This window comes from Pseudomonas shirazensis, from assembly GCF_050496565.1.
Lineage (GTDB): Bacteria > Pseudomonadota > Gammaproteobacteria > Pseudomonadales > Pseudomonadaceae > Aquipseudomonas > Aquipseudomonas shirazensis_A.
This window is the reverse complement of record NZ_JBNWAE010000008.1, coordinates 171,182-225,664: the sequence shown is the minus strand read 5'-3', so window position 1 is coordinate 225,664 and position 54,483 is coordinate 171,182. Positions and strand designations below refer to the sequence as shown.

Below are 54,483 nucleotides of genomic sequence, written 5' to 3'. Positions count from 1 at the left end.
GCTCGGCGGTGCCCATCAGGCTCCACAGCTCCTGCAGGGCTACGCCTGGGAGAATCGCCAGCAACGGCTCGTTGCTGTACTGGTTGATCTCGCGCTGCACGCTGAAGGTGGCGATCTTGTTGTTCAGGCCAAGCATGAAGGCCGTGATCGCAGTCGGTTGCAGGTCCATGCCACGTGCTTGCTCAGCACTGATGCGCCCTGCGCCGCGGGCCGGCACGCCGTTGTGCCAGTCGACATGAATGGCCTCCATACCGGCCAGGCTGATGTGCAGGGTGCGGTCGACCGGGGTGCCGCTGCGCTTGAGCACGCCGACCACAGTGAACGGCTTGTCATCGTGCTTGACCAGGCTGATCGCCGCCACGCCATGTGCCAGCACCAGCTTGTCGCCGAGCTTGTAGTGCAGTGCCTCGGCGACTTCGGCGCCGAGCACCACGTCGAACGGGTTATCGGCAAACGGTCGGCCCTGGCTGAGTTCCAGGTGCTGACGACGACCATATTGGTAATGGCTGAAGTAATCGGTACTGGTGCCCATCACCCGATAGCCACGGTGCGAGTCGCCCAGCGAAATCGGGATCGCCCACTTCACCCGCGGGTCGCTGGCGTAGTGCTGGTAGCTGTCCCAGCGGATGTTGTTGGTGGCATTGCCGATACGAAACACCGAGTACAGCAGCAGGTTGACCGAGCCCGAGCGGGCGCCGACGATCAGGTCGGTGCCGCTGATGGTGCTGGCAAAGCTGGCGCGGGCTTCGGTGCGGACCCGTTCCACGGCCAGCAGCAGGCAGACCGACAGGGCAATCGCGAAGGCGGTAAGAAAGGCGGTGAAGCGCCGGTTGGCGAGGCTGGCCAGAGCAAGGCGGAGCAGGTACATCAGGCCTCCCGGGGCGCGGCGGCGCGATTGAGTTCGGCCAGTGACAGGTGTCGATCGAACAGCGGCGCCAGGCTCTGGTCGTGGCTGACGAACAGCAGGCTGGAACCGGCGGCGCGGCATTCGTCGAACAGCAGCCGGATAAACGCTTCGCGGGTGTCGGCGTCGAGTGCCGAGGTTGGCTCATCGGCGATCACCAGCTCCGGTTGGCCGATCAGCGCCCGGGCCGCGGCTACGCGTTGCTGCTGGCCGATCGACAGGCTGTCGGCGCGCCGCGCGAGCATTGCCGGGTCAGTCAGACCCAGGTGCGCGAGCAGTTGTGTGGCCGCCTGATCAACGCTGCCATGGCGCTGGCGCGCACGCTCGGCGCGGCTGGCAGAGAAACGACATGGCAGTTCGACGTTTTCCCGCACCGACAGAAACGGCAGCAGATTGAATTGCTGAAAGATGTAGCCGGTGTGATCGACACGGAAGCGATCGCGCGCGCCCTGGCCCAGCTCGGCCAAGGCACGGCCGAGCAGGTGCACGCTGCCCTGCGCTGGCAGGTTTACGCCGCCGAGCAGGCCGAGCAGGGTGGTCTTGCCGCTGCCGCTGGGGCCCTTGAGAAACAGCGCTTCGCCCGCTTCCAGGCGAAACTGCGGGATATCCAGCAGTGGCGCCTGGCCGGGCCAGGCGAACAGCAGATCACGCAGCTCGATCAACGCCTGGCTCATTCAGAACGCGACCGTCGCAGCGGCAGGCGTTGCTTCAAGGCCTTTCTGGCCATTAGGGCCGATCAACTGCACGTTGATCTTCTGCATCGCCGGGTAAGCCTTGAACAGCGGCGCGAGGTCGATGCTGGCGAGTTTGCCCGGGTTGCTGCAAGTGAACTGGTAGTGCGCTTCGATATCGCTGTGGGCGTGTTTCTCGGTTTTGCCGGCAGCGGCTGCTGGCGCCTCGAACAGCGGGCTTTGCAGCTCCTGCGCGTCGATGCTGCAGCCGGCGTCCTTGGCCAGACCCAACAGCTGCAGCGGCTGCTCCAGTTGCTGGCGTACGCTGGCTACCTTGGCCTTGTCGGCGTCGCTGCTGGCGGCGTGTTCAAAGCCCACCAGGTTCATCGCCGGGCTGTCCAGACCAAGCTCGAGGGTCTTGCCATCCAGCACGACGTCGAGTTTGGCCACGCCGTGTTCATGGGCGCCCAGGGCGGTGTGGTCGTGATCGTGGTCATGCTCATCGTGGGCATGCGCCACGGCCAGGGGCAGCAGGGCGAAGGGCAGTGCAAGCAACAGACGGCGCATGGACAACTCCAGGGAGCATGGTGAATGATTTGGTAATGTTATAACAATTTTTCTGGCGAGTGCCAGCCGCTTGGCGAAGGTTTCATGTCGTGGGAGCATGGGTGCCATGCAATCGTGATCGAGGAAGTCAGCGTGAGAATACGAGGAATGATCGGCGACTGGCCGGTGGACCTGACCATCGAGCTGGAGCCGGCGGAATGGGCGCAGCTTGGGCATCAGGTGGAGTTGGCTGCGCCGGCGGAAAAGACGACGCCGGCACCGGTGGTGCGGCAGGGCGATGACCAGTGGCAAGCTGCGCGCGAAGCCTTGCGCGTGGCCGGGCAGATGACTGGGCCAGAATTACTTGAGCGGCTGGAGCAGTTGACCGGCAGCACGGCGGCGGGCAAGCGGTTATTAGTGCGCTTGCGTCATAGTGCAGAAGTGAAGGTGGAAAGTGCGGGGGATGCACCGGTGTATCACTGGCTGGGTTGAATGGAGCCAGGCCGCAAGTTTGGCGGCAACACATGCATCGCTGGGCCAGCTGCGCTGGCCTTTCGCGACACAAGGCCGCTCCTACAGGGGACAGAGTCGCCCAAAGCACGCCGCTGACCTGTAGGAGCGGCCTTGCCGGGACGCCGGACCGGTCGGAAAGGGTCGCAAAGCGACCCCAGGATTTATGCAACGCCGCAGACCGCAGCTCAATACATCAAGGCAAACAGCTTGCGCCGGTACGCGGTAACCAGCGGATGCTCATTGCCGAGCAGCTCGAACACCTGCAGCAGCGCCTTGTGCGGCAAGCCGTTTTCATAGCCGCGATTACGCTGGAACAGCTTCAACAACCCATCCAGAGCCGCCTCATACTGCTGGCGCGCCAACTGCTGAATGCACAGCTGATAAGCCGCTTCGTCGTCCTCAGGGTTCTGCGCCAGGCGGCTCTTCAGCTCGGCGGCTTCCGGCAGGCTGGCGGCCTGGCGCAGGAAGGTCAGCTGCGCCTTGGCGCCGGCCAGGGCAGCCTTGTGCTCGTCGCTCTTGACCGCACCCAGCACGGCTTCAGCCTCACTCAGCTCGCCACGCTCGGCCAGGCAACGGCCATACAGGATCAGCGCCTCGGCATTGCTGTTGTCTTCGCCCAGCAACAGCTTGAGGGTCGCTTCGGCATCGGCAAAGCGGCTTTCGGCAAACAGCGCCTTGGCTTCTTCCAGTGGCGAGGCAGTCGGCGCGGCAGGCATCTGCACGTGCGGCTCGAGCAGGGCACGAATCGCCGATTCGGGCTGCGCACCGGCAAAGCCGTCAACCGGCTGACCGTCCTTGAACAGCACCACGGTCGGCAGGCTGCGGATACCGAATTGGGCAACTACTTGCTGCTCGACGTCGCAGTTGATCTTGGCCAGCAACAGCTCGCCCTGATAACCCTCGGCGATCTTCGCCAGCAATGGCATCAGCGCCTTGCACGGCGCACACCACTCGGCCCAGAAGTCCACCAGTACCGGCTTGTGGAAGGAGTTCTCGATGACCAACTGCTGGAAGTTGGCGTCGGTGGCATCGAAAATGTACGGCAGGGCGTTGGTATCGGGGGCTAGGCTCATCGCAACTCTCGCAAATCTTTGAATGACACCACTATAAAGGCTCGCGGCTGGCGTGGTACAGGCTGACCCGGCGGAATTCGTGTGGCTCGGCCAGGTCGGGCAGGGTCAGGGCTTCGAGCACGCCCAACTGACGGTACAGCGGGTGACTGAAGTCGCGCACCCGCGAGTCGGCCACCAGCACCTGGCGGCCGCGGCTGAGAAAGCCATCGAGCAGCGGCAGGTTGGCCGGGTCGTAGAGCACGTCAGCTACCAGAATCAGGTCGAAGCGGTCCGCCTCGGCGAAAAAATCACTGCTGTAGCCGAGCTCGACCTGGTTCAGCGCAGCATTGGCCCGGCAGGCCGCCAAGGCCAGCGGATCAAGGTCACAGGCAACCACTTCGACAGCACCCGCCTGCGCTGCGGCGATTCCGGCAATGCCGGAGCCTGCGCCAAAGTCGAGCACGCGCTTGCCCTCGACCCACTGTGGATTGGCCGCCAGGTAGCGGGCCATGGCCAGGCCGCTGGCCCAGCAGAAGCTCCAGTACGGCGGCTCATCGAGGATGCGCTGGGTCTCTTCGCGGGTGAATGCGCGGTGCATGTTGTCGGCATCGAGCAGCCACAGTTTCAGCGCGCACGCCGGCAGCGCAGTGGCAACCAGCTGCGCTTCGCCGATCAGGCCGCTGAGCGCCTGCTGCAACTGCACTGGCGCCATTTACGGGGCTTTCTCGAAGCGCAGCGGGCCAGTCGCCTGGCTGGTGGCCTGGGCAATGCGCTGTGGCGGCAGGTGCATGATCAACTGGCCTGAGCGGCTGGCGCGACCGCGCAACTCGACGCGGGCACCGGCCGGGAATGCTTCCGGGTTGAAGCGCAGTTGGTAGGGCAGGTCCTGACCGGTACCGGTCAGGGTGCTGCTGGCCAGCAGCCGCTGCGGGCGATCACGTTCGTCGATCACCAGCAATGCCAGCTCGACCTCGGCACCCGCCGGTATGTCCTGCAGGCTGCCGCTGATCTCCCGTTGATAAGCCGGCAGTGGGCCCAGCGCCGGGGCCTTTTTCACCGCTTTCGGCGCCGGCGTTGCGGGCACCGGTTGGTTTTTAGGTTTATCGCTGCTGCAGGCCGTCATCAGGCCAGCGAGGCAGAGCACGACGAGCGCTCGAAAGTGCATGGAGAAGTCCTTCAGGGGCAGATTTGAGTGGATGGTAACCCCTTTGGCTTGTCTTGCCAGTCGGATGCGCTACCATGGCCCTCCCTTTTTTTTGTTGCCTGCCACCATGCACTGTCCCTTTTGCGGTGCCAACGACACCAAGGTCATCGATTCGCGCCTGGTCGCCGAGGGCGAACAAGTGCGTCGCCGGCGCGAATGCGTCGCCTGCGGCGAGCGCTTCACCACCTTCGAAACCGCCGAACTGGTACTGCCGCGGCTGATCAAGCAAGACGGCACCCGCCAGCCATTCGACGAAGACAAGCTGCGCGCCGGCATGCAGCGCGCGCTGGAAAAACGCCCGGTCAGTGTCGAGCGCCTGGAAGCTGCGCTGGCGCAGATCAAGCACAAGCTGCGCGCCACCGGCGAGCGCGAGGTCAAGTCGCTGGTGGTCGGTGAGCTGGTCATGGAGGCGCTGCGTCAACTCGACGAAGTCGCCTATATTCGGTTTGCCTCGGTCTACCGACGTTTCCAGGACCTTGACGAATTCCGCGAAGAAATTGACCGCCTGGCGCGCCAGCCAGGCAAAGAGTAAGCATGCCCAGCCTGACCGCAATTCTCGACGCCCATTACATGGCCCTGGCCGTGCAACTGGCCCGCAAAGGCCAGTACAGCACCCATCCCAACCCGCGCGTTGGCTGCGTCATCGTGCGTGATGGCGAGGTGGTCGGCGAGGGCTGGCATGTGCGCGCCGGCGAGCCGCACGCCGAAGTGCATGCCCTGCGCCAGGCCGGCGAGCGCGCCCAGGGTGCCTGCGCCTATGTCACGCTTGAGCCGTGCAGCCACCATGGGCGCACCCCGCCGTGTGCCGAAGCGTTGGTCAAAGCCGGTGTGGCCCGGGTGGTCGCAGCGATGCAGGACCCTAACCCGCAAGTCGCCGGGCAGGGCCTACGGCGCCTGGCCGAAGCCGGTATCGAGGTTGCCAGTGGCGTGCTCGAGCAAGAAGCGCGCGCGCTCAACCCCGGTTTCTTGAAACGCATGGAGCACGGCCTGCCGTTCGTCCGCGCCAAACTGGCGATGAGCCTGGACGGACGCACCGCCATGGCCAGTGGTGAAAGCCAGTGGATTACCGGCCCGGCCGCTCGTGCAGCGGTGCAACGCCTGCGCGCGCGCTCCAGCGTGGTGCTGACCAGCGCCAGCAGTGTGCTGGCCGACAATGCACGGATGACCGTGCGCGGCGCCGAGCTGGGCCTGGACCCTGATACCACCGCCCTGGCCTTGTCACGGCCACCGCTGCGGGTGCTGATCGACAGCCGCCTGCGCCTGCCGCTGACTGCGCCTTTGTTCCAGGCTGGGCCGGTACTGGTAGTCACCGGCGCCGCCGCTGACCCACGCTACGCCGAGGCTGGCCATGAACTGCTGCAGCTGCCCGGCGCCGATGGGCGGGTGGATCTGCCCGGCCTGCTCAGCGCCCTGGCGGCGCGCGGGGTCAACGAGATTCTGCTCGAGGCGGGCGCCGGCCTGGTCGGCGCCTTTGCTCAGCTTGGTCTGATCGACGAATACCAATTGTTTGTCGCCGGCACCATCCTCGGCTCCCAGGCACGGCCACTGCTGGACTGGCCGCTGACGAAGATGAGCGAAGCGCCGCGACTGAAAATCACCGAAATGCGCGCGGTGGGCGATGACTGGCGAATCACGGCCATCCCCCAACCGGCCGCCGGCGTATAATGCGCGGCTGGCCCAACGCCGCCCAGTTTCCGAGGAGAACCCAATGTTCACCGGCATCATCGAATCGATCGGCACCATCCGCAGCCTGACTCCCAAGGGCGGCGACGTGCGCGTCTACGTCCAGACCGGCAAGCTCGACCTGGGTGACGTCAAACTGGGCGACAGCATTGCCGTCAATGGCGTCTGCCTGACTGCGGTGGAACTGCCTGGCGACGGCTTCTGGGCCGACGTCAGCCGCGAAACCCTCGACTGCACCGCATTCAATGATTTGAAAAGCGGCAGCCCGGTCAACCTGGAAAAAGCTCTGACCCCGACCACCCGCCTGGGCGGCCACCTGGTCAGCGGCCACGTCGACGGCGTCGGCGAAATCATCTCCCGCAGCGATAACGCGCGTGCGATCCAGTTCCGCGTGCGCGCCCCCAAGGAGCTGGCCAAGTACATTGCCCACAAGGGCTCGATCACCGTCGACGGCACCAGCCTGACGGTCAATGAGGTCGATGGCGCCGAATTCGAGCTGACCATCGTGCCGCATACCCTGTCCGAAACCATCATGGCCGACTACCGCAGCGGGCGTCGGGTGAACCTTGAGGTCGACCTGCTGGCCCGTTACCTGGAGCGTCTGCTGCTGGGTGACAAGGCTGCCGAACCGAGCAAGGGCAGTAGCATCACCGAAAGCTTCCTGGCCGCCAACGGCTACCTGAAATCCTGATCGAGAAGGGGGTGCCGCGTGGCGCTCAACAGTATTGAAGAGCTGGTCGAAGACATCCGCCAAGGCAAGATGGTCATCCTCATGGATGACGAAGACCGCGAAAACGAAGGCGACATCATCATGGCCGCCGAGTGCTGCCAGCCCGAGCACATCAACTTCATGGCCAAGCACGCCCGTGGCCTGATCTGCATGCCGATGAGCCGCGAGCGCTGCGAAACCCTCAAGCTGCCGTTGATGGCGCCACGCAATGGTTCGGGCTTCGGCACCAAGTTCACCGTCTCGATCGAAGCCGCCGAAGGCGTCACCACCGGGATTTCCGCAGCTGACCGTGCGCGCACCGTGCAGGCCGCTGCGGCCAAGGATGCCAAGGCCGACGATATCGTCAGCCCTGGCCACATCTTCCCGCTGATGGCCCAGCCTGGCGGCACCCTGGCCCGCGCTGGCCACACCGAAGCTGCCTGTGACCTGGCGCGCATGGCCGGGTTCGAGCCGAGCGGGGTGATCTGCGAAGTGATGAACGACGACGGCACCATGTCGCGTCGCGCTGAGCTTGAAGTGTTCGCCGCCGAGCACGGCCTGAAGATCGGCACCATCGCCGACCTGATCCACTACCGCATGATCCACGAGCGTACCGTTCAGCGGGTCACCGAGCAGCCGCTGGACAGCGAACTGGGCCAGTTCAACCTCGTCACCTACCGTGATTCGGTCGAAGGCGATGTGCACATGGCACTGACCCTGGGCAAGATCTGCGCCGAAGAACCGACCCTGGTGCGGGTACACAACATGGACCCGCTGCGCGACCTGTTGATGGTCAAACAGCCCGGTCGCTGGAGCCTGCGCGCCGCCATGAGCGCCGTGGCAGAGGCCGGCAGCGGTGTGGTGCTGCTGCTCGGTCACCCGCTCGATGGCGACGTGGTGCTGGCGCATATCCGCGAAAGCGCCGGCGAAACCCAGGTCAAGACGCCGAGCACCTACAGCACGGTTGGCGCCGGTTCGCAGATCCTGCGCGACCTCGGTGTGCGCAAGATGCGCCTGATGAGCTCGCCGATGAAGTTCAATGCGATATCCGGATTCGATCTGGAAGTTGTAGAATACGTGCCCTCTGAGTGACACAGGCGCGCCAATCGCCCTGGCGCTCGTGTCCAAACCCTCCTGCAGGCCGCCTAGGGCGGCCTCGCTCTTTAAAATGAGAACACCGCAATGACCCTGAAGACCATCGAAGGTACCTTCATCGCCCCCAAAGGTCGCTATGCTTTGGTGGTTGGCCGCTTCAACAGCTTCGTCGTCGAAAGCCTGGTGAGCGGTGCCGTTGATGCGCTGGTACGCCATGGCGTCAGCGAAAGCGACATCACCATCATCCGTGCTCCTGGCGCCTTCGAAATCCCGCTGGTTGCACAGAAAGTCGCCCAGCAGGGCGCTTACGACGCGATCATCGCCTTGGGCGCCGTGATCCGTGGTGGTACTCCGCACTTCGAATACGTTGCCGGCGAATGCACCAAGGGCCTGGCCCAGGTGTCGATGGAGTTCGGTGTTCCAGTCGCATTCGGCGTACTGACCGTCGACTCGATCGAGCAGGCCATCGAACGTTCCGGCACCAAAGCCGGCAACAAAGGCGCTGAAGCTGCCCTGTCCGCTCTGGAAATGGTCAGCCTGCTGGCGCAGTTGGAGGCCAAGTGATTAGCGACGAAAGCGATCGTTTCAACCCGCGCGATCCAAAACCTGCGGATGCTGGCAAACCATCGAAAAGCGCCAAGCGTCGCGAAGCACGCAAGCTCGCGACCCAGGCGCTGTATCAGTGGCACATGGCCAAGCAATCGCTGAACGAAATCGAGGCGCAGTTCCGCGTCGACAACGATTTCTCCGACATCGACGGCGCTTATTTCCGCGAGATCCTGCACGGGGTCCCGGCGAAGAAAGACGACATCGATGCCGCGCTCAAGCCTTGCCTGGACACCCCGCTGGAAGAGCTCGACCCGGTTGAACTGGCGGTTCTGCGCCTGTCCACCTGGGAGTTCCTGATGCGCGTTGACGTGCCTTACCGGGTCGTGATCAACGAAGGCGTCGAGCTGGCCAAGATCTTCGGCGCCACCGACGGCCACAAGTTCGTCAACGGTGTACTCGACAAGCTGGCCCCGCTGGTCCGTGAAGCGGAAGTCAAGGCGTTCAAGCGCTGATCGCGGCGCTGACCAGCCATGGGTGAGTTTGAGCTGATCCGTCATTACTTCGCCGCCGCGCCCTGTGCGCAGGGCGGCGCAGGTGTTGCGTTGGGGATTGGCGACGACTGTGCCCTGCTTGACCTGCCGGCTGCCGCGCAACTGGCGGTGTCTACCGATACCTTGGTCGCCGGCGTGCATTTTCCGCACGCCTGCGACCCCTCGCTATTGGGCCAGCGCTCGCTGGCCGTAGCGGCCAGTGACCTGGCAGCCATGGGCGCCACGCCCGTCGGCTTTACCCTGGCGCTGACCTTGCCCGAGGTCAGCGAGCAGTGGCTCAAGGCGTATGCCGAAGGCCTCGATCGCATGGCCCGGCATTGCCGCCTGAGCCTGATCGGCGGCGACACCACCCGTGGCCCATTGAGTATCACCATGACTGTGTTTGGCCAGGTTGCGGCCGGGCAGGCCCTGCTGCGCTCGGGCGCACAGGTCGGTGACGTGCTCTGTGTGGGCGGCGAACTGGGCAATGCCGCCGGCGCCTTGCCGCTGGTGCTGGGCGAGCGTGAAGCGGCAGCCGAGATCAGTGCGCCGCTGCTGGCGCAGTACTGGTCACCTTCGCCGCAGTTTGCCTTGGGCCAGGCCCTGCGCGGCAAGGCCACGGCGGCGCTGGATATCTCCGATGGCTTGTTGGCCGACTGCGGCCATATCGCCAAAGCGTCCCGGCTGGCGCTCGAGGTGAACCTGGCCCAGGTGCCAGTGTCACCTGCTCTAGTGGCTTTTTCAGGGCCAGCGGCAGCGCGCCAGGCGGCGCTGACCGGTGGCGACGATTATGTCCTGGTGTTCACCTTGCCCGCGCAGCAGCTGCCCGCGCTGCGCGACGCTGGCCTGGCGGTGCATGTCATCGGCCGGGCAGTTGCCGGCGAGGGCGTGATTCTGCGCGACGAATACGGCCAGGACATCACCCCGCGACAACGCGGCTATCAACATTTTAGGGAGACACCGTGACCGACCACCCCAATCAGGTGCCTGCGGAGTTCGTTCCGCCTTCGGTCTGGCGCAACCCGTGGCACTTCATCGCCTTTGGTTTCGGGTCAGGCACCTTGCCCAAGGCCCCCGGCACCTGGGGCTCGCTGGTAGCGCTGCCGTTCATTCCGCTGTGGCAGATGTTGCCCGACTGGGGCTATTGGCTGCTGCTGGGTGTGACCATGCTGTTCGGCTTCTGGCTGTGCGGCAAGGTCGCGACCGACTTGCGCGTTCACGACCATGAAGGCATTGTCTGGGACGAAATGGTCGGCATGTGGATCACCCTCTGGCTGGTGCCTGAGGGCTGGCAGTGGTTGCTGGCCGGGTTCCTCATGTTCCGCTTCTTCGACATCCTCAAGCCGTGGCCGATTCGCTGGATCGACAAACACGTGCATGGCGGGTTCGGGATCATGCTCGACGATATCCTCGCTGGTGTATTCGCCTGGCTGAGCATGCAGGTTCTGGTCTGGGCAGTTGCCTGATACGGGAGTGGCAGATGGGTTTACGGACGACGGTGCTGATGTTGCTGATGCTGCTTGGCGGCGCTGTCGCCAACGCCAGCGACAAGCCTCAGCCTGGGCAGATCCATCTGGTCAGTGAAGACTGGCTCGACTATACCAACGCCGATGGCACAGGCCTGGCCTGGGATGTGTTGCGCAAGGTGTTCGAGCCCGCCGGGGTCAAGGTGTCCATCCAGAGCGCGCCATACAGCCGTGCCATTGGCCTGGTCAAACGTGGCGAGGCGGATGCCTGGGTTGGCTCCTACAAGCAGGAGAGCGACGACAACCTCTACCCGCGCTGGCATTTCGATGTCGATCATATCTACGCGCTGGGTCTGACCAGCAAGCCAGTGCCGACCCCCGCCAATATCGGCGACTATCGCCTGGCCTGGGTGCGCGGTTATGACTACGGCAGCTACCTACCGAACGTTCACCAGTTCAGGGAAATCCAGCGCCGCGAAGGGATTCTGCCGATGCTCGAGCATAACCGGGTCGACTTCTATGTCGATTCACTTACGGAAGTCGAATACGTCCAGGCTCAGGCGCCCAAACCGGACAACTTTCGCCGCACTCATGTAGCCGAACTGCCGCTCTATCTCGCCTTTACTCACAATGAGCAAGGCAAGGCGCTGAGTGAGCTGTTTGACCAACGCATGCAGCAACTGGTGCGCAGCGGCGAGTTGGAACCCATCTTCAAGAAATGGCAGCAGCCGTATCCGTTCAATGCCGACAGCCAGCCTCGCTGAGCATATCCTCGCTAAGCATCGAACCTTTCGATCTTAACCGACGGTATTCACCGTGCGCACGCTCGTCAGCCTGCTGATACAATCGGCCCACGTGAAATTCCAAGTTACTAATCAGGAGCACAACGTGCCCGTCGTCTTTGTTGCCGCCTCGAAACTTCCGACTCCTTTTGCGACCTTCACCATGCATGGCTTTCTTGACGAAGCCACGGGCCGCGAGCACGTCGTGCTCAGCCTGGGTGATATCGCTGATGGCGAGCCGGTGCTGGGGCGTCTGCACTCCGAGTGCCTGACTGGTGATGCGCTGTTCAGCCAGCGCTGCGACTGTGGTTCGCAGCTTGAAGCTGCGCTGCAGGCGATTGCCCGCGAAGGCCGCGGCGTGCTGTTGTACCTGCGTCAGGAAGGCCGCGGTATCGGCCTGTTGAACAAGATTCGCGCCTACGAACTGCAGGATGGCGGCGCCGACACGGTCGAGGCCAACGAGCGCCTGGGCTTTGCCGCCGACCAGCGCGACTACGCCATGTGCCTGCCGATGCTCGAGCACCTGGGCGTCAAGTCGCTGCGCCTGATGACCAACAACCCGCGCAAGGTCAAAGCGCTGACTGCTATGGCCATCAACGTTGCCGAGCGCGTGCCGCTGCACACCGGCCACAACCCGCACAACAGCCATTACCTGGCGACCAAGGCCGGCAAGCTTGGCCACATGATGGGCACCGAGCACCAGGGTGAGGTGCCGCAGGCGTGACCCGCAGCGAGGTCAAGCGACGGTTGGCCCTGGCCTGGTGGCAGTATCTGGCCCTGGGCTTGCTGCCGCTGCCGATCATGGCCTGGGCATTTGGCGGCGGCGACGGCCTGATCCCGGTACTGGCGATGCCGCTGTTCATTGCCGGCGCTGCGACCATGTTTCTCAGCCTTGCTCGCTTTGCCGCGTACAAGCGCGCGTTGATCCACACCAGCAAGGTGCTCGGCAGCGTCGAAGAGCCCGCGGCCTGGATCGAGCTGGCGCGGGTCCGCCGCCTGGCCATGCTGTACGCCTGCATTCCTGCCTGGGTCGCCGCACTGTCGGTGCTGGTCGGGCTTGAGGCAGTCCCTCAGGTGCTGCTGGCCTTGTCCACCGTGGTTATCCTGTACCTCTATCGCATCCCGCGTCAGCTCGGCTGATGCGGCTGCTCTGCTGCCTGCTGCTGATGCTCGGCAGCGCCGTTGCCGCCGAGCCACTGCGGGTGGTCAGCCTGGCGCCGTCGATGAGCGAAATCATGCTCGAACTGCAGGCCGATGACCTGCTGGTGGGCGTGCTCGACGGCGGCGAGCGGCCAGCGGCGCTGCGTCAGCTGCCCTCGGTGGGTCGCCAGGGCCAACTGGATATGGAGCGCCTGCTCAGCCTGCGGCCGGATTTGCTGCTGTTGTGGCCCGGCGCCGTTGCCCCCGCCCAGCGCGAGCAACTACGCCGGCTGGGCATCGCCACCTACGATGGTGAAGTGGCCACGCTCGAGCAGTTGCTCAGCCACATCGAAGCGATCGCCAGCCGTATCGGCCGGGCCGAACACGGCCAGCGTTACGCAGCGGGCTTGCGCCAGCGCCTGCAAGACCTGCGGCAACGCTACCATCGCGAGCAGCCGCTGACGGTGTTCTACCAAGTCTGGGACAAGCCGCTGTATACCTTGGGCGGCAAACAGATCGTCAGCGATGCGCTGAGTGTATGTGGCGCGCGCAACGTGTTCGCCGACCTGCCGCAGCCGGCGCCGTTGGTGAGTGTGGAGTCGGTGCTGGCGCGAAACCCGGATGTGATTGTCGCCGGCGACCAGGCCCAGCTGGCGACCTGGCGGGCCTGGCCGCAGCTCAAGGCCACGGCTGGCGGTCACCTGCTGGTGTTGCCGGATAACGGTTTGGAGCGCCCAAGCGGGCAGATGATCGAAGCGACCGCCAAGCTGTGCGCCTTGCTCGACGCTACAACGCCGGCGTCCAGGTCACGCTGAACAGCCAGCGGCGGCCTTCTTCGCGGTAGGCGTAGGCACTGTTGTCGTAGCTGTAGAGCGCGCGGCTGTAGCCTTTGTCGAGCAGGTTATCCAGCTTCAGCTCCAGCTTCAGTTCATCATTCGCGGCCCAGCTACTGCGCAGGCCGAGCAAGCCGTAACCGGCCAATCTGTTGCGGTTGGCTTCGTCATCAAAGCTGCTGCTGACAGCTTGCCAGCTGGCGCCCACGCCGAAACGCTCGAACTGGCGGTCCAGATCCAGGCTCAGCGTGCGGCGCGCGCGGCGGGCGAGGGTGTGGCCGCTGTCGCGGTCTCGCGGATCGATCATGGCCAGGCCAAGTTGGCTGTGCCAGGCACCCCACGTCTGGCTGAGGGCGAGCTCGCCACCGTTGATCCGCGCGCTGGCGACGTTGCGCGGGATCGAGCCTTCACCAAAGATGATCGCATCGCTCAATTCGGTGCGGTACAGCGAAGCCTCCAACTGGCTGTCGCTGCCGAGCTGGCTGCGCCACTGCAGCTCGACTGTCCTGGAGTGTTCAGGCTTGAGGTCGGGATTGCTGTACGACGGGTAATACAGGTCATTGAAGGTCGGCGCACGGAAACCTTCGCTGTATGACAGCAGCACATCGTTGGCGTGATTGACCGGTAACGTCAGGCTGGCGCTCCAGGTGGTCTGGCCGCCGAACTGCTGGTTCTGATCACGGCGCACGCCAAGCTCGCTGGAGAAGTGCTCGCCCTGGTAGCGATGCTGCACAAACGCCGCGCGATTCCAGCGGCTGTCCTGATCCAGCTCGGTGTCGGCGTGCACGCGGTCCTGATACCAGTCACCCCCCAACAGCAACGCGTGCTGCTCGTTAAGGGTCAGGTCGTTCTGCCAGGTCACTTGGTCGCGGTAGGTGTTGAACACAAAGCGCTCGTCGCTGAACTTGTCGCGTTTGTCATCGCGGTTCTCGCTGTGTGCCAGCTCCAGGCGCGAATGCCAGGCATCGCTCAGCTGTGCAGCGAAATAGCTGCCCATGCTGCTGACGTTGAAGTCGGTGTAGGGCTGCTGGCCGAAGGTCTGGCCGCTGGCGAAGTCATAGCGGCCGAACGGGTTGTCGTATTCACTGCGGCCTTGGCTGTCGAGCAAGTTCAGGCCCGCCTCGAAGCGCTCGTTGAAGGTGTGGCTGAGGCTCAGGTTGAGCGAGCGGTTGCGATAGGCATCATGGTCGCCATCGCTGGCAAGCGAAGGCCCGGTCGAGTCGATGCCGGCGGTTTCGTCGAGGCTGGCACCGAGGTTGAAACGGGTCGCGTCGCTGCCGCCAGACACGCCCAGGCTGCGCTGCCAGGTCTGGTTGCTGCCGGCGGCAACGCGCAGGCGTGGCTGCAGGCCGGGGCCGCTGCTGCGGCGGGTGAAGATCTGAATCACCCCGCCGATGGCATCGCTGCCGTACACCGCCGAACGCGAGCCCCGCAGTACTTCGATGCGCTCGATCTGATCGATGTCGAGAAACTGCAGGCCGCTGTCGCCGGAGGTGGCATTGGCAATGCGCACGCCATCGACCAGGACCAGGCTCTGGGCGGCCTTGGTGCCACGGATGAATATTCCCGGCAGGCTGCCGCGTCCGCCGGTAGGGGCAACCTGCACGCCGGGCACGCGGGTCAGCAGGTCAGTGACGCTGGAGGGTTGCAGGCGGTCGATGTCGCTGCGAGTGAACACGGTATTGGCGGCGGCGGTGCTGGTGCGCGATTCGACCTGGCGGCTGGCGCTGATCAGGACGTCGGGGAGCTTCAGGGCGTCATCGCGGCTGGGTTCGGCGGCGAGCAGGGTGCTGGGGAGGCAGAGTAGGGTGGCCAAGGGGGCGAGTTTCATGACGGTTCCGTACGGCATTTTGGGGCCGCTCCGCGGCCTTCGCGGGCAAGCCCGCTCCCACAAGATTTAGCAGCGCCGCCGAACCCTGTGGGAGCGGGCTTGCCCGCGAAGGGCCGCAGAGCGGCCCCCAGCAATCACAAGCCGAGCTTGGCCATCCGTGCCCGCACCGAGGCTTCGATGCCAGCCGCGTCGAGGCCGCACTCAGCCAGCATCTGCGCAGGCTTGGCGTGCTCGACATAGGTATCTGGCAGCCCCAAGTGCAGCAACTGCTTGAGCACCGCCTCGCGGCTGAGGAATTCGCCAACCGCAGCGCCAGCGCCGCCCATGATGGCGTTTTCTTCGATGGTCACTAGCAACTCGTGGTTGGCCGCCAGCTCCAGCACCAGAGCCTCGTCCAGTGGTTTGACGAAACGCATGTCGACTACGGTCGCATCGAGCTTTTCAGCCACTTGCAGGGCTTCGCTCAGTTGCACGCCGAACACCAGCAGGGCGACGGTCTTGCCCTGGCGGCGAACCACGCCTTTACCGATCTCGATCGGGTCGAGGTCGGCACTGATCGGCGTATTCGGGCCGGTCCCGCGTGGATAACGCACGGCGGCCGGGCCGTTGTAACGGTGGCCGGTGCTGAGCATCTTGCGCAGCTCGTTCTCGTCGCTCGGGGTCATCACCAGCATGCCGGGAATGCAGCGCAGGTACGACAGATCGTAAGCGCCAGCATGGGTCGGGCCGTCTTCGCCAACCAGGCCGGCGCGGTCGATGGCGAACAGCACATCGAGGTTTTGCACGGCCACGTCGTGGATCAGCTGATCGTAGCCACGCTGGAGGAACGTCGAGTAGATCGCCACCACCGGCTTAGCGCCTTCACAGGCCATACCGGCAGCCAGCGTCACCGCGTGCTGTTCGGCGATAGCGACGTCGAAATAGCGCTCGGGGTAACGCTCGCTGAAAGCGACCAGGTCGGAGCCTTCTTTCATCGCCGGGGTGATACCCACCAGGCGCGGGTCGGCAGCCGCCATGTCGCACAGCCACTGGCCGAACACTGCCGAGTACTTCGGCCCGCTGGCTTGCTGCGGCACCACTGGCTTGTCGGCGGGTTCGAGCTTGGTGATGGCGTGATAGACGATCGGGTCGACTTCGGCCGGGGCGAAACCCTTGCCCTTCTTGGTCACCACGTGCAGGAACTGTGGGCCCTTGAGGTCACGCATGTTGCGCAAAGTGGCGATCAGGGTCGGCAGGTCGTGGCCATCGATCGGGCCGATGTAGTTCCAACCGAGCTCTTCGAACAGGGTGCCGGGGACCAGCATGCCCTTGGCGTACTCTTCGGTACGGCGGGCGATTTCCCAGGCGCCAGGCAGGCGCGAGAGGACCTTCTTGCTGCCTTCGCGCATGCTCGCATAGGTGCGGCTGGAGAGGATCTTGGCCAGGTAGTTGGACAAGCCACCAACGTTGCGCGAGATCGACATGTCGTTGTCGTTGAGGATCACCAGCATGTCGGCGTTGACTTCCTGGGCGTGGTTCAACGCCTCGAAGGCCATGCCGGCGGTCAGCGCGCCGTCACCGATCACCGCAATCGACTTGCGCGCGCTGTTTTGCAGGCGGGCAGCGATGGCCATGCCCAGCGCAGCGCTGATCGAGGTGCTGGAATGGCCGACGCCAAAGGTGTCGTACTCGCTCTCGGAGCGACGCGGGAAGGCGGCGATGCCGTCCTTCTGGCGCAGGCTGAGCATGCGCTGGCGACGGCCAGTGAGGATCTTGTGCGGGTAGGCCTGGTGGCCGACGTCCCAGACCAGACGATCATCGGGGGTATCGAACACATAGTGCAGGGCTACGGTCAGTTCGATCACACCGAGGCCGGCACCAAAGTGCCCGCCGGTCTGGCCTACGGTATAGAGCAACTCCTGGCGCAACTCGTCGGCCAGGTTCTCCAGGTCGGCTTCGGCCAGCCGGCGCAGGCCGGCGGGCGTGTCGGCGCGGTCCAGCAGCGGAGTGGCCGGGCGTTCGCGGGGGATCTCTTGAAACGTCGTGGGCATCAGGCGAGTCGTTATAGGTTTGAAGACCCGGCAGTTTACCCCATTGTTCGGCAAACTGCCCATTCACTCAGGTTCACCGCCGCGCTGCCAATGCAACGCGAGCGGGTACCGGCAGTACCGTCAGTGGCGGCGCTCGACGATATAGCGGGCCAGCGCACGCAGGGGTTCGGCGTGCTCGCCAAAGCCGCTCAGCGCCGCCAGGGCCTGGTCACGCAGTTCGCCGGCATAGGCCTTGGCCGCGTCCAGTCCCAGCAGGGCCGGGTACGTTGGTTTGTCACGGGCTATGTCAGCACCCTGGCGTTTGCCCAGGGTCGCGGTATCGCTCTCGACATCGAGAATGTCGTCCTGTACCTGGAAGGCCAGGCCGACCGCGCGGGCATACACCTGCAGCGCATCCAGCTGCGCTTGATCGGCGCGGGCGCTGGCCAGGGCGCCAAGGCGTACGCTGGCTTCGATCAAAGCACCGGTTTTGTGCCGGTGCATGTATTCCAGCGCCTGCTGATCCAGTTTGACCCCAACCGAGCCGAGGTCGATGGCCTGGCCGCCGACCATGCCGGCAGGGCCGGCAGCGTTGGCCAGGGTTTGCACCATGGCCAGGCGGATCGAGTCGGCTTGCGGGCTCAGGCCTGGGTCGAGCAGGGCGGTGAAGGCCAGGCTCTGCAGACCATCACCGGCGAGAATCGCACAGGCTTCGTCAAACGCCTTGTGGGTGGTCGGCTGACCGCGGCGCAGGTCGTCATCGTCCATCGCCGGCAGGTCATCATGAACCAGCGAGTAAGCGTGGATCAGCTCGACCGCACAGGCTGCGCCGTTGGCTTGCTCGGCCGGCGTGCCGAAGGCTTCGCAGGCGGCATAGGCAAGCAGTGGGCGCACGCGCTTGCCGCCGTTCATCACGCTGTAGCGCATGGCGGCATACAGGCGTTGCAGTTGTTCGGCAGGTGCTTGCAGCAGCGGCTCTAGGGCCGCGTCGACGCGGGCCTGGCAGCTGGCCTGATAGGCTTTGATCATGCTTCGGGCTCGGCGTCGAACGGTTGCGCGGCGAGTTCGCCGTCGCGCTCGAGCAGAATCTGCACCTTTTGCTCGGCCTGGGCGAGCGCGCCCTGGCAGTCACGGGTCAGGGCGATGCCTTGCTCGAAGGCGGCCAGCGACTCTTCCAGCGACAGTTCACCGTTCTCCAGTCGCTCGACCAGGGTTTGCAGGTCGGCGAGGGATTGCTCGAAATCGATGGAGGTTTTTTTGCGGGCCATGGCGACGGTCTCGGTGGCGATCTTAACGGCGCGACACTAGCAGAGGCGGGCATGCGGAGCAAATTGGACGGGGTTGAGCAGGTAGTGGTTTTCGAGGTCTTTGGACTGTTCCAGATTGCCGGGGGCGCGATGCGCCCCTTTCGCGACACGAGGCCGCTCCTACAGTGACCGCGTACCAGCGGCTTGCATGGTCCCCGTAGGAGCGGCCTTGTGTCGCGAAAGGGCTGCAAAGCAGCCCCGGCATACTCGAACCGAAACAAATCCTGTCGCATTTTGTAGCATTTACCGCGGCAAACCCATCTTGCGTTTTACAGACTCGTCCGATTGTCCCCCCCAGCCCCCTCTGACATAATCCCGCGCGCTCTATTCCGGTGCTTTACCGCCCCTCTCTCCACATCACGTAACGGACTACGTTGTGAGCTTCCTTTCGATCGAATTCGGCCTCTGCTTCACGCTGTTCTTCCTGCTCTACTGGAGCCTGTGCTGGAGCCTGCGTCTGCAGAACGCACTGCTGTTGGCGGCGAGCTATGGCCTGGTGGCCAGCTTCAGCCTGCAGTCGCTGTATATCCTGCTCGGTTACAGCGTGCTGGTGTACGCGCTGGGGCTGCTTGCGGCGCGCTATCCCGGGCGCTGGTTCATCAGCGGCTTGCTGCTGACGTTGGTGCTGGGCTGCTTCTATCTGTTCAAGTATCAGGAGTTCTTCGTCAGCGGCGCACAAAACGCCCTGGCTGCGCTGGGCCTTGATCTGTCGTTGCCCATCGTCGAACTGCTGGTGCCGATCGGGCTGTCGTTCTATGCCTTTCACTCGGTCAGTTACCTGGTCTCGATCAACCGCCGCGAGCTGAGCCCGGCGGCGCCGTTGGACCTTGCCCTGTATCTGGCGTTTTTCCCAAGCCTGGTGGCCGGCCCGGTCAATCGGGCCCTGCACATGCTGCCGCAGATTCGCCCCGAGGCGATGCGCCAGGTGCTGGAGCCGCAACGGGCGCTGGGGCTGATCGCCATGGCGGTGGTCAAGCTGTTCTTCTTCAGCGCCTGGCTAGGCAGCGAGTGGGTCGATCCGGTGTTCGACACCCCGGGCAGTGCCAGCCCCGAGCAGGTGCTGCTGAGCGTGTATGGCTACAGCCTGCTGATCTACTTCAACTTCAGCGGCTACACCAATCTGGTCACTGGCATTGCCCTGCTGCTGGGCTTTCGCCTGCCGGACAACTTCGCGGCACCCTACGCCGCGCATAACCTCAAGGAGTTCTGGGGGCGCTGGCACATCAGCCTGTCGCGGTTCATTCGTGACTATGTGTATATCCCGTTGGGCGGCAACCGCCACGGCGCCTGGCGCGGCAACCTGAACATGTTGCTGGCCATGCTGGTGTCCGGCTTGTGGCACGGCGCCAGCGCCAACTTCCTGATCTGGGGCGCGCTGCACGGCATCGGCCTGGCCATCTACAAGCTGTTCGCACAATCGGCACCGGGCTTCGCCAAGGTACCGGGGGCAGGGCTGCTGGCGCGCCTGCTGACCTTCCACTACGTCGCCTTTGCCTGGATCTTCTTCCGCAGCCCGACCCTCGACGGCGCCCTGGAGATGCTGGCGGATATCGCCCAGGTCAGCCTGGCCGGGCTGAACTCGTCCGCTGGGCTGCTGATCCTCACCTGCGTGCTGTATGTGGCCGTTTATCCACAGGTGCTGAAGCTGCTCGAGCGCAGCCTGGCGGCCAGCCAACGCCTGCCATGGCAGTTGTACCCGGTGCCGTTGGCGCTGTTCGTGTCGTTGATCATCTTCGCCTCGCAGTCGGGCGTGCCGGGGTTCATCTATGCCAGCTTCTAATCCAGGGCAATTGCTGCGGGTGCAGCTGGACGCGGCCAAGGCGCTTTACGCGATCGTGGTGGTGATGGGCATCCTGTTCTGGCTCAACCAGGACTCGATCAAGCTCTACTGCCAACAAAAATATCACCAGAGCTGCGAGCTGCCGCTGGTTGGGCAAGCGCCGGCCTGGCGCTTCGGGGCCAGCCTGACCGCAGCGTTGGGCGAGGCGCGCGACAGTTTCATCGCCAGCCTAGAGGGCGACAAGCAGGTGGTCGCGGCGCCAGCCACAACCGTGCTGGCGCCGAGCATGCCGGTGGTGACAGTCGATCTCGAACAACCGCTGCCTGCGGCCAGGTCCGATGCCGTGCACAGGGTGGCCGAGCCTGGCGCAAGTGCGCCGCTGCCGGTTACCCAGCAGACGCCAGTGCCATTGACGCAAACCGGTAGCAGCGTGGTCCTGGCCGCCGGTGACCAGGTGTTTCTGGTCGGCGACTCGTTGATGCAAGGGGTCGCCCCTCATCTGGCCAACAGCCTGCGCAAGCGTTACCAGATCAACACCGTCAACCTCAGCCGGCAGAGCACTGGCCTGGCTTATCCGGGCTTTTTCAACTGGCCGCAAACCGTCGCCGACACCCTGGCGCGGGAGCCGAACATCCGCCTGATGGTAGTCTTCCTCGGCCCCAACGATCCCTGGGACATGCCGCAAGGCAAGGGCAAGCCGTTCCTGCGCTTCAAGTCAGCGGACTGGGAGCTGGCCTACCGTGCCCGGATCGACGCTATCCTCGAACAGGCCCGCGCGCGGAATGTGCAGGTAATCTGGGTCGGGCCACCGAACATGAACCAGCCGCGGTTATCTGCTGCAATGGCTTACCTGAGTGGCTTGTACCAACAACAGGCGGCGCTGTTCGGCCAGCACTTCGTGTCCGCCAACCCGTTTCTGGGTTACCCCGACGAGCAGTTCTCCTTCACCGTGCAAACGCCGGAAGGCAAGCGGGTCAAGGTGCGCTACGACGACGGTGTGCACTTCACCATTACCGGCCAGAAAATGATCGCTGCACAGGTACTGTCGCTGATCAGTTTTGCTGGCCTGACCGTTACAGGACACTAATATGCGCCCATGGCGTCACTTGCTGGGCCTGGCCCTGTTGATCGGCAGCATGCAAGGCTGCAGCGCGGGCGTAACCGCGCCGCCCCAGCCGCAGCCGGTCAAGCAGGCTAAAACGCCCAGCCCGACTCGGGACGGCAACGTCAGCCTGCTCGCGGGCAAGCTGCGCAACGCCGGCCGAGCGCCGGTGGCGATTGTCCAGCTGGGCGACTCCCATACCGCCGCCGACCTGTTCAGCGGCGAGCTGCGGCGGTTGCTGCAGGCGCGTTACGGTGACGGTGGCATTGGCCTGGTGCCGGCCACCGCCGTGCCCGGCATCCGCCATGACCGGGTGATCATCAACAGCGAGCCGCGGCAGTGGACGCTGGTGTCGGCGCGCAACCAGCAGAGCAGTCAGTTCCCGTTGGGTGGCTATCTGTCCATCCCGCAAGCGGCGCAGCCGGTGGTCACCCTCAAGGCGCGTGATGATGACCACCAGCGCTATCGCATCTCTGCGTTGTACCAGGCTGCCAGCAACAGTACGCTGGTGGCCAATGGCACGCAGCGGCGCATGCTCCCGGCCACCGCCGGCAAGTGGCAGTTGAGCCCGGCCTTCCCCAACCTCGGCTTGCCCGTGCAGATGAGCCTGCAGGCCAGCCAGGGCGTACTGCTCGGCGGCTGGTACATCCAGGGGCAGAAGAACAGCGGGGTGACCTTGTCGACGCTGGGCATAAACGGCGCCCGCCTGGAGGTGGTCGACAAGTGGCAGCCAGGCTGGCAAGACAGCCTCAAGGCGCTGCGGCCCGACCTGGTGATTCTCGCCTACGGCACCAATGAGGCGTTTGACGACACCCTCGATCTGGCGCTGTACCAGACGCAGCTGGACACCACCCTGACCCGCTTGCGCCAGGGTATGCCGCGCAGCGCGATCCTGCTGGTCGGCCCACCCGACTCGATCAAGCAGCGCAAGGCGCGCAGCTGTGCAGCACGCCAGCCGCAGCCATTGGCCGCAGTGGTGCGGATCCAGCGCCGGCTGGCGCAGAAGCACAAGGCGTTGTTCTGGGATTGGCAGGGTTACATGGGTGGGCCGTGCTCGATTGCAACGTGGCAGGCACAGGGGCTGGCGCGGGGTGATCTGGTGCACCTGACCGCAGATGGCTATCGCAAGAGTGCGGCGGGCTTGTATCAGTTTTTGAAAGGGCCGCTAGGCTTGCGCTAGCGCCATCAAGGCTAGCGCACGGCAAACCGGATATCCGGCTCGCCTAGCGCCAGTTGCGATCAGACGGCGACGGCTTCCAGCTGGGTCAGCGCCACGCGGTACTGGGCCAGCTCCTCGATGGTCAGCATCGGCATGCTGTTTTCACGCGCATACAGGGCCACCTGCTCGCCGCGGGCCATGCTGCCATCCGGGTTCATCAGTTCGCAGAGCACGCCGGCCGGCCGCAGACCGGCCAGGCGCGCCAAGTCGACCGTGCCTTCGGTGTGACCACGGCGGGTCAGCACGCCGCCGTTGCGCGCACGCAGCGGGAACACATGGCCCGGGCTGACGATATGACGCTGCTCGGCGCTCGAGCTCAGCGCCGCCTGAATGGTGGTGATCCGATCATGCGCAGAGACACCCGTGGTGATGCCCTCGGCCGCTTCGATGGTGACGGTGAAGCCGGTGCCATGGCGGGCCTGGTTGTTCTTCACCATCGGCGCCAGCTCGAGCGCGTCGACCGTGGCTTCGTCCAGGCACAGGCAGACGATACCGCTGCAATCGCGGATCATCATGGCCATGGTTTGCAGCGAGATGTTTTCGGCGGCGGCAATGATGTCCGCTTCGTCCTCGCGGTCATTGTCGTCGAGCAACAGGACCGGTCGGCCAGCCTGGAATGCAGCCAGTGCGGCGGCAACATTGGGGAATTGCTGTTGGTGCTTGGGTAACATGAAACGCTCCTCGTGAAAAATCGATGAACGTCTCGGGGCGAACAAAACGCGCGCGCAGGGGGACCTGATGGCCCCTGCCAAACGCCTTCTTTCATCCGGACTATGACCGTCGGCCCTGGAATCTCACCAGATCTGCTGTCCCCCGACCGGGTCGGGGCGCTCGCGGGCTCATCTTTCGATTTACCGCCGGTGGGGACTTGCACCCCGCCCTGAAGACCGGCTCAGCATACAGCACCGAGGCACCGGGCTGGCAAGCGCTGGTCTGCGACTTTCGGCGCAGACGGCAACTGCACCCGGGCGCAGGCGTTAGTTCGACTGGGTTTCCAGCAGGTGGGTGAGCGATGCCGGCAACATGGCGCCGTGGCCAAGGCCATCGAAGCGTTGGTAGGTCACCTGCAGGCCGTTGAGCTGACCGAGTTCGGCCGCCAGCTCGCGCATTGGCCGCTCGGCGTCCACCTGCTGCGGCGCCCGTGGGCTAGCGGGTTCGGCGCTGCCGCGCATCAGCAACAGAGTCGGTCGGGCCTGACCCAGGCGCTGCTGTAAGCCTTGTGCCTCGCGCACAATCGCGCCGTCGTGCCACCACAGCGAAGGGCTCGCGGCTGCATAGTGGCTGAACTCGCCTGGGCGGGTGAACAGTGCATGCAGGACTGCCAGGCCGCCATAGGAGTGGCCCCACAGCGTCTGCCGGTTGGCATCGATCGGCGCTACGCTGGCGACCAGCGGACGCATGCGCTGGCTGAGCAGGTCCAGAAACGCGTCAACGCCCCCGCTGGGCAGACCTGTCAGCGGGTCTAGCTGTTCGGCCTGACTTGCAACGGTAGGCGTGTAATCGAAGCTGCGCGCGTTTCGGTCAATGCGTTGCTCTCCCTGATAACCCACGGCGACCAGCAGTGGGGCTTGCCCATTGGCGAGCTTCTCCAACAGCCCCGGTTGCAGCACAGCCATCGCTGCATTGCCGTCGAGCATCCACAGCGCCGGGTAGCCGGCAGCCGGGGCCGGGCTGTTGGGTTGGCCGACCCACAATTGGTAATGGCGCTTGCCATCGTCGGAGTCCAGCTTGAAGGTGCTGAAGCGATAGGCCTGACTGTCGTTTTGCAGCCGGCTCGAATCGACCGCCTGCTCGCGCGCAGGTGGCGCTGCAAGCGTATGGCCAACGACGACGGGGCCGAACAGAAGGGTAATCAGCAGCGGGACGATTTTCATCATGGGCTACCTGCAAGGGATCGGCGGAATCGCGGGCATTAAAAAGCCGGCTTGTGGCCGGCTTCTCGGGGACGATCTTGGCTCATTTTTGGTAAGCCGCAACCGCCTTAAACGGTATGACCTCAAGGGCCATGAAAAAGAAGGCAGACGGCTGTGTCAGGCGTCGCCGAGCCCTCTGCAACGCGGCCTGGGCCGGTGTGGGGCGTAATGTGGGCCGAAGCATACTAGGGCTGGCAGCCGATGCCCAGCAAAAAATGGCACGAGGTATTTCAGGCGCTGGCCCGTTGGTTGAAATATGACCAGTGGAATACCCAGCCGATGATTTCCAGCCCTTGCTCCTGGCGTTGCTCGGCGGTGTAGCGCTCGACCGCGTAGTTACGCTGGTCATGGCTGTGCAGGCATAGGGTGTCGTCGTGCTCGAGGCTGAGACTGTGCACCTTGAGCTGGCCGTTGTGCAGCAGGGCGTAGGTCTGGCCGTCGACTACATGCGTGCTGCCGCGGTCGATGGCAATGATCGCGTCCCGCGGGATCATCGGCGCCATGTTGCCGGCGGGCATGAGCATGCAGATCGCTCGCTGAGGAAACACGCCGAGGGTTTCCAGGGATTGTGCCGGCAGGGTCAGGTGGCCCTGCATGTCAGGTGACAGCTGGTTGCCGTGCAGCCGGTAGAGGGAGATCCGCAGCAGCCGGCCGTCGAGGTCGAGCAGCGAGGTGGGTTGGTTCAATGCCTGCGTGCAGGCACCACTCTGGCGCAGGATGGCGCTGTGGTATTTGGGCCCTACGCCGTTCATCAGCCAGCGCCGGTGCACGCAGAACAGATCGGCCATTTCGTCCATGCGTGCCAGAGGCACACCGCGTTTGAACCAATTGTTGACGTGCTGGGGGGTAACGCAACGCTGGGCGGCGAAATCGGAAGGGGTCAGGTCGCATTCTTGCAGGAGTGCCTTGAGGCGGTCGCCGGATGTTGTCATGGGCGAAGTTTAGCGGGGGCAGAGCGGCAGGAAAATGAACTGAGGGTTTGATTTTGTTGTAGGAAAATTGGGGGTTTGTAGGACGTTTCCTAGGACTTGGGTGGTGCAGGTGGGCAGTGAGTTTGTTGTGGGATAGGCGATTCAGGTTATTTATGCGTCGCCTGGATTGGGGCTGCTCTGCGGCCCTTTCGCGACACAAGGCCGCTCCTACAGAGATCGTGGATATACGCGGTCCCGTAGGAGCGGCCTTGTGTCGCGAAAGGGCCGCAAAGCGGCCCCAATACACGGTCTGAACGGCAGCGCGCTCAGACTTGTTCGGCTCAGCCCTTGTAGGCAGCAACCGATTTGGTGATCGCTTCACGGGCGGCATCGGCGCCGGCCCAGCCTTCGATCTTGACCCATTTGCCCTTCTCGAGATCTTTGTAGTTCGCGAAGAAGTGCTCGATCTGCTGGATCAGCAGCGCTGGCAGGTCGGTGTACTCTTTGACGTCGACGTACAGCTGCGACAGCTTGTCGTGCGGGACAGCGATGACCTTGGCGTCGCCGCCGCCATCGTCGGTCATGTTCAGCACGCCGACCGGACGGGCGCGGATGACCGAGCCAGGCGCTACCGGGTACGGCGTCACGACCAGCACGTCAAGCGGATCACCGTCGTCGGCCAGGGTGTTGGGGATGAAGCCGTAGTTGGCCGGGTAGAACATCGGGGTGGCCATGAAACGGTCAACGAACAGGGTGTCGCTGTCCTTGTCGATCTCGTATTTGATCGGGGCGTGGTTAGCCGGGATTTCGATGGCGACGTAGATGTCGTTCGGCAGGTCTTTGCCAGCCGGAATCTTGCTGTAGCTCATTGGGCAGGGCCCCCGTGTCTGTTCAGAAAATTGGCGGCGATTATAGGCATATTCCGCCAGTGCACGCCACGCCCTGCCTGATGTGCGGCCAGCTCAGGGCTGACTGGCGCAATACTGCGGATCTTCGGCCTGCAGCCGGGTCAGCCGGGCCAGCGGGTCCTGCCGGTAGAACTGGACCAATTGCTGATAGACCTGCGGATACGCCTGTTGTAGCAGGTCAGGCCCACTAAAGAAGTATTCGCTGGTCACGGCGAAGAACTCTGCAGGATTCTCCGCGGCATACGGGTCAATGGCTGTCTCTGCATCCGGGTTGGCATCAAGCTGGCGGTTGAGGTCGTCGTAGGCGCTCTGCATTGCAGCCGACCAGTCGCCGACGTGCATGCCGTGGTGCAGCGGCGGCAGGCCATTGGCATCGCCATTGAGCATGTCGAGCTTGTGCGCCAGCTCGTGGATCACCAGGTTGTAGGCCTCCCAGCCGCCACCGGCGAGTACCCCGTCCATTGCCAGAATGACCGGTCCCTGTTGCCAGGCTTCGCCGCTATGCTCGCCGTCATAGACGTGCTCGACGCCGCTGGCATCGCGGTGGCGCTGGGGGCTTTTGAAGTCATCAGGGTAGAGGATGATCTCGTGAAAACCCTGGTACCAGTCAAGGTCACCCAGGTGCAGCAACGGCAGTTGCGCCTGGGCGGCGAGCAGCAGGCGCTGCTCGTCATCCAGTTCGACCCCGGGCAGGCAGGTCAGGTGTTTGGCATGCAAAAACAGCACGCAGGCCTCACGCAGCCAGCGATCTTCCTCGGCGGTTATGCCATCGAGCACCGGCAGGCGCTGGCGCACGGCCTGCCACAATGGCGCAGCGATCGGGTAGCGCGCCAGGGTGCGCCGGCGCCGCCAGGCGCGTAACGACCACATGTGCCGATCAGTGCGCCTTGGCCGCGCGACCGAAGCGGCCACGCAGCAGGCCGAGCAGCATAGGCACCAGCGACAGGACGATGATCACCACCACCATCAGCGACAGATGCTGCTTGATGAACGGCACGTTACCGAAGAAGTAGCCAAGGGTGACCAGACCGCCGACCCAGAGCAGCGAACCGACCACACTGAAGGTCAGGAAGCGCGGGTAGTGCATGTGCGCGATGCCAGCGACAAACGGCGCAAAGGTGCGCAGGATCGGCAGGAAGCGCGCCAGGGTCACGGTCTTGCCGCCATGCTTGTCGTAGAAGTCATGGGTCCGCTGCAGGTAGTCGCGGCGGAAGATCTTCGAGTTGGGCTTGTTGAACAAGCGCTCGCCGGCCGTGCGGCCGATCACGTAGTTGGTGCTGTCACCGAGGATCGCTGCGGCCATCAACAGGCCGGCCAGCAGCACAGGGTCCATGCCACCACCGGCCGCCACTGCACCGGCAATGAACAGCAGCGAGTCGCCCGGCAGGAATGGCATCACCACCAGCCCGGTTTCGCAGAAGATCACCGCGAAGAGAATGGCGTAGATCCACGGGCCGTAGTTGTTCACCAGCAGATCAAGGTAGGCATCGAGATGCAGGATAAGGTCAAGCGGGTTGAAATCCATGTACAGCACCTGTGTTCTTGACCCGCGACAACGGGCGCGCAAAGACGGAAATCGGCTACGCATGTGTGGCAATGGGTAAAATTTCACACATGTAAGAAGGGGATTATACGGACAAGCTCGGATCGTGCCCGTGGAGATTGTAGCGGCGGATTACCGGCCGGCGGCAAACGTGGCGGCGCTGGGGTCTGCAGCAGCGGCTGCACGCCGCTGCCACAGCGCGATCAATCCGAGTTGATCGGCAGGGTGTAGTTCTTGAACTCGGTGTCCTCTCGAAAGCCCATCGACTCGTAGGTTTTCATGGCGACCTGATTGTCGGTGCTGGTCGATACGCGCATGCGCACGGCGTTGGTCTCCTTGGCCATCTTCTTTGCTTCACGCATCAGGTGGTCGGCCACCAGCATGCGCCGGGCGTCTTCGGCGACATAGATGTCATTGAGGATCCACACCCGTTTCAGCGACAGCGACGAGAAGCTTGGATACAGCTGGCAGAAGCCCAGCAGCTTGCTGTCGTCGACATCGTCATCGGCGAAGGCCAGATAGATCACCGACTCCTCCAGGCGCAGGCGCTTTTCGAGAAAGCTGCGTGAGCTGTCCGGGTAGGGCAGTTGCCCGTAGTACTCGCGGTATTTGACGAACAATGGGTTGAGCAGGTCGAGATGTGCCAGGGTTGCCTTGATGATGCGCATGTACGGCCCTCAGAGTCCATTTAGGCAAACGACAGATTGCCGACAACGTTCGCGCCCATGCTGCCCCAAAGCAGGCGCGAAGCGCAATCCAGCCGCCATCGGTGATAACTACTGTTCGCCGAGTAAAAAGTTACCGCGTTTTGCGCCGGGTTCTGACGAGTCGAGGCTCAGTACCTCGGCTTCGTCCTTGAGGTTCACGCCCGACAGCTGGCGCCGACACGCCTCGCGCATCAGATACAGCAGGCGATGCGCGGCCATGCCGTAGCTCAACCCCTCTAAACGCACGTTGGAGATGCAGTTGCGATAAGCATCGGTCAGGCCGACCTTGGGCGCGAAGGTGAAGTACAGGCCCAGGCTGTCGGGCGAGCTCAGCCCCGGCCGTTCGCCGATCAGCATCACGGTCATGCGGGCACCGAGCAGTTGGCCGACCTCGTCGGCGACCGCGACGCGGCCTTGTTCGACCAGCACCACCGGCGCGCTGGTCCAGCCATCGGCCGCGGCCTGCTCTTCAAAGCGGCTGAGAAACGGCAGGGTGTGCCGATGCACCGCCAGTGCAGAAAGGCCATCGGCCACGACGATAGCCAGATCGACCCCGCCGGGGTTGGCCTTGACGTGCTCGCGCAGTTGTTCGACCGAGGCTTCATTCAACCGTCGACCCAGGTCAGGCCGCTGCAGGTACTGGTCGCGATCACTGGCGGCGCTGTGCAGCAGCAGGCTGTCGCGGCCGCGGTCGCTGAGCTGACTGCGCAGCCCAGCGTGGTCGAACGGCAGGTGCACGGCATCGCGGGCCTGGGCGTGGGCGAACTGAAAGTCCAGTTGGGCGCTGGTCGGCAGGCTGATGCCGCTGCGGCCCAGGGCAATCCGTGCTGGAGTCAGGCTGCGCAGGGCCAGCCAGGGGTTGTCGGTGGTTGGTGTGTGCTGATCCATGGTCATCCCTATGCGAGCTGCGCCAAGGCCTGGCGGAAAGCGGGCGGCAGGTTGTCGCCAAAGCGAATGCGGCCATCGGCCTGGGTGAAGATACCGGTGCGCTCCAGCCAGGCTTCGAATTCCGGCCCGGGCTTGAGGCCAAGAGTCTGGCGCGCGTACAGAGCGTCGTGGAACGAGGTGGTCTGGTAGTTGAGCATGATGTCGTCGGAGCCGGGGATGCCCATGATGAAGTTGATCCCGGCTACACCCAGCAGGGTCAGCAGGGTGTCCATGTCGTCCTGATCGGCTTCGGCGTGGTTGGTATAGCAAATATCGCAGCCCATCGGCACACCGAGCAGCTTGCCGCAGAAGTGGTCTTCGAGGCCGGCACGGATGATCTGCTTGCCGTTGTACAGATACTCCGGGCCGATGAAACCGACCACGGTATTGACCAGAAACGGCTTGAAGTGGCGCGCCACGGCGTAGGCGCGGGTTTCGCAGGTCTGCTGGTCGACGCCATGGTGGGCGTTGGCCGACAGCGCGCTGCCCTGGCCGGTCTCGAAGTACATCAGGTTCTGCCCGACGGTACCGCGCTTGAGCGACAGGCCGGCTTCATAGCCTTCCTGCAAGACATTCAGGTTGATGCCAAAGCTGGCGTTGGCCGCTTCGCTGCCAGCGATCGACTGGAACACCAGGTCCAGCGGCACGCCGCGGTTGATGGCCTCGATCGAGGTGGTGACGTGGGTCAGCACGCAGGCCTGGGTCGGGATCTGGTAACGCTGGATGATCGCATCGAGCATTTCCAGCATGGCGCAAATCGACGAGATGCTGTCGGTGGCCGGGTTGATGCCGATCATTGCATCGCCGTTGCCGTACAGCAGGCCGTCGAGAATGCTCGCGGCGATTCCGGCTGGCTCATCGGTCGGATGGTTGGGTTGCAGGCGGGTCGACAGGCGCCCGCGCAGGCCCATGGTGCCGCGAAACTGGGTGACTACGCGGATCTTCTGCGCGACCAGGATCAGGTCCTGCACGCGCATGATCTTCGACACCGCTGCGGCCATTTCCGGGGTCAGGCCAGGGGCGAGGGCGCGCAGGCTGTCTTCGTTGGCCTGCTCGCCGAGCAGCCAGTCGCGCAGGCCGCCAACGGTCAGGTGGCTGACCGGGGCGAAGGCCTCAGCGTCGTGGCTGTCGATGATCAGGCGGGTGACTTCGTCCTCTTCGTAGGGGATCAGCGCTTCGCTTAAAAAATGCGTGAGGGGGATGTTGGCCAGGGCCATCTGCGCGGCGACGCGCTCGCCGTCATTTTCGGCGGCGACCCCGGCGAGGAAGTCACCGGAGCGGGCCGGGCTGGCCTTGGCCATGACTTCCTTGAGGCTGTCGAAGCGGTAGACCAGGTTGCCTACCGTGTGTACGAAACTTGCCATACAGACTCTCCAGAGCGCCGCAGGCAGAGCCTGCGGCGCGTAGCGGCAATCAGTGCAAGGCCTCTTCGGCCTGCTGGATCGCAGCGAACTCTTCTTCCGGTGTGCCCGCTACCAGATGGTGACGGCTGTAGAACGCAAAGTAGGCAATCAATACTGCATAGATCACCGCAGCGCCAATTACCACTCGCGGATCGACCAGGAACCCGGCGATCACCGCCACGCAGGCCAGCACCAGTGCCACGCCTGAAGTGAAGATGCCGCCTGGGGTGCGATACGGGCGGTCCATTTTCGGCCGGCGGATACGCAGGGTGATGTGCGCCGCCATCATCAATACATACGACAGCGTCGCGCCGAAAACCGCGACCAGAATCAGCAAATCACCTTGACCGGTCAGCGACAGCGCGAAGCCGATGATGCCCGGGATGATCAGGGCCAGCACCGGCGCCTTGCTCTTGTTGGTCTGCGACAGCTTGCGCGGCAGGTAGCCGGCGCGCGACAGGGCGAAGATCTGCCGCGAGTAGGCATAGATGATGGAGAAGAAGCTGGCGATCAGACCGGCCAGGCCGACCAGGTTGACGAAGCCGCCCATCCAGGTCGAACCGCCGTAGGCTTTCGACAGAGCCTCGACCAACGGGTTACCCGAGGCTTTCAGCGCTTCCGAGCCTGCACCGCCCGGGCCGATCACCAGGATCAACAGGGCAAACGCCAGCAGCACCAGCATCGCGCCGATCAGGCCACGCGGCAGGTCTCGTTTCGGGTTCTTGGTTTCTTCGGCAGCCAGCGGCACGCCTTCGACCGCGAGGAAGAACCAGATCGCATAGGGAATTGCCGCCCACACGCCGAGATAACCAAACGGCAGGAAGCTGCTGGCGCCGGCGGCATTGGTTGGAGCGATGTCAAACAGGTTGGCTGCATCAAAATGGGGCACCATACCGAGCAGGAACACCACCAGAGCAATCGCTGCCACCGCCGTGATGATGAACATCAGCTTCAACGCTTCGCCGACACCAAAGATGTGGATGCCGATGAAGATGATGTAGAAGGCCAGGTAGATCATCCAGCCGCCAATGCCGAACAGCGACTCGCAGTAGGCGCCGATGAACACCGCAATCGCTGCGGGTGCAATGGCGTACTCGATCAGGATCGCGGTGCCGGTGAGAAAACCGCCCCATGGGCCGAACGCACTGCGAGCAAAGCCGTAGCCACCGCCGGCGGTAGGGATCATCGAAGACAGCTCGGCCAGCGAGAAGCACATGCACAGGTACATCGTCGCCATCAGCAAGGTGGCGAGGAACATGCCGCCCCAGCCGCCTTGGGCCAGGCCGAAGTTCCAGCCGGCGTAGTCACCGGAGATCACATAGGCGACCCCGAGACCGACCAGCAGGACCCAGCCGGCGGCGCCTTTTTTCAGTTCGCGTTGCTGGAAATAGTCGGAGCCGACCTTTTCGAAATCGACGGAAGAAGTAGCCGGCGTACCGGCGGGATGATCGCTTGGCATTGGATTCACCAGTTATTTTTTTTGGGGGCCGAAGGGAGTGCGGCCACTTGGTGATTTGTCTTGCATGAAGCGCGCCAGAGGGGTTTCTGAGCTGGCGCTTTAGCTCGTCTTCGCTTGATTTGGGGCTGCTTCGCAGCCCTTTCGCGACACAAGGCCGCTCCTACAGGGGGGACGCGGTCTCTGTAGGAGCGGCCTTGTGTCGCGATAGGGCCGCAGAGCGGCCCCCGGCGCCCTAGAAGAAGCCCAACGGATTAATGTCGTAGCTCACCAGCAAATTCTTGGTCTGCTGATAATGATCGAGCATCATCTTGTGCGTCTCGCGGCCAACCCCGGACTTCTTGTAGCCACCAAATGCGGCATGCGCCGGATACAGGTGATAGCAGTTGGTCCACACCCGACCGGCCTTGATCCCGCGGCCCATGCGGTAGGCGCGGTTGATGTCGCGGGTCCAGACCCCGGCGCCGAGGCCGAACTCGGTGTCGTTGGCAATCGCCAGCGCTTCAGCTTCGTCCTTGAAGGTGGTGACGCTGACCACCGGGCCAAAGATCTCCTCCTGGAACACGCGCATCTTGTTGTTGCCCTTGAGCAGGGTCGGCTGGATGTAATAGCCGGTGGCCAGGGCGCCTTCGAGTTTTTCCACCTTGCCGCCGCTGAGCAGCTCGGCGCCTTCGGCCTGGGCAATGTCCAGGTAGGAGAGGATCTTCTCGAACTGCTGCTGCGAGGCCTGGGCGCCGATCATAGTCTCGGTGTCCAGCGGGTCGCCACGCTTGATCTGCTTGACCTTGTTCAGCACCGCTTCCATGAACTGCGGATAAATGGATTCCTGCACCAGCGCTCGCGATGGGCAGGTGCACACTTCGCCCTGGTTGAAGAAGGCCAGGACCATGCCCTCGGCGGCCTTGTCGATAAAGCTCGGCTCGGCCTGCATGACGTCTTCGAAGTAGATGTTCGGCGACTTGCCGCCCAGCTCAACGGTGGACGGGATGATGTTCTCGGCAGCGCACTTCATGATGTGCGAGCCCACTGGAGTAGAGCCGGTGAAGGCGATCTTGGCAATGCGTTTGCTGGTCGCCAGCGCCTCGCCGGCCTCACGGCCATAGCCCTGCACCACGTTGAGCACGCCTGGCGGCAGCAGGTCGCCGATCAGTTCGACCAGTACGGTGATGCCCAGCGGGGTTTGCTCGGCGGGCTTGAGCACCACGCAGTTGCCGGCAGCCAGGGCCGGGGCGAGCTTCCACGCGGCCATCAGGATCGGGAAGTTCCACGGAATGATTTGGCCGACCACCCCCAGCGGTTCGTGGATGTGATAAGCCACGGTGTGTTCGTTGATTTCGGCAGCGCCGCCTTCCTGGGCGCGGATGCAGCCTGCGAAGTAGCGGAAGTGATCGACCGCCAGCGGGATGTCGGCGTTGAGGGTCTCGCGGACCGGCTTGCCGTTGTCCCAGGTTTCGGTGATGGCCAGCAGCTCGAGGTTCTGCTCGATGCGGTCGGCAATCTTCAGCAGCACGTTGGAGCGATCCTGCACCGAGGTGCGGCCCCAGGCATCGGCAGCAGCGTGGGCGGCGTCCAGCGCCTTGTCGATGTCTTCAGCAGTCGAGCGCGGGAATTCAGCGATCAGCTTGCCGTTTACCGGCGAGGTGTTTTCGAAATATTGACCTTTGACCGGAGCTACGAACTCGCCACCGATGAAGTTGCCGTACTGACGCTTGAAGTTGACCTTGGCGCCGTCGGTACCGGGATGTGCGTAACGCATGGTGTCTCTCCTGGTTAGTTATGTTTGTTAGGGAGTTATCAAGCGTAGAGCAAAGGTCGGGCCAGCGCCTGCCGGGCCTTGTAGATCAAGGGCTTGCCTCAGTGTCGGGGGCGCAATGGCCAGCCGCTGTGCCAGCGCTGGCACGCGCCGGGTGACACTTTGTACCGTTGCCGGTACAGCCTGTACCGGCCACGCCAGCGCACCATTGCAAAGGCTTCCCGGGTGGAGGATGCTGGCCACAGACTGTATCTGCGGAGTCCAACAACAAATGCAGAACACCACGTTCAGCCAGCATGCCCAACAGGTCCTGACCGCCGCCCGCGGCGAAGGCAACGGCCCGGGCAGCGACCCCTCCATTGCCCGCTCGTGGCTGCGTTGCCTGGAGGACTACCACCTTGATCCTGCGCGCAGCCAGGCGCCGGTGGTGCTTGAGCACGGGCGCCTGCTGGAGACCCGCGAGCGCCTGCGCCAGGTGCTGCACATTGCCGACGGCGAGATGAACAGCCTGCACCAGCAGCTTTCCGGCGCTGGCCATGCGGTGCTGCTCACCGATGCCCATGGGGTGATCCTCAACTGCGTCACGGCGCCCACCGAGCGGCGTATCTTCGAGCGAGCCGGGCTGTGGCTGGGGGCGGACTGGAGCGAAGCCAGCGAGGGCACCAACGGCATCGGCACCTGCCTGGTCGAGCGCCAGGCGCTGACCATTCATCAGAATGAACACTTTCGTGGCCGCCACACCGGCCTGACCTGCTCGGCCAGCCCGGTGTTCGACCCGCACGGCGAACTGCTGGCGGTGCTCGACGTGTCCTCGGCGCGGGCCGACGTGTCGCGTCAGAGCCAGTTCCACACCATGGCGCTGGTCAACCTGTCGGCGAAGATGATCGAGAGTTGTTACTTCCTGCGCCACTACCAGCACCAATGGCTGCTGCGTTTTCATCTGCAGGCCGAGTCGGTCGGGCTGTTCAGTGAAGGCCTGCTCGCCTTTGACGGTGATGGCCGGATCAGCGCGGCCAACCAGAGCGCGCTGAACCTGCTGGGCAGCATTCGCAGTGGCGTGCTGGGCAAGCCGATCGACATGTTCTTTGCCTGCAACCTTGACGAGTTGCTCGGCCGTGCGACGCCGCAGGGCAGTACCGCCTGGCCGCTGCACACCCGCGATGGGCGTCAGGTGTTTGCCAGCCTGCGCGGGCAGGCACCGGTAGCGGCCTGGACCGTGCCTGCCGCGCAGCCCTTGCCGGCGCCAGCGGCGCAGATCTGCCTGCTCGACCCGGCCCTGCAAACCGACTTCGGCCGCGCCCTGCGCGTGTTCGAGCGCGATGTGCCGCTGCTGCTGCGCGGTGAAACCGGCTGCGGTAAAGAGGCCTTTGCCCACGCGGTGCACCAGGCCAGCCAGCGCCGGCACAAGCCGTTCGTGGCGATCAACTGCGCGTCGATCCCGGAGAGCCTGATCGAGAGCGAATTGTTCGGTTATCGCGGCGGCAGCTTTACCGGCGCGCGCAAGGAAGGCATGCGCGGCAAGCTGCTCCAGGCCGACGGCGGCACGTTATTGCTGGACGAAATCGGCGACATGCCGCTGGCTTTGCAGACGCGCCTGCTGCGCGTTTTGGAAGAACGCCAGGTAGTGCCCATCGGCGGCGAGGCCCAGGCCGTGGATGTGCGCATCATTAGCGCCACCCACCGCGACCTGCTCGAGCGGGTCGAGCAGGGCAGTTTCCGCGAAGACCTCTACTACCGTCTCAACGGCCTCGAAGTGCCCTTGCCAGCCGTGCGTGAGCGCAGCGACAAGGGCCAGTTGCTCGACTTCATCCTGGCTCAGGAGGCCGACGGCCAGCCGCTCGAGCTGGCGCCGGCGGCACGTGAGGCGCTGCTGGCCTTCGCCTGGCCCGGTAACGTGCGTCAGCTGCGCAACGTGCTGCGGACGCTGGTGGCGCTGTGTGACGATCGGCGTATCGGTCTGGCTGACCTGCCGGCGATCATCACCCGCACCGCCCCGGCAACGGCTAATGCCAGCACAGCCGCGCCTTTGGCCGATGCCGAGCGCGATGCGTTACTAGCCACCCTTGAACAACTGCGCTGGCACCTGACCCATGTCGCCAGCCACCTGGGCATCAGCCGCAACACTCTGTATCGAAAACTGCGCAAACACGGCATCACCCGAGTCAGTTGAAGCTGAATCAGCGGGTGCGAATTGGCGCGCCCTGGGCTACCCTGCCTCGACGTTTTGCGAGGTCGATCATGCACATTCATATTCTCGGTATTTGCGGTACTTTCATGGGCTCCCTGGCCGTGCTGGCGAAAGAGCTCGGCCATCGGGTCACCGGCTCCGATGCCAATGTCTATCCGCCGATGAGCACCCAGCTCGAAGCCCAGGGCATCGAGCTGATCCAAGGCTATGACCCGGCGCAGCTGGAGCCAGCCCCTGATCTGGTGGTGATCGGCAACGCCATGTCGCGTGGCAACCCGGCAGTCGAATATGTGCTGAACAAAGGCCTGCCGTATGTCTCCGGCCCGCAGTGGCTGGCCGACCATGTACTGCAAGGCCGCTGGGTCCTGGCTGTCGCCGGTACCCATGGCAAGACCACCACCAGCAGCATGCTCGCCTGGGTGCTGGAGCATGCCGGCATGAGCCCGGGCTTCCTCATTGGCGGCGTACCGCAGAACTTCTCGGTGTCGGCGCGTCTTGGCGACACGCCGTTCTTCGTGATCGAGGCCGACGAGTACGACAGCGCCTTCTTCGACAAACGCTCGAAGTTCGTCCATTACCACCCGCGTACCGCGATCCTCAACAACCTTGAGTTCGACCACGCCGATATCTTCCCTGACCTGGCCGCCATCGAGCGTCAGTTCCACCACTTGGTGCGGACCATCCCGAGTGAAGGGCTGGTCATTCATCCGACCACCGAGCAGGCTCTGGAGCGGGTGATCGGCATGGGCTGCTGGACCCCGGTGCAGACCACCGGTGCTGGCGGTCAGTGGCAGGCGCGCCTGCTCAGCGCCGACGGCTCGCAGTTTGAAGTGCTGTTCGAAGGCGTGGTGCAGGGCACCGTCAATTGGCCGATGACCGGCCAGCACAACGTTGCCAATGCCCTCGCGACCCTGGCTGCGGCGCGTCATGTCGGCGTCGTTCCGGCCATGGCCATCGACGGGCTGAATGCCTTCAAGAGCGTCAAACGGCGTATGGAGAAGGTCGCTGAAGTGCAGGGCGTGACCATCTACGATGACTTCGCCCATCACCCGACTGCGATTGCCACCACCCTCGATGGCTTGCGCAAGCAGGTCGGTGAGGCGCCGGTGATTGCCGTGATCGAACCTCGCTCCAATTCGATGAAGCTCGGCGCGCACCGCGACGGCCTGCCCGAGAGCGTCAACGATGCCGACCAGGTGATCTGGTATGCCCCGGCCAACCTCGGTTGGGACCTCGCTGGCACTGCCGCGCAGTGCAAGGTGCCGGCGATTGTTGCTGACAGCCTCGAGGCGATCATCGAGCGCATCAAGGGCCAGGCGCGCCCCGGTACCCATGTAGTGATCATGAGCAACGGCGGCTTTGGCGGCCTGCACGGCAAGCTGGCCGAGGCCTTGAAGTGAACGGCCCGCAGCGGATTACCCTGGCCATGACCGGCGCCTCCGGCGCGCAATATGGCCTGCGCCTGCTCGATTGCCTGGTGCGTGAAGACCGCGAGGTGCACTTTCTCATCTCGAAAGCCGCCCAGTTGGTAATGGCCACCGAGACCGATGTGCAACTGCCGCCCAAGGCGCAGGCCATGCAGACCTTCCTCACCGAATACACCGGCGCTGCCGCCGGGCAGATTCGCGTGTATGGCAAGGAAGACTGGATGTCGCCCGTGGCGTCCGGCTCCGGGGCGCCTGCGGCCATGGTCGTGGTGCCGTGCTCGACCGGGAGCTTGTCGGCGATTGCCACAGGTGCCTGCAACAACCTGATCGAGCGTGCCGCCGACGTCACCTTGAAGGAGCGCCGCCAGCTGATCCTGGTGCCGCGCGAGGCGCCGTTCTCGACCATTCACCTGGAAAACATGCTCAAACTGTCGCAGATGGGCGCGGTGATTCTGCCCGCAGCACCTGGGTTCTATCACCAGCCGCAAACCATCGATGATCTGGTCGACTTTGTTGTCGCGCGGATTCTCAACCTGCTGAACATCCCTCAGGACATGCTGCCGCGCTGGGGCGAGCATCATTATGGGGTCGACGATTGAGGCGGGCGTTGCTGGTCTTGCTGATCGCGACTTCGCTGGGCGGCTGCGCCACCGTGCGTACCCTGGATGCGAACAAGCCTGGGGCGCCGGTGGTGTACGCCGGCACCCGCCTGGATTGGTATGTGATCAACGGTGGCTGCTGCCCGGCGGATCGCTTTGGCGCGCAAGCCCCGGCTTATCCGACGCTGGACCTGCCCGGCAGCGCATTGCTCGATACCCTGTTGCTGCCGCTGTCGTTGCTGACTGCGCTGGGTGTGGGCTTCAACGCATCAGGTGGGCTGTGAGATTGCCGGGGTAGCCGCTAGTGCCGGTCAATTAAAGTCTGATTGCATATTTTGGGGCCGCGTTGCGCCCCTTCGCGGCGGTCCGGCGGTCCGGCGTCCCGGCAAGCCCGCTCCCACAGGTAATAGTGCTGAAGTTTAAATCTGCGCGATCCTGTGCGGGCTTGCCGGGACGCCGGACCGCCGCGAAGGGGCGCAGCGCGCCCCCAGCAATTGCTCAGTTTTTACCCAGTTTGCGCAGCTCGTCCGACTCGATCACGCGGATACCGTCTTCTTCCTCCAGCGCCAGCCGCCACAGTGCCCGGGCCAGAGTGCACGCCTCGATGCCGCCGTACTTGCCGGGCAGCAGCCGGGCAATCGGCGCGGCCAGGCGCTCGGCCAGGCGCGGTTCAATCCGCTCACCGAGTAACAGCGATGGTCGCACGATGGTCAGCTGCGGCCAGTCCTGTGCTTTCAGCGCCTCCTCCATTTCGCCCTTTACTCGGTTGTAGAACACCGACGACTTGGGGTCTGCACCAATGGCGCTGACCACCAGCAGATGGCGCGCACCCATTTCCCGCGCACGCTTGCTGAAGGCCACCACCATGTCCAGATCGACAGCGCGAAACGCCGACTCCGAGCCCGCCTGCTTGATGGTAGTGCCCAGGCAGCAGAAGGCGATATCAACCCGGCCGCCCAGTTGCGGCAGGAACACCGCAGGGTCGCCGACCGGGTTTTCCAGGTGTGGATGCTCTGCCAGCGGCCGGCGCGTTGGCGCCAGCACGCGGCTGATGGTGGGTTCATTGAGCAGCCGGTCAAGCAGGTGTTCACCTGTCAGGCCAGTAGCGCCGGCGATCAGGACATGCTGAGGCGTCAAATACATGATGTCTCTCCCTTGTTACACACAGCTTAGCGCTTGGCAGGTGGTTTTGCCTGCGGCGGTACGGCTGTCTGAGCTTCATTGCGCAAGGCTTCTTCGGCCTGCTGCTGGCGCAGCCGTTGCCAGTGTGCCAGTACTGCGGGCGGCGCCCACAGCTGCGGTTCAGAGGCCTCGAAACCTTCCCTACGTTCCCGTTCGGCAACGCTGGCGCGCGCCAGTTCAAACGCCTGTTTCAAATCGTCGGTCTGGTTCAGGGCTTCAGCGAACAGGGCGTCGCCGAAGTAGGTGAAGTCGGCCTCTTCCGAACAGCCGAACGATACCCGGTCCGGGCGCGCGGCGGTCATGATCAGGGTCCGCTCATCCTTCAGTGGCGGGATATAACCGCCGGAGTAGCAGGCCGAGATCACCACCACCTTGTCGCGGTCCTTGAGCGGCGCGAGGGCGCTGGCCAGCTCATCGGCGGAGAGATCGGCCAGTTGCAGGCGCGGCTGGTCGAGCACCAGCTGGTGGTCGGCGCTGCCGTGGCTGGTCAGATAGATGAAGATCAGGTCTTCCGGGCCGCTGCGCTCAGCCAGGGTGGCGGCGGCGCGGGTCAGGTTCTGGCGGGTGGCCATCGGCCGATCGGCCAGGTGATCGCGGTGGTTGACCAGGGTGATCTGGCCGCTGGCGCCAAAGCGCACCTTGAGCATGTTGCTGACATAGTCGGCTTCACGCATGAACACGCTTTGCTGGCCATCGCCGGCCAGCACCAGGCTGTACAGCTGGATCGGCGCCTTGGATGGCGGCACCTGGGCCAGCGCGTCCTTGAGCAACTTGCCCTGATTGAGCAGGGCCAGGTCGAGCGGGTCGGGCAACAGCTTGTTCTGTTCGTCGCGCACGCGCACGCCCTTGACCCAGTAGCCGCCCTCGATGCGGCCGTCGGCCTGGATCAGGCGGCCATGGCCCTGGTAGGCGTCGTCGGCAAAACCGCCGATGTACTGGCTGCCGTCCGCCAGGTGCAGGCGGCCTTGGCCCGAGAACCGCCAGTTGCGAAAGCCGCCCTTGTAGCGGCTGCCATCGCTGCCCAGCAGCTCGCCCTGACCGTCCAGCGACCCGTCGCTGAACTCACCGATCCAGACGTCGCCGTCGGCGTTTTCGAAGCGGCCGCGGCCTTGCAGGCGGTTGTCCTTGAACTCGCCGATATACTGCTCGCCATCGGCGCTGTCGTAGGTGCCGCTGCCTTGCAGTTGGCCATCGACGAAGTAGCCACTGAACTGATTGCCGCTGGCATCGCTGCGCACCCCGGCGCCGTTTGGCTGACCGTTGGCAAACAGGCCCTGGTACTGGCTGCCGTCGGTCAACTTGAGCTCGCCGGCGCCGTGGTACTGGTCGTCCTTGAACTGGCCACGGTAGACCTGATCGTTCTGCTTGAGGGTGCCTTCACCGTCGCGCCGGCCATGCTTGAAGGTACCTGAGTAATGGCTGCCGGGCGTGGTCAGCTCGCCCAGGCCCTCGAACAGGCCGCTGGCGAACTGGCCGCGGTAGACCTCGCCGTTGCTGCCATGCCATTCGCCCTGGCCATGCCACTGGCCGTTGAGGAAGGTGCCGGCGTACCAGCTGCCATTGGGGTAGTCGATGCGGCCCTCGCCCTGCAGCAGGCCATTGACCACCTGGCCACGGTAGCGGCCACCGTCAGGCAGAAGGGCATCAGGCGGCGACAGGGGTTCGCCGTCGCCACAGGCAGCAAGCAGAACGGTAAGGGCGAGGGGCAGCAGTGCACGCATGGCGGATCTCGGCGATAGATGTGCCGAGTATGCCGCACAATGCGTGGGCTGAGACAGTGCCCAGCCAGCAATCGCAGGGCCGCGTGGCAGCCCCGTCAGTGGCTCAGACGAAACACAGGGTCAACGGCTCGGCGATGTAGGCCGGCTTGTCTTCGCCTTCGATTTCCAGGGTAGCGAGGATCTTCAGCAACCACTGGCCAGGCTTTTTCTCGGTCGCCTCCCTCAGCTCGACCTTGAGACGGACATTGCTGTCGACCTTGACTGGCTGGATGAAGCGCACGCTGTCCAGGCCATAGTTGACGATCATCTTCATGCCCTCGGGCAGCACGAGGATGTCTTCCATCAGCTTGGGGATCAGCGACAGGGTCAGAAAACCATGGGCGATGGTGCAGCCGAACGGGGTCTTGCTGGCTTGTTCCGGGTCGACGTGGATGAACTGGAAATCGCCAGTGGCTTCGGCGAACAGGTTGATGCGTTGCTGATCGATGGTCAGCCAGGCGGAACGTCCCAGTTCCTTACCAACGTACTGCGAAAGCGCTGCAACAGGTACATAGGGCATCGTGACTCTCCAGGTTGTCGTGTCTGCTCAAGTGGTACGCGCGTGCAAGATCATCATGTTGGCAGCACGCGGTCAAGCGAGGATGTGCTGGCCACGCGCCCGGCCACGCGTGTTTATAATGGCCGCCATGCCCCAAGGAGAAGCTTATGCTGTTGCGTGGATTGACCTGGCTGGTGTTGTTTCAGTTGCTGGGTACGGCACTCAATCACCTGCTGGTGCCGATTCTGCCCGGGCCGATCATCGGCCTGTTGCTGCTGCTGGTGTTTCTCATCGCCCGCGGCGAAGTCGGCAAACCGTTGAACGAAGCGGCCTCCAGCTTGCTGCGTTACCTGCCGTTGCTGCTGGTGCCGCCTGCCGTTGGGGTGATGGTCTACGCCAAGGACATCGCTGCTGACTTCTGGGCAATCGTCGGCGCGCTGGTGCTGTCGTGCCTGCTGACCCTGGTATTCGTCGGCGTCTTGATGCAGAAGCTGATCCAGCGCCAGAGCAAGCCGGAGGAGCACCCATGATCCTCGATTGGCAAGGTGCACTGGATGCCGTAGTGCACCATCCGCTGTTTGGCATCGGCATCACCCTGGGTGCTTACCAGTTGGTGCTGGCGGCCTTCGAGAAGACCCGCTGGATCTTTTTGCAGCCGGTGCTGGTCTCGATGGTGGTGGTGATCACTATCCTGCTGCTGTGCGGCATCGACTACAGCGAGTACCGCAAGAGCACCGAGATCATGAACATCCTGCTCGGCCCTGCCACGGTGGCGCTGGCGGTGCCGCTGTATCTGAACCTGCGGCGGATTCGCCAGTTGTTCTGGCCGACCTTTACTACGCTGGTAATCGGAGGGGTGTTCGCCACCGGTGCCTGTGTGCTGCTGGGTTGGTGGTTCGGCGCCGAGCACATGATCCTGATGACCATGGCACCCAAGTCGGTGACTTCGCCGATTGCCATGCTGGTGGCCGAGCAGATCGGCGGCGTGGCGGCGTTGGCGGCGGTGTTCGTGTTGATCACCGGGGTGATCGGGGCGATTTTCGGCCCGGCGCTGCTCAGCCGCTGTGGCGTGCACAGCGCTGAAGCGCGGGGCATGTCGCTGGGGATTACCGCACATGCGGTAGGCACCTCGGTAGCCCTGCAGGAAGGTGACGAATGCGGCGCCTTCGCGGCGCTGGCGATGAGTTTGATGGGTGTGGCCACGGCGGTATTCCTGCCGTTGGCGGTTAGCCTGGTGGCTTGAGGATTGAACATGACGCTCCCGCTGTTTCCGCTCAACACCGTGCTGTTTCCGGGATGCATGCTTGATCTGCAGATCTTCGAGGCGCGCTACCTGGACATGATCGGCCGCTGCATGAAGCAGGGCGCTGGCTTTGGCGTGGTGTGCATCCTCGAGGGCGAACAGGTCGGCAAGGCGCCGATGGGCGTAGCGCCGATTGGCTGCGAAGCGCTGATCCGTGACTTCGAACAGCAGGACAACGGCCTGCTTGGGATTCGCGTCGAGGGCGTGCGCCGTTTCGAGGTCGGCCAGACCAACGTGCAGAAAGACCAACTGCTGCTGGCCGAGGTGAACTGGCTGGCCGACAGCGCTGACAGTGCCTTGAGCGAGGAGGATGATGACCTGGTGGCGCTGCTGCTGGCCCTGAGTGAGCATCCAATGGTCGCGGCGCTGGATATGCCGCGCGCCGAAGGGCGCCAGGCGTTGGCCAACCAGTTGGCCTACCTGCTGCCGTTTATCGAAGATGACAAGCTCGAGCTGCTGGCAATCGACTCGCCGCAGCAGCGCCTGGCGGCGATTCAATCGCTGCTCGAGCGCATGCAAGGCGAGCTGTTTGCCTGATCAGGAGCGCCGCTAGGCGCTCCTTCACACTCAGTACTGATAGCGCAGCAGTGCGTGGGGCAGGGCGTACAGGGCAAAAAACGCCAGCAATGCCACGCACGCCGGCAGAATCAGCCACCACACTCGCAGCGGTAGCGCCGTCAACGGTTGGCGCCACTGCACCAGGGTCAGGCTCAGGGCGCAGATGCAGCAGGCCAGCAGGGCCCCGGCCAGGATGTCGGTAGGCCAGTGCGCGCCCAGGTAGACCCGCGACAGGGCAATCGACAGCGCCGGGATACAGCCGAGCATTATCCAGGTCAGGCGCATCCGCGGCGGTTGCCCACGGCCGGCCAGTACCGCCATCACCAGAAAGAACGCAAATGAGGCCGAACTGTGCCCGCTGGGCATGCTGTAGGTGGTCAGCGGGTCGCTGAGCACTTCTGGTCGGGCCCGGGCAAACAGCCATTTCAGCGTGCCATTGGCAATCGCGGTGCCCATCAGGGCGCTACCTGCGAAGACCGCATGGCGCCATTGCCGAGCCAGTAGCAGCAGGCCAGTCAGCAAGCCGCCGAGGAACAGCTGGGTGCGGAAGTCGCCCAGGCGGGTGACGATCACCACGATGCCGTCGAACGCCTGGCTACGGTGCTCCTGCACCAGGGTCATCACGCCCTGGTCGAACTCATGCAGGAACGGCCAGCCGAGAAACACCCCGGCCAGCGCCAGAAAGCTCATCCCGGCAATCAGCCGGGTACCGTGGCGCTGGTCACGAATGCTGCTGCTCAGGCTCAGGCCGATCAACACGGCCAAGGTGCCGGCGATGATCCCTGCGTCCAGCCAGAAGCCTTCCGGCAGTGGCAGGCGCATCGCCGCGCCGGTGGCCCAGCCAGGCAGCAGATAAGCCACCGACCAGCCCGCGCCAGCCACCAGGCTCACAGCAATGAAGCGCGGCAACGGCATGTCGAACATGCCGGCGACCATCGGCAGCATCGGCCGCAGCGGGCCGATGAAACGGCCCACCAGCAGACTGGCGATGCCATAGCGCTGGAAGTAGGTCTCGGCGCGGCCGATCCACTCCGGGTGATGGCGGATTAGCGGCAAGCGCCGGATGTTCTGGTGGAAATACTTGCCGATGGCATAGGACATGGCGTCCCCGAGCAAGCCGCCGGCAAAACCCAGCAGCAGCGTTTCGCCCAGGGTGAATGCGCCACTGCCGGCCAGCACGGCGACGGCAAACAGCAATACCGTGCCCGGCACGATGATCCCGGCAATCGCCAGGCATTCGACACAGGCCACCACGAAGATTGCCACGCCAAGCCATTGTGGATTGGCGCTGAGCCAGCCGGTCAGGCTGTCGAGCCATTGGCCCATGGTCAGCTTCCTTGTACGAGAGTTGAGTAGTCCCGGCCTTCGACTTGGCCCCGGCGCAGCGGGTTCCGTGTGCAGAAACGGGCGAATTGGGCATCGACGAAACGGTAGGGCAGGTGCTCGTCGCGGCCATGGGGGATGCCCAGGCGAGCACACTGGATGATCTGCGGCACTGCCAGCGCACAATCCTCGACATACAACGCCTGCGGATCGAAGCGCTGCCCGTCCCACTGCGGCACCTTCAGGCCCAGCGCGCGACAGAGCAGGGTCTGCCCGGCGCAGAGACGCTCGGGCGGGCGCAGCTGGCCACTGGCATCAGGGTTGTTCAGTTGCATCCGGGCCAGGCTGTTGGCGTCCGAGAGGGCATCGGTGAACGGGTAGGCTGACTTGATCAACACGGCATTGCCCGGGCCGTGGGCGCTGAAGTTCAGCGAATCGCCGCCGCGGGCGTAGTACATATAGATGTGCCCGCCGTCGAGAAAGAGCGCCTTGCGCTTTTCGGTATAGCCCAGCGAGGCGTGGCTGCCCTTGTCGGTCAGGTAATAGGCTTCGGTCTCGATGATCCGCGCAGCCAGCCACAGGTCGCCCTGACGGTGGCGAATGACTTTGCCCAGCAGCGCCTTGGCCAGGGTCTGGGCATCACGGTCGAAAAAGCTGTTTGGCAGGGCGCGGGCCGGGCAGGGGGCTGGGTCTGGCATGCTGGCTGTTCGTGATGGAATGGCGCGATCATAGCAATTAATCGCTTAATCGAGGCTGAACGCTGGCGCAGATGGCTGCATGTCGGCGCAAACCGATTTCGCCCAGCAACGACGGGCCTTTCAGGCTTCACGAGGATCAGTTTGGTCAAGCCAGGTTACATCTTTCCTGTCTATTAACCGCGTCATCTTCTACCATCCGCCACCCGCCGCTGGGCGTACTGGTGCCCGCCAGTTATAATCAGCCGATTTCCCCTTTCGCCAAGACACCGAGCCCATGACTGAGTCCGTTCTTGACTACATGACCCGCCTGGGTCGCGCTGCCCGCCAGGCCTCGCGCGTGATCGCCCGCGCCAGCACTGCACAGAAGAACCGTGCCCTGCAGGCTGCTGCCGATGCGCTGGATGCCGCCCGCGCCGAGCTTACTGCCGCCAATGAGCAGGACCTCGCCAATGGCCGCAGCAATGGTCTGGAAGCGGCGCTGCTCGATCGTCTGGCGCTGACGCCTGCGCGTATCGACGGCATGATCACCGGCCTGCGCCAGGTGGCCAGCCTGCCCGATCCCGTCGGCGCCGTGCGTGACATGAGCTACCGCCCGTCGGGCATCCAGGTCGGCAAGATGCGCGTGCCGCTGGGCGTGATCGGGATCATCTACGAGTCGCGGCCGAACGTGACCATCGATGCTGCCAGCCTGTGCCTGAAGTCGGGTAACGCGACCATTCTGCGTGGCGGCTCCGAGGCGATTCATTCCAACCGCGCGATTGCCACCTGCATCCAGCGCGGCCTGGCTGCCGCAGGTTTGCCAGCGGCAGTGGTGCAGGTTGTGGAAACCACCGATCGTGAGGCGGTCGGTGCATTGATCAGCATGCCCGAGTTCGTCGACGTGATCGTCCCGCGTGGCGGCCGTGGCCTGATCGAGCGGATCAGCCGCGATGCCCGCGTGCCGGTGATCAAGCACCTCGATGGCATCTGCCATGTGTACATCGACGCCCACGCCGACCTCGACAAGGGCTGGCGCGTTGCTTTCAACGCCAAGACTTACCGCTACGGTATCTGCGGCGCCATGGAGACCTTGCTGGTCGACCAGGCCATTGCTGCCGACTTCCTGCCGGAAATGGCCCGGCGCTTCCAGGTGCACGGCGTCGAGCTGCGCGGCTGCGAGCGGACCCGGGATATCATCCAGGCAGCGCCTGCCAGCGAAGACGACTGGCACACCGAATACCTCGACGCGATCCTGTCGATTCGCGTGGTCGACGGCCTCGAGCAGGCCATCGAGCACATCAATCACTACGGCTCGCACCACACCGACTCGATCATTACCGAACACCAGGGTCAGGCCCGGCGCTTTATCGCCGAGGTCGACTCGGCGTCGGTAATGCTCAATACCCCGACCTGCTTTGCCGACGGCTTCGAGTATGGTCTGGGTGCCGAGATCGGTATTTCCACCGACAAGCTGCATGCGCGCGGTCCGGTCGGCCTCGAAGGCCTGACCTGCGAGAAATACGTAGTCATCGGCGATGGCCAGCTGCGCGGCCAGGAGCCGAGCTGAGTTGAATCAGGCCCCTGCAGTGCGGCGCGTCGGCATTTTCGGCGGTACCTTCGACCCGGTTCATATCGGCCACCTGCGCAGTGCGCTGGAGGTGACCGAGCTGATGGGCCTGGACGAGCTGCGCCTGCTGCCCAACGCCCGCCCGCCGCACCGCGACACGCCACAGGTAGACGCCCAGGCGCGGCTGGCGATGGTGCAGAGCGCGGTCAGTGGGGTTGACTGCCTGAGCGTCGATGCGCGCGAGCTGGGCCGTGACAAACCGTCGTATACCATCGACAGCCTGGAATCGATCCGGGCCGAGCTGGGCGGCGATGACCAGTTGTTTCTGGTCCTGGGCTGGGACGCTTTCTGCGGCCTGCCAGGCTGGCACCGCTGGGAAGAATTGCTCCAACATTGCCACATCCTGGTGCTGCAACGCCCGGAGGCGGATGTCGAACCACCAGACGAGCTGCGCAACCTGCTGGCGGCGCGCTCGCAAAGCGATCCCACTGCCATGTCCGGCCCGGCGGGTCACATTTCGTTCGTCTGGCAGACCCCGCTTGCGGTGTCGGCCACGCAAATCCGACAGCTGCTGGCCAGCGGCAAGTCGGTACGGTTTCTGGTGCCGGATGCAGTACTGGCCTACATAGAGGCGCACGATCTGTATCGTGGGTCCAACTGAGGGCGCCGTTGGGGCGCCTCATTCAAAACGAGTTGAACGAGTAACTATGAAGAAGCAAAACGACATCACTGCCGAAGAACTGGTCGAAGTGGCCAAGGAAGCGCTGGGAGAGGTCAAGGCCCTGGATATCCAGGTGATCGACGTGCGTGACAAGCACAGCCTGACCGACTACATGATCATCGCTACCGGTACCTCCAATCGCCAGATCAACGCGATGCTGGACAAGGTTCGCGAGCTGGTCAAAGCCAAGGGCGTCATGCCGCTGGGCGAAGAAGGCAAGGGCGAAAGCGATTGGGTTCTGCTCGACCTGAACGACGTCATCGTGCACATGATGACCGCCGCTGCGCGTCAGTTCTACGACCTCGAGCGCCTGTGGATGGGTGCCGAGCAGAGCCGTGCTGCCGATGGCAAGCACCACAGCTCCGAGAACGGCGCCAACGAGTACTTCGACAAGCTCAACAAGCAATAAGGAAGCGCCGTGCGTCTGCGATTGATCGCGGTCGGCTCGCGCATGCCCAAGTGGGTCGAGGAAGGCTGGCATGAATATGCCAAGCGCCTCCCTGCTGAGTTGCCGCTCGAGCTGGTGGAAATCCCGCTGAACACCCGGGGCAAGAACGCCGACGTGGCTCGCCTGATCCGTCAGGAGGGGGAGGCCATGCTGGCCAAGGTTCAGCCCGGCGAGCGCATCGTCACCCTCGAAGTCCACGGCAAGCCGTGGAGCACCGAGCAGTTGGCGGTCGAGCTGGATCGCTGGCGCCTGGATGCGCGGACGGTGAATTTGATGGTGGGCGGGCCGGAAGGCCTGGCGCCTGAGGTGTGTGCGCGCAGCGAACAGCGCTGGTCGCTGTCGCCGCTGACCTTGCCGCACCCGTTGGTAAGGATACTGATAGGCGAACAGATCTACCGCGCCTGGACCGTGTTGTCCGGGCATCCCTACCACAAATGAGCCTGTAAGCCCGCCCGATGTCGCAGCCGATCCGCCTCAAAGACCACGAGAAAGACGCCCGTCTGGTGCGCAACCGCGTCGTGGTCGGCGCTGTGGCGATCATGCTGTTGGTGTGCGTGCTGATTGCTCGGCTGTACTACCTGCAGATCATCCAGTACGACTATCACTCGACGCTGTCGGAGAACAACCGGGTGCATGTGCAGCCGATCCCGCCGACCCGCGGGCTGATCTTCGACCGCAACGGGGTGATCATCGCCGACAACCGGCCCAGCTTCAGCCTGACCATGACCCGCGAACGCGCCGGCAAATGGCCAGAGGTGCTGGACGCCATCGTCGAGGTGCTGGGGCTCACAGCGGACGACCGTGCCCTGTTCGAGAAGCGCATGAAGCAGGGCCGGCGGCCATTCGAGCCCGTGCCGATCCTGTTCGAGCTCAGCGAAGACCAGATCGCCCGGATCGCCGTCAACCAGTTCCGTTTGCCGGGCGTGGAAGTGGCTGCGCAGTTGGTCAGGCATTACCCGCAGGGTGCGCACTTTGCCCACTCGGTCGGTTATGTCGGGCGGATCAACGAGAAAGAGCTGAAGACCCTTGATCCGGTCAACTACAGCGGCACCCACCATATCGGCAAGACCGGCGTCGAGCGCTTCTATGAAGATGCCCTGCACGGTCAGGTCGGTTACGAAGAGGTCGAGACCAACGCCCGCGGCCGCGTGTTGCGCGTGCTCAAGCGTACCGACCCGGTCCCCGGCAAGGACATCGTGCTGGGCCTGGACATCAAGCTGCAGGAAGCCGCCGAGCTGGCCCTGGGTGGGCGTCGTGGCGCGATCGTGGCGCTCGACCCGCGTTCGGGTGAGGTACTGGCGATGGTCAGCCAGCCAAGCTTCGACCCTAATCTGTTCGTCACCGGCATTGGCTTTCAGGCCTACGCCGACCTGCGCGATTCGATCGACCGGCCGCTGTTCAACCGGGTCCTGCGTGGGCTGTATCCACCCGGTTCGACGATCAAGCCCGCAGTGGCCATCGCCGGCCTCGACAGCGGTGTAGTGACGGCCGGCAGCCGGGTGTTCGACCCGGGCTATTACCAGTTGCCCAACTACGACCACAAATACCGTAACTGGAACCGCACCGGTGACGGCTGGGTAGATCTTGACCTGGCGATCATGCGTTCCAACGACACCTACTTCTACGATCTTGCGCACAAGATGGGCATCGATCGCCTGTCGAGCTACATGAACAAGTTCGGCCTCGGCCAGCGCGTGTCGCTGGACATGTTCGAGGAGTCCTCCGGGTTGATGCCGACCCGTGAGTGGAAGCGCGCCACCCGCCGCCAGGCGTGGTTCCCGGGCGAGACGCTGATCCTCGGCATCGGCCAGGGTTACATGCAGACCACGCCGCTGCAGATGGCCCAGGCTACTGCGCTGATCGCCAGCAAGGGCAAGTGGTTCCGCCCGCACCTGGCCAAGACCATCGAGGGCCAGCCGCCGGTGGACGAGAACCCGGTCGAGGACATCGTCCTGCGTGACCCGTCCGATTGGGCCAAGGTCACCCACGGCATGGAGCAGGTGATGCACAACGCCCGCGGCACCGCCCGCGCGGCTGCCACCGGCGCGCAATACCGCATCGCCGGCAAGAGCGGTACCGCTCAGGTGGTCGCGATCAAGCAGGGCGAGAAGTACGACCGCAACAAAGTCCAGGAGCGTCACCGTGACCACGCCCTGTTCGTCGGTTTCGCCCCGGCTGACGATCCGAAGATCGTCGTCTCGGTGATGATCGAGAACGGCGAGGCCGGTGGCCGTGTAGCGGCGCCGGTGATGCGCCAGATCATGGACGCCTGGCTGCTCGACGCCAACGGCCAGTTGAAAACCGAGTTCGCACCCGCCACCGTCGCTCAGGAAAAGGCCCAGTGATTAACAATTTTGATCGCATGCTCTCCAGCGAAGACGTCATGCGTCGGCGCGCGAGCTTTCTTCAGCGCATCCACATCGACGGCCCGCTGCTGATCATTCTGCTGACCCTCGCCGCCGGCAGCCTGTTCGTGTTGTATTCGGCCAGCGGCAAGAACTGGGACTTGCTGAGCAAGCAGGCGACCTCGTTCGGCATCGGCCTGGTCTCGATGTTCATCATTGCCCAGCTCGAGCCACGCTTCATGGCCCGCTGGGTGCCGCTGGCGTACCTGACCGGGGTGTTGCTGCTGGTGGTGGTCGACGTCATGGGCCACAACGCCATGGGCGCCACGCGCTGGATCAACATCCCCGGGGTGATCCGCTTCCAGCCTTCGGAGTTCATGAAGATCATCATGCCGGCAACCCTGGCCTGGTATCTGTCCAAGCGCACCCTGCCGCCTGATCTCAAGCATGTGGCGATCAGCCTGGTGCTGATCGGCGTGCCGTTCATTCTTATCGTGCGCCAGCCGGACCTGGGTACCGCGCTGCTGATTCTGGCTTCCGGCGCGTTCGTGCTGTTCATGGGTGGCCTGCGCTGGCGCTGGATCATCAGTGTGATCGCCGCGGCAGTGCCGGTGGCGGTGGCGATGTGGTTCTTTGTCATGCACGACTACCAGAAGCAGCGCGTACTGACCTTCCTCGACCCTGAGAGCGACCCGCTCGGCACCGGCTGGAACATCATCCAGTCCAAGGCCGCGATCGGCTCTGGTGGGGTGTTCGGCAAGGGCTGGTTGCTTGGCACCCAGTCGCACCTGGACTTTTTGCCGGAAAGCCACACCGACTTCATCATCGCCGTGCTCGGCGAGGAATTCGGCCTGGTCGGCATCTGCATGCTGCTGATCGTTTATCTGCTGCTGATCGGCCGCGGCCTGGTCATTACCGCACAGGCGCAGACCCTGTTCGGCAAGCTGCTCGCGGGCAGCCTGACGATGACCTTCTTTGTTTATGTGTTCGTCAATATTGGTATGGTCAGTGGCTTGCTCCCGGTGGTGGGGGTGCCGCTGCCCTTCATTAGCTATGGCGGAACTTCGTTGGTGACGCTGCTGTCAGCGTTTGGCGTTCTGATGTCGATCCACACCCACCGCAAATGGATCGCGCAAGTTTGAATAAGGTGAACAATTTCATGCAAGCAGTGCGTAGCTGGGCGGCCCGTTGGGCGCCGTGGATCGGCGCAATGGGCCTGCTCGGCGCAGTCCAGCAGGCCAGTGCCGGCGACTACGACGGCTCGCCGCAGGTGGCCGAGTTTGTCGGCGAAATGACCCGCGACCACGGCTTTGCCGGCGAACAGCTGATGGGCGTGTTCCGCGAGGTGCAACGCAAGCAGTCGATTCTTGACGCGATTTCGCGTCCGGCGGAGCGGGTCAAGCCGTGGAAAGAATACCGGCCGATGTTCCTCACCGATGCGCGCATCGCCCGCGGTGTCGACTTCTGGCGCCAGCACGAGGCAACCCTGGCGCGTGCCGAGCAGGAATACGGCGTGCCGGCTCAGGTGATCGTGGCGATCATTGGCGTGGAAACCTTCTTTGGCCGCAACACCGGCAACTACCGGGTGATCGACGCCCTGTCGACGCTGGGTTTCGACTACCCGCCGCGGGCGGAGTTCTTCCGCAAGGAGCTGCGCGAGTATCTGCTGCTGGCCCGGGAAGAACAGCTCGACCCACTGACCCTGAAAGGCTCGTACGCCGGCGCCATGGGCCTGCCGCAGTTCATGCCGAGCAGCTTTCGCGCCTACGCAGTGGACTTCGACGGCGACGGCCATATCAATATCTGGAACAACCCGGATGACGCCATCGGCAGTGTCGCCAGCTACTTCAAGCGCCACGGCTGGGTTGCCGGCGAAGGCGTGGTCAGCCGTGCCCAGGTGCGTGGCGAGCGCGCCGACGAAGGCCTGACCAGCGGTATCGAGCCGGTCATGACCGTCGCTCAATTGCGTGCCTTGGGCTGGTCGAGCAATGATGCGCTGCGCGATGATCTGCCGGTCACCGCCTTCAAACTGGAAGGCGACAACGGCCCTGAATACTGGATGGGCCAGAAGAACTTTTATGCGATCACGCGTTACAACCGCAGTGTGATGTACGCCATGGCCGTGCATCAGCTTTCGCAACAGCTGGTCATTGCACGGGGCGTCAAGTAATGCGCGGATTGTTTACTACTCATTCCTTCAAACTGCTGACCTGCATCGCCGTCAGTGCGGTCCTGGTCAGCTGCTCATCGAGCCGCCCAGCACCCAAGAGCAGCGGCGGGGGTGGCAACGTCATCCGCTCGCAGCCGGGCCTGGACATCAACCGCGCGCACAAGGATGGCGCGCCATGGTGGGACGTCGACGTCAACAAGATCCCCGACGCCACCCCGACCGTGCACACCGGCAACTACAAGGCCAACCCGTACACGGTGCTGGGCAAGACCTATTACCCGATCCAGGAGTCGCGCAACTACCGCGCCGAGGGTACGGCATCGTGGTACGGCACCAAGTTCCACGGCCAGAACACTGCCAACGGCGAGGTCTATGACCTGTACGGCATGAGCGCGGCGCACAAGACCCTGCCATTGCCGGCCTACGTCAAGGTAACCAACCTCGACAACCAGCGCAGCGTGATCCTGCGGGTCAATGACCGCGGCCCGTTCTATTCGGACCGGATCATCGACCTGTCATACGCCGCCGCCAAGAAGCTCGGTTACGCCGAAACCGGCACCGCGCGTGTGCGCGTCGAAGGCATCGACCCGCAGCAGTGGTGGGCCCAGCGTGGCCAGCAGGCGCCGTTGGTGCTGAAAGAGCCGCAAGTCGCGCAGACCCAGCCGCTGCCCGCCAGCACTGGCAAGGTCGAGCAGTGGACACCGCCAGCGCAGCAACATGCCGCTGCCGTGGTGCCGGTGCAGATCGCCAGCAACAGCGTGCCGAGCAACACCGGCGGCATGTTCCTCCAGGTCGGCGCCTTCGCCAACCCGGATGCTGCCGAGCTGCTGCGCTCGAAACTGAGCACCATGGTCAGCGCGCCGGTGTTCATCAGCTCGATCGTGCGCAACCAGCAGACCCTGCACCGCGTGCGCCTGGGGCCGATGAGCAGCCAGGGCGAAGTGCAGCAGACTCAAGACAGCGTGCGTCTGGCCAATCTCGGCCAGGCCAAGCTGGTCACCGACTGAGCGCGGAACTCACGGCGCCCGCTGCGGCCTGAACTGGGCGCCGGGCTGTCCGTTTTGTCATGAATTGCCCGGCGCGGCCATGTACAATGGCCGTTTTTGCCCCGCCAGGCCCCGCGCCAGGCTCCTGGGCTGCCACGCAGCTCACATAACTAGACTGACTGGGCGTTGGGCTTCGAGCCCACGGAACATCAGACCATTAGCGATTTTCGAGAGACGGATGAACATCACCAACCTTGCCAAACGACTTTGCCTGCCTGTCCTGC

General features: G+C 64.0%; 58 protein-coding genes and 1 riboswitch (2 of these 59 only partly in view). Of the genes, 32 read left to right on the top strand and 26 right to left on the bottom strand.

Translation table 11 applies throughout. The annotated features are described in order from the left end of the window. The 3 genes in view from ACQZ2L_RS14140 to ACQZ2L_RS14130 are tightly spaced (each overlapping or abutting the next) and all read right to left on the bottom strand, a layout consistent with a single transcriptional unit that may run on beyond the window. On the bottom strand, nt 1–868 hold the 5' portion of the coding sequence (locus ACQZ2L_RS14140) for an ABC transporter permease (RefSeq protein ID WP_430326675.1). The gene continues 398 nt to the left of window position 1, outside the view; only the first 868 of its 1,266 coding nucleotides appear in the window; the start codon lies at nt 866–868; its stop codon lies beyond the left edge, outside the window. Continuing rightward, the gene (locus ACQZ2L_RS14135) at nt 868–1,578 is read right to left on the bottom strand and encodes an ATP-binding cassette domain-containing protein (protein ID WP_430326674.1); all 711 of its coding nucleotides are present in this window, start codon (nt 1,576–1,578) and stop codon (nt 868–870) included. The genes ACQZ2L_RS14140 and ACQZ2L_RS14135 overlap by 1 nt, the downstream gene beginning before the upstream one ends. Beyond that, nucleotides 1,579–2,142, bottom strand: coding sequence for a DUF2796 domain-containing protein (locus ACQZ2L_RS14130; RefSeq protein ID WP_430326673.1), 564 nt, complete (start codon nt 2,140–2,142; stop codon nt 1,579–1,581). A gap of 132 nt (nt 2,143–2,274) precedes the next feature. On the opposite strand from ACQZ2L_RS14130, the gene ACQZ2L_RS14125 reads away from it, so the two are divergent. Then, the gene (locus ACQZ2L_RS14125) at nt 2,275–2,613 is read left to right on the top strand and encodes a hypothetical protein (protein ID WP_430326672.1); all 339 of its coding nucleotides are present in this window, start codon (nt 2,275–2,277) and stop codon (nt 2,611–2,613) included. A gap of 206 nt (nt 2,614–2,819) precedes the next feature. Here ACQZ2L_RS14125 and trxA read toward each other — a convergent pair whose 3' ends face one another. The 3 genes from trxA to ACQZ2L_RS14110 are packed head-to-tail and all read right to left on the bottom strand — an operon-like array spanning nt 2,820 to nt 4,851. Then, the gene (gene trxA / locus ACQZ2L_RS14120) at nt 2,820–3,707 is read right to left on the bottom strand and encodes a thioredoxin (protein ID WP_430326671.1); all 888 of its coding nucleotides are present in this window, start codon (nt 3,705–3,707) and stop codon (nt 2,820–2,822) included. Between the two features lie 31 nt (nt 3,708–3,738). After that, entirely contained in the window at nt 3,739–4,398 is a 660-nt protein-coding gene (locus tag ACQZ2L_RS14115) for a class I SAM-dependent methyltransferase (protein WP_430326670.1), read from the bottom strand. Further along, entirely contained in the window at nt 4,399–4,851 is a 453-nt protein-coding gene (locus tag ACQZ2L_RS14110; RefSeq protein WP_430326669.1) for a YbaY family lipoprotein, read from the bottom strand. Nucleotides 4,852–4,957: 106 nt separating this feature from the next. Between ACQZ2L_RS14110 and nrdR the strand changes: the two genes are divergently transcribed. The 12 genes from nrdR to ACQZ2L_RS14050 all read left to right on the top strand — a co-directional run bounded on the left by nrdR (nt 4,958) and on the right by ACQZ2L_RS14050 (nt 13,659). Then, nucleotides 4,958–5,422 carry a transcriptional regulator NrdR gene (gene nrdR, locus ACQZ2L_RS14105; RefSeq protein ID WP_101323120.1) on the top strand — a complete coding sequence of 155 codons (465 nt, stop codon included), beginning with the start codon at nt 4,958–4,960 and terminating at the stop codon, nt 5,420–5,422. A 2-nt stretch (nt 5,423–5,424) separates the two neighbouring features. After that, nucleotides 5,425–6,555, top strand: a complete 1,131-nt coding sequence (gene ribD / locus ACQZ2L_RS14100) for a bifunctional diaminohydroxyphosphoribosylaminopyrimidine deaminase/5-amino-6-(5-phosphoribosylamino)uracil reductase RibD (protein WP_430326668.1) — start codon at nt 5,425–5,427, stop codon at nt 6,553–6,555. Between the two features lie 43 nt (nt 6,556–6,598). Further along, nucleotides 6,599–7,264, top strand: coding sequence for a riboflavin synthase (locus ACQZ2L_RS14095; protein ID WP_103435139.1), 666 nt, complete (start codon nt 6,599–6,601; stop codon nt 7,262–7,264). Nucleotides 7,265–7,282: 18 nt separating this feature from the next. Beyond that, entirely contained in the window at nt 7,283–8,374 is a 1,092-nt protein-coding gene (gene ribBA / locus ACQZ2L_RS14090) for a bifunctional 3,4-dihydroxy-2-butanone-4-phosphate synthase/GTP cyclohydrolase II (protein ID WP_101322307.1), read from the top strand. 90 nt (nt 8,375–8,464) lie between these two features. Beyond that, nucleotides 8,465–8,941, top strand: a complete 477-nt coding sequence (gene ribH, locus ACQZ2L_RS14085; RefSeq protein ID WP_003255395.1) for a 6,7-dimethyl-8-ribityllumazine synthase — start codon at nt 8,465–8,467, stop codon at nt 8,939–8,941. Further along, entirely contained in the window at nt 8,938–9,438 is a 501-nt protein-coding gene (gene nusB / locus ACQZ2L_RS14080) for a transcription antitermination factor NusB (RefSeq protein WP_186701532.1), read from the top strand. Before ribH ends, nusB begins: the two co-directional genes overlap by 4 nt. Nucleotides 9,439–9,456: 18 nt before the next feature. Beyond that, on the top strand, nt 9,457–10,422 hold the full coding sequence (gene thiL, locus ACQZ2L_RS14075) for a thiamine-phosphate kinase (RefSeq protein WP_430326667.1): 966 nt from the start codon (nt 9,457–9,459) through the stop codon (nt 10,420–10,422). Next, entirely contained in the window at nt 10,419–10,922 is a 504-nt protein-coding gene (locus tag ACQZ2L_RS14070) for a phosphatidylglycerophosphatase A family protein (RefSeq protein ID WP_103435137.1), read from the top strand. Before thiL ends, ACQZ2L_RS14070 begins: the two co-directional genes overlap by 4 nt. A gap of 14 nt (nt 10,923–10,936) precedes the next feature. Continuing rightward, complete coding sequence (locus ACQZ2L_RS14065; RefSeq protein ID WP_430326666.1) at nt 10,937–11,686, top strand: substrate-binding periplasmic protein; 750 nt, start codon at nt 10,937–10,939, stop codon at nt 11,684–11,686. Nucleotides 11,687–11,810: 124 nt separating this feature from the next. Further along, a complete protein-coding gene (gene ribA, locus ACQZ2L_RS14060; RefSeq protein WP_103435135.1) occupies nt 11,811–12,428 on the top strand; it encodes a GTP cyclohydrolase II in 618 nt (205 codons plus the stop codon). After that, nucleotides 12,425–12,844: an MFS transporter gene (locus tag ACQZ2L_RS14055; protein WP_314877095.1), complete on the top strand. Its 420-nt coding sequence runs from the start codon at nt 12,425–12,427 to the stop codon at nt 12,842–12,844. Before ribA ends, ACQZ2L_RS14055 begins: the two co-directional genes overlap by 4 nt. Then, the gene (locus ACQZ2L_RS14050) at nt 12,844–13,659 is read left to right on the top strand and encodes a cobalamin-binding protein (protein ID WP_430326665.1); all 816 of its coding nucleotides are present in this window, start codon (nt 12,844–12,846) and stop codon (nt 13,657–13,659) included. Before ACQZ2L_RS14055 ends, ACQZ2L_RS14050 begins: the two co-directional genes overlap by 1 nt. Here the strand turns inward: ACQZ2L_RS14050 and ACQZ2L_RS14045 are convergent. The 4 genes from ACQZ2L_RS14045 to ACQZ2L_RS14030 all read right to left on the bottom strand — a co-directional run bounded on the left by ACQZ2L_RS14045 (nt 13,631) and on the right by ACQZ2L_RS14030 (nt 18,785). After that, nucleotides 13,631–15,508 carry a TonB-dependent receptor domain-containing protein gene (locus tag ACQZ2L_RS14045; RefSeq protein WP_430326664.1) on the bottom strand — a complete coding sequence of 626 codons (1,878 nt, stop codon included), beginning with the start codon at nt 15,506–15,508 and terminating at the stop codon, nt 13,631–13,633. The two genes, ACQZ2L_RS14050 and ACQZ2L_RS14045, sit on opposite strands and share 29 nt — an antisense overlap. A gap of 134 nt (nt 15,509–15,642) precedes the next feature. Next, nucleotides 15,643–17,538, bottom strand: a complete 1,896-nt coding sequence (dxs, locus tag ACQZ2L_RS14040; RefSeq protein WP_430326663.1) for a 1-deoxy-D-xylulose-5-phosphate synthase — start codon at nt 17,536–17,538, stop codon at nt 15,643–15,645. Nucleotides 17,539–17,658: 120 nt separating this feature from the next. Continuing rightward, nucleotides 17,659–18,546 carry a (2E,6E)-farnesyl diphosphate synthase gene (ispA, locus tag ACQZ2L_RS14035; RefSeq protein ID WP_150570990.1) on the bottom strand — a complete coding sequence of 296 codons (888 nt, stop codon included), beginning with the start codon at nt 18,544–18,546 and terminating at the stop codon, nt 17,659–17,661. After that, the gene (locus ACQZ2L_RS14030) at nt 18,543–18,785 is read right to left on the bottom strand and encodes an exodeoxyribonuclease VII small subunit (protein WP_101322296.1); all 243 of its coding nucleotides are present in this window, start codon (nt 18,783–18,785) and stop codon (nt 18,543–18,545) included. Before ACQZ2L_RS14030 ends, ispA begins: the two co-directional genes overlap by 4 nt. Nucleotides 18,786–19,200: 415 nt before the next feature. Between ACQZ2L_RS14030 and ACQZ2L_RS14025 the strand changes: the two genes are divergently transcribed. Genes ACQZ2L_RS14025 through ACQZ2L_RS14015 form a run of 3 tightly spaced genes read left to right on the top strand, consistent with a single transcriptional unit; the run spans nt 19,201 to nt 22,886 of the window. After that, a complete protein-coding gene (locus tag ACQZ2L_RS14025; RefSeq protein WP_430326662.1) occupies nt 19,201–20,604 on the top strand; it encodes an MBOAT family O-acyltransferase in 1,404 nt (467 codons plus the stop codon). Beyond that, the gene (locus ACQZ2L_RS14020) at nt 20,591–21,691 is read left to right on the top strand and encodes an SGNH/GDSL hydrolase family protein (protein WP_430326661.1); all 1,101 of its coding nucleotides are present in this window, start codon (nt 20,591–20,593) and stop codon (nt 21,689–21,691) included. Before ACQZ2L_RS14025 ends, ACQZ2L_RS14020 begins: the two co-directional genes overlap by 14 nt. A 1-nt stretch (nt 21,692) precedes the next feature. Then, entirely contained in the window at nt 21,693–22,886 is a 1,194-nt protein-coding gene (locus ACQZ2L_RS14015; protein WP_430326660.1) for an SGNH/GDSL hydrolase family protein, read from the top strand. A gap of 59 nt (nt 22,887–22,945) precedes the next feature. Here ACQZ2L_RS14015 and ribB read toward each other — a convergent pair whose 3' ends face one another. The 11 genes from ribB to exaC form a co-directional block, all read right to left on the bottom strand. Then, nucleotides 22,946–23,596, bottom strand: a complete 651-nt coding sequence (gene ribB / locus ACQZ2L_RS14010; RefSeq protein ID WP_430326659.1) for a 3,4-dihydroxy-2-butanone-4-phosphate synthase — start codon at nt 23,594–23,596, stop codon at nt 22,946–22,948. A 79-nt stretch (nt 23,597–23,675) separates the two neighbouring features. Then, nucleotides 23,676–23,817, bottom strand: a riboswitch (FMN riboswitch). Between the two features lie 85 nt (nt 23,818–23,902). Further along, on the bottom strand, nt 23,903–24,799 hold the full coding sequence (locus ACQZ2L_RS14005) for an alpha/beta hydrolase (protein ID WP_430326700.1): 897 nt from the start codon (nt 24,797–24,799) through the stop codon (nt 23,903–23,905). 269 nt (nt 24,800–25,068) lie between these two features. After that, entirely contained in the window at nt 25,069–25,770 is a 702-nt protein-coding gene (locus ACQZ2L_RS14000; RefSeq protein WP_430326658.1) for a LexA family transcriptional regulator, read from the bottom strand. A gap of 320 nt (nt 25,771–26,090) precedes the next feature. After that, entirely contained in the window at nt 26,091–26,618 is a 528-nt protein-coding gene (gene ppa, locus ACQZ2L_RS13995) for an inorganic diphosphatase (protein ID WP_101322289.1), read from the bottom strand. A 93-nt stretch (nt 26,619–26,711) separates the two neighbouring features. Next, nucleotides 26,712–27,527, bottom strand: a complete 816-nt coding sequence (locus ACQZ2L_RS13990) for a zinc-dependent peptidase (protein ID WP_430326657.1) — start codon at nt 27,525–27,527, stop codon at nt 26,712–26,714. A gap of 7 nt (nt 27,528–27,534) precedes the next feature. Continuing rightward, nucleotides 27,535–28,182 carry a DedA family protein gene (locus tag ACQZ2L_RS13985; RefSeq protein WP_314877112.1) on the bottom strand — a complete coding sequence of 216 codons (648 nt, stop codon included), beginning with the start codon at nt 28,180–28,182 and terminating at the stop codon, nt 27,535–27,537. 221 nt (nt 28,183–28,403) lie between these two features. After that, on the bottom strand, nt 28,404–28,868 hold the full coding sequence (locus ACQZ2L_RS13980) for a GNAT family N-acetyltransferase (protein WP_101322286.1): 465 nt from the start codon (nt 28,866–28,868) through the stop codon (nt 28,404–28,406). Nucleotides 28,869–28,976: 108 nt separating this feature from the next. Next, nucleotides 28,977–29,795, bottom strand: coding sequence for an ethanolamine ammonia-lyase subunit EutC (gene eutC / locus ACQZ2L_RS13975; RefSeq protein WP_430326656.1), 819 nt, complete (start codon nt 29,793–29,795; stop codon nt 28,977–28,979). Between the two features lie 8 nt (nt 29,796–29,803). Beyond that, on the bottom strand, nt 29,804–31,198 hold the full coding sequence (locus ACQZ2L_RS13970; RefSeq protein ID WP_314877115.1) for an ethanolamine ammonia-lyase subunit EutB: 1,395 nt from the start codon (nt 31,196–31,198) through the stop codon (nt 29,804–29,806). Between the two features lie 49 nt (nt 31,199–31,247). Further along, nucleotides 31,248–32,696, bottom strand: a complete 1,449-nt coding sequence (eat, locus tag ACQZ2L_RS13965) for an ethanolamine permease (RefSeq protein ID WP_430326655.1) — start codon at nt 32,694–32,696, stop codon at nt 31,248–31,250. Nucleotides 32,697–32,928: 232 nt separating this feature from the next. Continuing rightward, nucleotides 32,929–34,449: an acetaldehyde dehydrogenase ExaC gene (gene exaC, locus ACQZ2L_RS13960; protein WP_430326654.1), complete on the bottom strand. Its 1,521-nt coding sequence runs from the start codon at nt 34,447–34,449 to the stop codon at nt 32,929–32,931. A gap of 268 nt (nt 34,450–34,717) precedes the next feature. Between exaC and ACQZ2L_RS13955 the strand changes: the two genes are divergently transcribed. The 4 genes from ACQZ2L_RS13955 (at nt 34,718) to ACQZ2L_RS13940 (ending at nt 38,944) form a co-directional block, all read left to right on the top strand. Next, nucleotides 34,718–36,616, top strand: coding sequence for a sigma-54-dependent Fis family transcriptional regulator (locus tag ACQZ2L_RS13955; RefSeq protein WP_430326653.1), 1,899 nt, complete (start codon nt 34,718–34,720; stop codon nt 36,614–36,616). Nucleotides 36,617–36,684: 68 nt separating this feature from the next. Continuing rightward, nucleotides 36,685–38,034, top strand: a complete 1,350-nt coding sequence (mpl, locus tag ACQZ2L_RS13950; protein ID WP_430326652.1) for a UDP-N-acetylmuramate:L-alanyl-gamma-D-glutamyl-meso-diaminopimelate ligase — start codon at nt 36,685–36,687, stop codon at nt 38,032–38,034. Then, nucleotides 38,031–38,660 (top strand): flavin prenyltransferase UbiX, encoded by a 630-nt coding sequence (gene ubiX / locus ACQZ2L_RS13945; RefSeq protein WP_101322280.1) that lies wholly within the window; start codon nt 38,031–38,033, stop codon nt 38,658–38,660. Before mpl ends, ubiX begins: the two co-directional genes overlap by 4 nt. Further along, nucleotides 38,657–38,944, top strand: a complete 288-nt coding sequence (locus tag ACQZ2L_RS13940; RefSeq protein ID WP_430326651.1) for a YceK/YidQ family lipoprotein — start codon at nt 38,657–38,659, stop codon at nt 38,942–38,944. Before ubiX ends, ACQZ2L_RS13940 begins: the two co-directional genes overlap by 4 nt. A 214-nt stretch (nt 38,945–39,158) precedes the next feature. On the opposite strand, the gene ACQZ2L_RS13935 is transcribed toward ACQZ2L_RS13940, so the two are convergent. The 3 genes from ACQZ2L_RS13935 to ACQZ2L_RS13925 form a co-directional block, all read right to left on the bottom strand. Continuing rightward, nucleotides 39,159–39,803: an oxidoreductase gene (locus ACQZ2L_RS13935; RefSeq protein ID WP_101322278.1), complete on the bottom strand. Its 645-nt coding sequence runs from the start codon at nt 39,801–39,803 to the stop codon at nt 39,159–39,161. A 26-nt stretch (nt 39,804–39,829) separates the two neighbouring features. Further along, complete coding sequence (locus tag ACQZ2L_RS13930) at nt 39,830–41,563, bottom strand: C13 family peptidase (protein WP_430326650.1); 1,734 nt, start codon at nt 41,561–41,563, stop codon at nt 39,830–39,832. Nucleotides 41,564–41,666: 103 nt separating this feature from the next. Continuing rightward, on the bottom strand, nt 41,667–42,122 hold the full coding sequence (locus ACQZ2L_RS13925; protein ID WP_430326649.1) for a MaoC family dehydratase: 456 nt from the start codon (nt 42,120–42,122) through the stop codon (nt 41,667–41,669). Between the two features lie 146 nt (nt 42,123–42,268). Between ACQZ2L_RS13925 and ACQZ2L_RS13920 the strand changes: the two genes are divergently transcribed. From ACQZ2L_RS13920 to ACQZ2L_RS13910, 3 genes are read left to right on the top strand one after another with little or no spacing between them, the layout of a single operon-like run. Next, complete coding sequence (locus tag ACQZ2L_RS13920; RefSeq protein ID WP_101322275.1) at nt 42,269–42,631, top strand: CidA/LrgA family protein; 363 nt, start codon at nt 42,269–42,271, stop codon at nt 42,629–42,631. Next, nucleotides 42,628–43,344, top strand: coding sequence for an LrgB family protein (locus tag ACQZ2L_RS13915; protein ID WP_430326648.1), 717 nt, complete (start codon nt 42,628–42,630; stop codon nt 43,342–43,344). Before ACQZ2L_RS13920 ends, ACQZ2L_RS13915 begins: the two co-directional genes overlap by 4 nt. 9 nt (nt 43,345–43,353) lie before the next feature. Beyond that, nucleotides 43,354–43,941 (top strand): LON peptidase substrate-binding domain-containing protein, encoded by a 588-nt coding sequence (locus tag ACQZ2L_RS13910; RefSeq protein ID WP_430326647.1) that lies wholly within the window; start codon nt 43,354–43,356, stop codon nt 43,939–43,941. A 30-nt stretch (nt 43,942–43,971) separates the two neighbouring features. On the opposite strand, the gene ACQZ2L_RS13905 is transcribed toward ACQZ2L_RS13910, so the two are convergent. Beyond that, on the bottom strand, nt 43,972–45,288 hold the full coding sequence (locus ACQZ2L_RS13905) for a bifunctional DedA family/phosphatase PAP2 family protein (protein WP_150570977.1): 1,317 nt from the start codon (nt 45,286–45,288) through the stop codon (nt 43,972–43,974). Nucleotides 45,289–45,290: 2 nt separating this feature from the next. Next, a complete protein-coding gene (locus tag ACQZ2L_RS13900) occupies nt 45,291–45,983 on the bottom strand; it encodes a DNA-3-methyladenine glycosylase (protein ID WP_430326646.1) in 693 nt (230 codons plus the stop codon). 274 nt (nt 45,984–46,257) lie between these two features. Here ACQZ2L_RS13900 and ACQZ2L_RS13895 point away from each other — a divergent pair, with 274 nt between their 5' ends. The 9 genes from ACQZ2L_RS13895 to ACQZ2L_RS13855 all read left to right on the top strand — a co-directional run. Continuing rightward, nucleotides 46,258–47,529 carry a glutamate-5-semialdehyde dehydrogenase gene (locus ACQZ2L_RS13895; protein ID WP_430326645.1) on the top strand — a complete coding sequence of 424 codons (1,272 nt, stop codon included), beginning with the start codon at nt 46,258–46,260 and terminating at the stop codon, nt 47,527–47,529. Then, the gene (gene nadD / locus ACQZ2L_RS13890; RefSeq protein WP_430326644.1) at nt 47,498–48,190 is read left to right on the top strand and encodes a nicotinate-nucleotide adenylyltransferase; all 693 of its coding nucleotides are present in this window, start codon (nt 47,498–47,500) and stop codon (nt 48,188–48,190) included. Before ACQZ2L_RS13895 ends, nadD begins: the two co-directional genes overlap by 32 nt. Before the next feature lie 46 nt (nt 48,191–48,236). Continuing rightward, nucleotides 48,237–48,659: a ribosome silencing factor gene (gene rsfS, locus ACQZ2L_RS13885; RefSeq protein ID WP_101322268.1), complete on the top strand. Its 423-nt coding sequence runs from the start codon at nt 48,237–48,239 to the stop codon at nt 48,657–48,659. Between the two features lie 9 nt (nt 48,660–48,668). Beyond that, entirely contained in the window at nt 48,669–49,136 is a 468-nt protein-coding gene (rlmH, locus tag ACQZ2L_RS13880; RefSeq protein ID WP_101322267.1) for a 23S rRNA (pseudouridine(1915)-N(3))-methyltransferase RlmH, read from the top strand. A 17-nt stretch (nt 49,137–49,153) separates the two neighbouring features. Beyond that, nucleotides 49,154–51,043 (top strand): penicillin-binding protein 2, encoded by a 1,890-nt coding sequence (mrdA, locus tag ACQZ2L_RS13875; protein ID WP_430326643.1) that lies wholly within the window; start codon nt 49,154–49,156, stop codon nt 51,041–51,043. A gap of 38 nt (nt 51,044–51,081) precedes the next feature. Beyond that, complete coding sequence (gene rodA, locus ACQZ2L_RS13870) at nt 51,082–52,185, top strand: rod shape-determining protein RodA (RefSeq protein WP_178080848.1); 1,104 nt, start codon at nt 51,082–51,084, stop codon at nt 52,183–52,185. Nucleotides 52,186–52,202: 17 nt separating this feature from the next. Next, entirely contained in the window at nt 52,203–53,213 is a 1,011-nt protein-coding gene (mltB, locus tag ACQZ2L_RS13865) for a lytic murein transglycosylase B (protein WP_430326642.1), read from the top strand. Next, a complete protein-coding gene (locus ACQZ2L_RS13860) occupies nt 53,213–54,220 on the top strand; it encodes a septal ring lytic transglycosylase RlpA family protein (RefSeq protein ID WP_430326641.1) in 1,008 nt (335 codons plus the stop codon). Before mltB ends, ACQZ2L_RS13860 begins: the two co-directional genes overlap by 1 nt. Nucleotides 54,221–54,437: 217 nt before the next feature. After that, nucleotides 54,438–54,483 carry the 5' end (the start) of a D-alanyl-D-alanine carboxypeptidase family protein gene (locus ACQZ2L_RS13855; RefSeq protein ID WP_101322263.1) on the top strand. It continues 1,115 nt past the right edge of the window, so only the first 46 of its 1,161 coding nucleotides appear in the window; it begins with the start codon at nt 54,438–54,440; its stop codon lies beyond the right edge, outside the window.

Coding starts and splice junctions, on each gene's coding strand:
- ACQZ2L_RS14135 (WP_430326674.1), bottom strand. CDS start 1,578: ATGAGCCAGGCGTTGATCGAGCTGCGTGATCTGCTGTTCGCCTGGCCC.
- ACQZ2L_RS14130 (WP_430326673.1), bottom strand. CDS start 2,142: ATGCGCCGTCTGTTGCTTGCACTGCCCTTCGCCCTGCTGCCCCTGGCC.
- trxA (WP_430326671.1), bottom strand. CDS start 3,707: ATGAGCCTAGCCCCCGATACCAACGCCCTGCCGTACATTTTCGATGCC.
- ACQZ2L_RS14115 (WP_430326670.1), bottom strand. CDS start 4,398: ATGGCGCCAGTGCAGTTGCAGCAGGCGCTCAGCGGCCTGATCGGCGAA.
- ACQZ2L_RS14110 (WP_430326669.1), bottom strand. CDS start 4,851: ATGCACTTTCGAGCGCTCGTCGTGCTCTGCCTCGCTGGCCTGATGACG.
- nrdR (WP_101323120.1), top strand. CDS start 4,958: ATGCACTGTCCCTTTTGCGGTGCCAACGACACCAAGGTCATCGATTCG.
- ribD (WP_430326668.1), top strand. CDS start 5,425: ATGCCCAGCCTGACCGCAATTCTCGACGCCCATTACATGGCCCTGGCC.
- ACQZ2L_RS14095 (WP_103435139.1), top strand. CDS start 6,599: ATGTTCACCGGCATCATCGAATCGATCGGCACCATCCGCAGCCTGACT.
- ribH (WP_003255395.1), top strand. CDS start 8,465: ATGACCCTGAAGACCATCGAAGGTACCTTCATCGCCCCCAAAGGTCGC.
- thiL (WP_430326667.1), top strand. CDS start 9,457: ATGGGTGAGTTTGAGCTGATCCGTCATTACTTCGCCGCCGCGCCCTGT.
- ACQZ2L_RS14065 (WP_430326666.1), top strand. CDS start 10,937: ATGGGTTTACGGACGACGGTGCTGATGTTGCTGATGCTGCTTGGCGGC.
- ACQZ2L_RS14050 (WP_430326665.1), top strand. CDS start 12,844: ATGCGGCTGCTCTGCTGCCTGCTGCTGATGCTCGGCAGCGCCGTTGCC.
- ACQZ2L_RS14045 (WP_430326664.1), bottom strand. CDS start 15,508: ATGAAACTCGCCCCCTTGGCCACCCTACTCTGCCTCCCCAGCACCCTG.
- dxs (WP_430326663.1), bottom strand. CDS start 17,538: ATGCCCACGACGTTTCAAGAGATCCCCCGCGAACGCCCGGCCACTCCG.
- ispA (WP_150570990.1), bottom strand. CDS start 18,546: ATGATCAAAGCCTATCAGGCCAGCTGCCAGGCCCGCGTCGACGCGGCC.
- ACQZ2L_RS14030 (WP_101322296.1), bottom strand. CDS start 18,785: ATGGCCCGCAAAAAAACCTCCATCGATTTCGAGCAATCCCTCGCCGAC.
- ACQZ2L_RS14020 (WP_430326661.1), top strand. CDS start 20,591: ATGCCAGCTTCTAATCCAGGGCAATTGCTGCGGGTGCAGCTGGACGCG.
- ACQZ2L_RS14015 (WP_430326660.1), top strand. CDS start 21,693: ATGCGCCCATGGCGTCACTTGCTGGGCCTGGCCCTGTTGATCGGCAGC.
- ribB (WP_430326659.1), bottom strand. CDS start 23,596: ATGTTACCCAAGCACCAACAGCAATTCCCCAATGTTGCCGCCGCACTG.
- ACQZ2L_RS14005 (WP_430326700.1), bottom strand. CDS start 24,799: ATGAAAATCGTCCCGCTGCTGATTACCCTTCTGTTCGGCCCCGTCGTC.
- ACQZ2L_RS14000 (WP_430326658.1), bottom strand. CDS start 25,770: ATGACAACATCCGGCGACCGCCTCAAGGCACTCCTGCAAGAATGCGAC.
- ppa (WP_101322289.1), bottom strand. CDS start 26,618: ATGAGCTACAGCAAGATTCCGGCTGGCAAAGACCTGCCGAACGACATC.
- ACQZ2L_RS13990 (WP_430326657.1), bottom strand. CDS start 27,527: ATGTGGTCGTTACGCGCCTGGCGGCGCCGGCGCACCCTGGCGCGCTAC.
- ACQZ2L_RS13985 (WP_314877112.1), bottom strand. CDS start 28,182: ATGGATTTCAACCCGCTTGACCTTATCCTGCATCTCGATGCCTACCTT.
- ACQZ2L_RS13980 (WP_101322286.1), bottom strand. CDS start 28,868: ATGCGCATCATCAAGGCAACCCTGGCACATCTCGACCTGCTCAACCCA.
- eutC (WP_430326656.1), bottom strand. CDS start 29,795: ATGGATCAGCACACACCAACCACCGACAACCCCTGGCTGGCCCTGCGC.
- ACQZ2L_RS13970 (WP_314877115.1), bottom strand. CDS start 31,198: ATGGCAAGTTTCGTACACACGGTAGGCAACCTGGTCTACCGCTTCGAC.
- eat (WP_430326655.1), bottom strand. CDS start 32,696: ATGCCAAGCGATCATCCCGCCGGTACGCCGGCTACTTCTTCCGTCGAT.
- exaC (WP_430326654.1), bottom strand. CDS start 34,449: ATGCGTTACGCACATCCCGGTACCGACGGCGCCAAGGTCAACTTCAAG.
- ACQZ2L_RS13955 (WP_430326653.1), top strand. CDS start 34,718: ATGCAGAACACCACGTTCAGCCAGCATGCCCAACAGGTCCTGACCGCC.
- mpl (WP_430326652.1), top strand. CDS start 36,685: ATGCACATTCATATTCTCGGTATTTGCGGTACTTTCATGGGCTCCCTG.
- ACQZ2L_RS13935 (WP_101322278.1), bottom strand. CDS start 39,803: ATGTATTTGACGCCTCAGCATGTCCTGATCGCCGGCGCTACTGGCCTG.
- ACQZ2L_RS13930 (WP_430326650.1), bottom strand. CDS start 41,563: ATGCGTGCACTGCTGCCCCTCGCCCTTACCGTTCTGCTTGCTGCCTGT.
- ACQZ2L_RS13925 (WP_430326649.1), bottom strand. CDS start 42,122: ATGCCCTATGTACCTGTTGCAGCGCTTTCGCAGTACGTTGGTAAGGAA.
- ACQZ2L_RS13920 (WP_101322275.1), top strand. CDS start 42,269: ATGCTGTTGCGTGGATTGACCTGGCTGGTGTTGTTTCAGTTGCTGGGT.
- ACQZ2L_RS13915 (WP_430326648.1), top strand. CDS start 42,628: ATGATCCTCGATTGGCAAGGTGCACTGGATGCCGTAGTGCACCATCCG.
- ACQZ2L_RS13910 (WP_430326647.1), top strand. CDS start 43,354: ATGACGCTCCCGCTGTTTCCGCTCAACACCGTGCTGTTTCCGGGATGC.
- ACQZ2L_RS13905 (WP_150570977.1), bottom strand. CDS start 45,288: ATGGGCCAATGGCTCGACAGCCTGACCGGCTGGCTCAGCGCCAATCCA.
- ACQZ2L_RS13900 (WP_430326646.1), bottom strand. CDS start 45,983: ATGCCAGACCCAGCCCCCTGCCCGGCCCGCGCCCTGCCAAACAGCTTT.
- ACQZ2L_RS13895 (WP_430326645.1), top strand. CDS start 46,258: ATGACTGAGTCCGTTCTTGACTACATGACCCGCCTGGGTCGCGCTGCC.
- nadD (WP_430326644.1), top strand. CDS start 47,498: ATGGCCAGCTGCGCGGCCAGGAGCCGAGCTGAGTTGAATCAGGCCCCT.
- rsfS (WP_101322268.1), top strand. CDS start 48,237: ATGAAGAAGCAAAACGACATCACTGCCGAAGAACTGGTCGAAGTGGCC.
- mrdA (WP_430326643.1), top strand. CDS start 49,154: ATGTCGCAGCCGATCCGCCTCAAAGACCACGAGAAAGACGCCCGTCTG.
- rodA (WP_178080848.1), top strand. CDS start 51,082: ATGCGTCGGCGCGCGAGCTTTCTTCAGCGCATCCACATCGACGGCCCG.
- mltB (WP_430326642.1), top strand. CDS start 52,203: ATGCAAGCAGTGCGTAGCTGGGCGGCCCGTTGGGCGCCGTGGATCGGC.
- ACQZ2L_RS13860 (WP_430326641.1), top strand. CDS start 53,213: ATGCGCGGATTGTTTACTACTCATTCCTTCAAACTGCTGACCTGCATC.